General features: G+C 51.4%; 56 protein-coding genes and 2 pseudogenes (1 of these 58 running past the window's edge). 33 read left to right on the top strand and 25 right to left on the bottom strand.

Annotation, left to right across the window (positions count from 1 at the left end):
* Positions 1-1,426, top strand: the 3' portion of a protein-coding gene (gene glmS / locus D6029_RS05940) for a glutamine--fructose-6-phosphate transaminase (isomerizing) (protein WP_120063875.1). 404 nt of this gene lie to the left of the window's left edge; only the last 1,426 of its 1,830 coding nucleotides appear in the window; the start codon falls outside the window, past its left edge; it ends in the stop codon at positions 1,424-1,426.
* Between the two features lie 74 nt (positions 1,427-1,500).
* Here glmS and D6029_RS05935 read toward each other — a convergent pair whose 3' ends face one another.
* Positions 1,501-2,772, bottom strand: a complete 1,272-nt coding sequence (locus tag D6029_RS05935; RefSeq protein WP_120063874.1) for an MFS transporter — start codon at positions 2,770-2,772, stop codon at positions 1,501-1,503.
* A gap of 317 nt (positions 2,773-3,089) precedes the next feature.
* On the opposite strand from D6029_RS05935, the pseudogene rluF reads away from it, so the two are divergent.
* The 6 genes and pseudogenes from rluF to phoU all read left to right on the top strand — a co-directional run.
* Positions 3,090-3,812: pseudogene (gene rluF / locus D6029_RS05930) on the top strand (23S rRNA pseudouridine(2604) synthase RluF); the annotation flags it as partial.
* A 143-nt stretch (positions 3,813-3,955) separates the two neighbouring features.
* Positions 3,956-4,996: a phosphate ABC transporter substrate-binding protein PstS gene (pstS, locus tag D6029_RS05925; RefSeq protein ID WP_120063873.1), complete on the top strand. Its 1,041-nt coding sequence runs from the start codon at positions 3,956-3,958 to the stop codon at positions 4,994-4,996.
* Between the two features lie 65 nt (positions 4,997-5,061).
* Positions 5,062-6,024, top strand: a complete 963-nt coding sequence (pstC, locus tag D6029_RS05920) for a phosphate ABC transporter permease PstC (protein WP_034499846.1) — start codon at positions 5,062-5,064, stop codon at positions 6,022-6,024.
* The gene (pstA, locus tag D6029_RS05915; RefSeq protein ID WP_120063872.1) at positions 6,021-6,911 is read left to right on the top strand and encodes a phosphate ABC transporter permease PstA; all 891 of its coding nucleotides are present in this window, start codon (positions 6,021-6,023) and stop codon (positions 6,909-6,911) included. Before pstC ends, pstA begins: the two co-directional genes overlap by 4 nt.
* A gap of 47 nt (positions 6,912-6,958) precedes the next feature.
* Positions 6,959-7,732 carry a phosphate ABC transporter ATP-binding protein PstB gene (gene pstB / locus D6029_RS05910; RefSeq protein ID WP_034499921.1) on the top strand — a complete coding sequence of 258 codons (774 nt, stop codon included), beginning with the start codon at positions 6,959-6,961 and terminating at the stop codon, positions 7,730-7,732.
* A 42-nt stretch (positions 7,733-7,774) separates the two neighbouring features.
* Positions 7,775-8,500 carry a phosphate signaling complex protein PhoU gene (gene phoU / locus D6029_RS05905; RefSeq protein ID WP_034499841.1) on the top strand — a complete coding sequence of 242 codons (726 nt, stop codon included), beginning with the start codon at positions 7,775-7,777 and terminating at the stop codon, positions 8,498-8,500.
* A gap of 48 nt (positions 8,501-8,548) precedes the next feature.
* Here phoU and D6029_RS05900 read toward each other — a convergent pair whose 3' ends face one another.
* The 5 genes and pseudogenes from D6029_RS05900 to D6029_RS05880 form a co-directional block, all read right to left on the bottom strand.
* On the bottom strand, positions 8,549-8,968 hold the full coding sequence (locus tag D6029_RS05900; protein ID WP_120063871.1) for a hypothetical protein: 420 nt from the start codon (positions 8,966-8,968) through the stop codon (positions 8,549-8,551).
* Positions 8,969-8,970: 2 nt separating this feature from the next.
* Positions 8,971-10,137 (bottom strand): hypothetical protein, encoded by a 1,167-nt coding sequence (locus D6029_RS05895; protein ID WP_120063870.1) that lies wholly within the window; start codon positions 10,135-10,137, stop codon positions 8,971-8,973.
* Between the two features lie 175 nt (positions 10,138-10,312).
* Positions 10,313-11,568: pseudogene (locus D6029_RS05890) on the bottom strand (PTS ascorbate transporter subunit IIC).
* 12 nt (positions 11,569-11,580) lie between these two features.
* Positions 11,581-11,868, bottom strand: coding sequence for a PTS sugar transporter subunit IIB (locus tag D6029_RS05885; RefSeq protein WP_115631722.1), 288 nt, complete (start codon positions 11,866-11,868; stop codon positions 11,581-11,583).
* An 18-nt stretch (positions 11,869-11,886) separates the two neighbouring features.
* Positions 11,887-12,330 carry a PTS sugar transporter subunit IIA gene (locus tag D6029_RS05880; RefSeq protein ID WP_120063869.1) on the bottom strand — a complete coding sequence of 148 codons (444 nt, stop codon included), beginning with the start codon at positions 12,328-12,330 and terminating at the stop codon, positions 11,887-11,889.
* Between the two features lie 271 nt (positions 12,331-12,601).
* Here D6029_RS05880 and D6029_RS05875 point away from each other — a divergent pair, with 271 nt between their 5' ends.
* Positions 12,602-13,636: a LacI family DNA-binding transcriptional regulator gene (locus D6029_RS05875; protein WP_120063868.1), complete on the top strand. Its 1,035-nt coding sequence runs from the start codon at positions 12,602-12,604 to the stop codon at positions 13,634-13,636.
* Positions 13,637-13,665: 29 nt separating this feature from the next.
* Here the strand turns inward: D6029_RS05875 and yieH are convergent, their stop codons facing one another.
* The gene (gene yieH, locus D6029_RS05870; protein WP_120063867.1) at positions 13,666-14,331 is read right to left on the bottom strand and encodes a 6-phosphogluconate phosphatase; all 666 of its coding nucleotides are present in this window, start codon (positions 14,329-14,331) and stop codon (positions 13,666-13,668) included.
* A gap of 305 nt (positions 14,332-14,636) precedes the next feature.
* On the opposite strand from yieH, the gene D6029_RS05865 reads away from it, so the two are divergent.
* On the top strand, positions 14,637-15,974 hold the full coding sequence (locus tag D6029_RS05865) for an NCS2 family permease (RefSeq protein ID WP_120063866.1): 1,338 nt from the start codon (positions 14,637-14,639) through the stop codon (positions 15,972-15,974).
* Positions 15,975-16,032: 58 nt separating this feature from the next.
* On the opposite strand, the gene D6029_RS05860 is transcribed toward D6029_RS05865, so the two are convergent.
* Both D6029_RS05860 and D6029_RS05855 read right to left on the bottom strand, forming a co-directional pair.
* Positions 16,033-16,374 carry a RamA family antibiotic efflux transcriptional regulator gene (locus D6029_RS05860; RefSeq protein WP_120063865.1) on the bottom strand — a complete coding sequence of 114 codons (342 nt, stop codon included), beginning with the start codon at positions 16,372-16,374 and terminating at the stop codon, positions 16,033-16,035.
* 21 nt (positions 16,375-16,395) lie between these two features.
* Positions 16,396-17,511: an MBL fold metallo-hydrolase gene (locus D6029_RS05855; RefSeq protein ID WP_120063864.1), complete on the bottom strand. Its 1,116-nt coding sequence runs from the start codon at positions 17,509-17,511 to the stop codon at positions 16,396-16,398.
* Positions 17,512-17,700: 189 nt separating this feature from the next.
* Between D6029_RS05855 and D6029_RS05850 the strand changes: the two genes are divergently transcribed.
* Positions 17,701-18,273, top strand: a complete 573-nt coding sequence (locus D6029_RS05850; RefSeq protein ID WP_120063863.1) for a TetR/AcrR family transcriptional regulator — start codon at positions 17,701-17,703, stop codon at positions 18,271-18,273.
* Here D6029_RS05850 and D6029_RS05845 read toward each other — a convergent pair.
* The 3 genes from D6029_RS05845 to D6029_RS05835 form a co-directional block, all read right to left on the bottom strand.
* The gene (locus tag D6029_RS05845) at positions 18,270-18,836 is read right to left on the bottom strand and encodes an NADPH-dependent FMN reductase (protein WP_120063862.1); all 567 of its coding nucleotides are present in this window, start codon (positions 18,834-18,836) and stop codon (positions 18,270-18,272) included. The genes D6029_RS05850 and D6029_RS05845 overlap by 4 nt on opposite strands.
* A gap of 36 nt (positions 18,837-18,872) precedes the next feature.
* Entirely contained in the window at positions 18,873-19,589 is a 717-nt protein-coding gene (locus tag D6029_RS05840) for a 4'-phosphopantetheinyl transferase family protein (protein ID WP_120063861.1), read from the bottom strand.
* 133 nt (positions 19,590-19,722) lie between these two features.
* Entirely contained in the window at positions 19,723-20,655 is a 933-nt protein-coding gene (locus D6029_RS05835) for an AraC family transcriptional regulator (RefSeq protein WP_120063899.1), read from the bottom strand.
* 103 nt (positions 20,656-20,758) lie between these two features.
* Here D6029_RS05835 and D6029_RS05830 point away from each other — a divergent pair, with 103 nt between their 5' ends.
* A complete protein-coding gene (locus tag D6029_RS05830; protein WP_120063860.1) occupies positions 20,759-21,805 on the top strand; it encodes an aldo/keto reductase in 1,047 nt (348 codons plus the stop codon).
* A 73-nt stretch (positions 21,806-21,878) separates the two neighbouring features.
* On the opposite strand, the gene mnmE is transcribed toward D6029_RS05830, so the two are convergent.
* The 5 genes from mnmE to rpmH all read right to left on the bottom strand — a co-directional run bounded on the left by mnmE (position 21,879) and on the right by rpmH (position 25,738).
* Positions 21,879-23,243, bottom strand: coding sequence for a tRNA uridine-5-carboxymethylaminomethyl(34) synthesis GTPase MnmE (gene mnmE, locus D6029_RS05825; RefSeq protein WP_120063859.1), 1,365 nt, complete (start codon positions 23,241-23,243; stop codon positions 21,879-21,881).
* A gap of 107 nt (positions 23,244-23,350) precedes the next feature.
* Positions 23,351-24,997, bottom strand: coding sequence for a membrane protein insertase YidC (gene yidC, locus D6029_RS05820; RefSeq protein WP_120063858.1), 1,647 nt, complete (start codon positions 24,995-24,997; stop codon positions 23,351-23,353).
* A 2-nt stretch (positions 24,998-24,999) separates the two neighbouring features.
* A complete protein-coding gene (gene yidD / locus D6029_RS05815) occupies positions 25,000-25,257 on the bottom strand; it encodes a membrane protein insertion efficiency factor YidD (RefSeq protein ID WP_072011227.1) in 258 nt (85 codons plus the stop codon).
* Positions 25,221-25,580: a ribonuclease P protein component gene (gene rnpA / locus D6029_RS05810; protein ID WP_120063857.1), complete on the bottom strand. Its 360-nt coding sequence runs from the start codon at positions 25,578-25,580 to the stop codon at positions 25,221-25,223. Before rnpA ends, yidD begins: the two co-directional genes overlap by 37 nt.
* A 17-nt stretch (positions 25,581-25,597) precedes the next feature.
* On the bottom strand, positions 25,598-25,738 hold the full coding sequence (rpmH, locus tag D6029_RS05805) for a 50S ribosomal protein L34 (protein ID WP_003849659.1): 141 nt from the start codon (positions 25,736-25,738) through the stop codon (positions 25,598-25,600).
* 647 nt (positions 25,739-26,385) lie between these two features.
* Between rpmH and dnaA the strand changes: the two genes are divergently transcribed.
* The 12 genes from dnaA to D6029_RS05745 all read left to right on the top strand — a co-directional run bounded on the left by dnaA (position 26,386) and on the right by D6029_RS05745 (position 40,219).
* Entirely contained in the window at positions 26,386-27,774 is a 1,389-nt protein-coding gene (dnaA, locus tag D6029_RS05800; protein WP_120063856.1) for a chromosomal replication initiator protein DnaA, read from the top strand.
* 4 nt (positions 27,775-27,778) lie between these two features.
* Positions 27,779-28,879 carry a DNA polymerase III subunit beta gene (dnaN, locus tag D6029_RS05795; RefSeq protein ID WP_034499793.1) on the top strand — a complete coding sequence of 367 codons (1,101 nt, stop codon included), beginning with the start codon at positions 27,779-27,781 and terminating at the stop codon, positions 28,877-28,879.
* Positions 28,880-29,953, top strand: a complete 1,074-nt coding sequence (gene recF / locus D6029_RS05790) for a DNA replication/repair protein RecF (RefSeq protein ID WP_120063855.1) — start codon at positions 28,880-28,882, stop codon at positions 29,951-29,953.
* A gap of 28 nt (positions 29,954-29,981) precedes the next feature.
* A complete protein-coding gene (gene gyrB / locus D6029_RS05785) occupies positions 29,982-32,396 on the top strand; it encodes a DNA topoisomerase (ATP-hydrolyzing) subunit B (protein ID WP_120063854.1) in 2,415 nt (804 codons plus the stop codon).
* A 126-nt stretch (positions 32,397-32,522) separates the two neighbouring features.
* Positions 32,523-32,912, top strand: coding sequence for a YidB family protein (locus D6029_RS05780; protein ID WP_120063853.1), 390 nt, complete (start codon positions 32,523-32,525; stop codon positions 32,910-32,912).
* A gap of 130 nt (positions 32,913-33,042) precedes the next feature.
* On the top strand, positions 33,043-33,855 hold the full coding sequence (gene yidA, locus D6029_RS05775; protein WP_120063852.1) for a sugar-phosphatase: 813 nt from the start codon (positions 33,043-33,045) through the stop codon (positions 33,853-33,855).
* 231 nt (positions 33,856-34,086) lie between these two features.
* Complete coding sequence (gene dgoR, locus D6029_RS05770) at positions 34,087-34,770, top strand: D-galactonate utilization transcriptional regulator DgoR (RefSeq protein WP_120063851.1); 684 nt, start codon at positions 34,087-34,089, stop codon at positions 34,768-34,770.
* On the top strand, positions 34,767-35,651 hold the full coding sequence (locus tag D6029_RS05765) for a 2-dehydro-3-deoxygalactonokinase (protein ID WP_120063850.1): 885 nt from the start codon (positions 34,767-34,769) through the stop codon (positions 35,649-35,651). The genes dgoR and D6029_RS05765 overlap by 4 nt, the downstream gene beginning before the upstream one ends.
* Positions 35,635-36,255 carry a 2-dehydro-3-deoxy-6-phosphogalactonate aldolase gene (locus tag D6029_RS05760; protein ID WP_120063849.1) on the top strand — a complete coding sequence of 207 codons (621 nt, stop codon included), beginning with the start codon at positions 35,635-35,637 and terminating at the stop codon, positions 36,253-36,255. The genes D6029_RS05765 and D6029_RS05760 overlap by 17 nt, the downstream gene beginning before the upstream one ends.
* Complete coding sequence (dgoD, locus tag D6029_RS05755) at positions 36,252-37,400, top strand: galactonate dehydratase (protein ID WP_120063848.1); 1,149 nt, start codon at positions 36,252-36,254, stop codon at positions 37,398-37,400. Before D6029_RS05760 ends, dgoD begins: the two co-directional genes overlap by 4 nt.
* A 208-nt stretch (positions 37,401-37,608) precedes the next feature.
* Positions 37,609-38,901 carry an MFS transporter gene (locus D6029_RS05750; RefSeq protein WP_120063847.1) on the top strand — a complete coding sequence of 431 codons (1,293 nt, stop codon included), beginning with the start codon at positions 37,609-37,611 and terminating at the stop codon, positions 38,899-38,901.
* 49 nt (positions 38,902-38,950) lie between these two features.
* A complete protein-coding gene (locus D6029_RS05745) occupies positions 38,951-40,219 on the top strand; it encodes a DUF3748 domain-containing protein (RefSeq protein ID WP_120063846.1) in 1,269 nt (422 codons plus the stop codon).
* Here D6029_RS05745 and D6029_RS05740 read toward each other — a convergent pair whose 3' ends face one another.
* Positions 40,220-40,540, bottom strand: a complete 321-nt coding sequence (locus D6029_RS05740) for a YceK/YidQ family lipoprotein (RefSeq protein WP_120063845.1) — start codon at positions 40,538-40,540, stop codon at positions 40,220-40,222.
* Positions 40,541-40,857: 317 nt separating this feature from the next.
* Here D6029_RS05740 and ibpA point away from each other — a divergent pair, with 317 nt between their 5' ends.
* The 6 genes from ibpA to D6029_RS05710 all read left to right on the top strand — a co-directional run bounded on the left by ibpA (position 40,858) and on the right by D6029_RS05710 (position 46,072).
* Positions 40,858-41,271, top strand: coding sequence for a small heat shock chaperone IbpA (gene ibpA / locus D6029_RS05735; RefSeq protein WP_120063844.1), 414 nt, complete (start codon positions 40,858-40,860; stop codon positions 41,269-41,271).
* Positions 41,272-41,373: 102 nt separating this feature from the next.
* Positions 41,374-41,802, top strand: coding sequence for a small heat shock chaperone IbpB (ibpB, locus tag D6029_RS05730; protein WP_120063843.1), 429 nt, complete (start codon positions 41,374-41,376; stop codon positions 41,800-41,802).
* A 124-nt stretch (positions 41,803-41,926) separates the two neighbouring features.
* The gene (locus D6029_RS05725; RefSeq protein WP_120063842.1) at positions 41,927-43,582 is read left to right on the top strand and encodes a putative transporter; all 1,656 of its coding nucleotides are present in this window, start codon (positions 41,927-41,929) and stop codon (positions 43,580-43,582) included.
* Positions 43,583-43,817: 235 nt separating this feature from the next.
* Positions 43,818-44,555, top strand: a complete 738-nt coding sequence (locus D6029_RS05720) for a basic amino acid ABC transporter substrate-binding protein (RefSeq protein WP_244212376.1) — start codon at positions 43,818-43,820, stop codon at positions 44,553-44,555.
* Positions 44,556-44,598: 43 nt separating this feature from the next.
* A complete protein-coding gene (locus D6029_RS05715; RefSeq protein ID WP_120063841.1) occupies positions 44,599-45,363 on the top strand; it encodes an amino acid ABC transporter permease in 765 nt (254 codons plus the stop codon).
* Entirely contained in the window at positions 45,350-46,072 is a 723-nt protein-coding gene (locus D6029_RS05710; protein ID WP_120063840.1) for an amino acid ABC transporter ATP-binding protein, read from the top strand. Before D6029_RS05715 ends, D6029_RS05710 begins: the two co-directional genes overlap by 14 nt.
* A 95-nt stretch (positions 46,073-46,167) precedes the next feature.
* On the opposite strand, the gene emrD is transcribed toward D6029_RS05710, so the two are convergent.
* The 4 genes from emrD to D6029_RS05690 all read right to left on the bottom strand — a co-directional run bounded on the left by emrD (position 46,168) and on the right by D6029_RS05690 (position 49,251).
* Positions 46,168-47,352, bottom strand: coding sequence for a multidrug efflux MFS transporter EmrD (emrD, locus tag D6029_RS05705; RefSeq protein WP_120063839.1), 1,185 nt, complete (start codon positions 47,350-47,352; stop codon positions 46,168-46,170).
* A gap of 249 nt (positions 47,353-47,601) precedes the next feature.
* Positions 47,602-47,871, bottom strand: a complete 270-nt coding sequence (locus D6029_RS22585) for a hypothetical protein (protein WP_208642665.1) — start codon at positions 47,869-47,871, stop codon at positions 47,602-47,604.
* Between the two features lie 252 nt (positions 47,872-48,123).
* Positions 48,124-48,426 carry a hypothetical protein gene (locus D6029_RS05695; RefSeq protein WP_120063837.1) on the bottom strand — a complete coding sequence of 101 codons (303 nt, stop codon included), beginning with the start codon at positions 48,424-48,426 and terminating at the stop codon, positions 48,124-48,126.
* Positions 48,427-48,588: 162 nt separating this feature from the next.
* Complete coding sequence (locus D6029_RS05690) at positions 48,589-49,251, bottom strand: OmpA family lipoprotein (protein ID WP_120063836.1); 663 nt, start codon at positions 49,249-49,251, stop codon at positions 48,589-48,591.
* Positions 49,252-49,418: 167 nt separating this feature from the next.
* Here D6029_RS05690 and D6029_RS05685 point away from each other — a divergent pair, with 167 nt between their 5' ends.
* The gene (locus D6029_RS05685) at positions 49,419-51,749 is read left to right on the top strand and encodes a molybdopterin guanine dinucleotide-containing S/N-oxide reductase (RefSeq protein ID WP_120063835.1); all 2,331 of its coding nucleotides are present in this window, start codon (positions 49,419-49,421) and stop codon (positions 51,747-51,749) included.
* Here D6029_RS05685 and D6029_RS05680 read toward each other — a convergent pair.
* Together D6029_RS05680 and tag are read right to left on the bottom strand one after the other, a co-directional pair.
* Positions 51,718-52,158 carry an N-acetyltransferase gene (locus D6029_RS05680; RefSeq protein WP_120063834.1) on the bottom strand — a complete coding sequence of 147 codons (441 nt, stop codon included), beginning with the start codon at positions 52,156-52,158 and terminating at the stop codon, positions 51,718-51,720. The genes D6029_RS05685 and D6029_RS05680 overlap by 32 nt on opposite strands.
* Positions 52,155-52,718 (bottom strand): DNA-3-methyladenine glycosylase I, encoded by a 564-nt coding sequence (gene tag / locus D6029_RS05675; protein ID WP_120063833.1) that lies wholly within the window; start codon positions 52,716-52,718, stop codon positions 52,155-52,157. The genes D6029_RS05680 and tag overlap by 4 nt, the downstream gene beginning before the upstream one ends.
* Before the next feature lie 139 nt (positions 52,719-52,857).
* Here tag and D6029_RS05670 point away from each other — a divergent pair, with 139 nt between their 5' ends.
* Both D6029_RS05670 and D6029_RS05665 read left to right on the top strand, forming a co-directional pair.
* A complete protein-coding gene (locus D6029_RS05670; protein ID WP_120063832.1) occupies positions 52,858-53,571 on the top strand; it encodes an autotransporter domain-containing protein in 714 nt (237 codons plus the stop codon).
* 238 nt (positions 53,572-53,809) lie between these two features.
* Positions 53,810-55,018: an L-lactate MFS transporter gene (locus tag D6029_RS05665; protein ID WP_120063831.1), complete on the top strand. Its 1,209-nt coding sequence runs from the start codon at positions 53,810-53,812 to the stop codon at positions 55,016-55,018.
* On the opposite strand, the gene D6029_RS05660 is transcribed toward D6029_RS05665, so the two are convergent.
* On the bottom strand, positions 55,009-55,593 hold the full coding sequence (locus tag D6029_RS05660) for an HD domain-containing protein (protein ID WP_120063830.1): 585 nt from the start codon (positions 55,591-55,593) through the stop codon (positions 55,009-55,011). The genes D6029_RS05665 and D6029_RS05660 overlap by 10 nt on opposite strands.
* Before the next feature lie 276 nt (positions 55,594-55,869).
* Here D6029_RS05660 and eptB point away from each other — a divergent pair, with 276 nt between their 5' ends.
* Positions 55,870-57,552 (top strand): kdo(2)-lipid A phosphoethanolamine 7''-transferase, encoded by a 1,683-nt coding sequence (gene eptB / locus D6029_RS05655; protein WP_120063829.1) that lies wholly within the window; start codon positions 55,870-55,872, stop codon positions 57,550-57,552.
* Positions 57,553-57,671 lie beyond the last annotated feature (119 nt).

The raw sequence follows: 57,671 nt of genomic DNA, 5'->3' as shown, positions 1-57,671 counted from the left end.
ACTGGAGCAAGGCGGCTCGCTGCGTGAAGCAGTGCTGCGCACCATTCCGCAACTGCGCGGCGCCTACGGCACCGTTATCATGGACACCCGCAATCCAGACGTTCTGCTGGCCGCGCGTTCTGGTAGCCCGATGGTTATCGGCTTGGGCATGGGTGAAAACTTTATCGCCTCTGACCAACTGGCGTTGCTGCCTGTCACCCGTCGCTTCATCTTCCTGGAAGAAGGCGATATTGCGGAAGTGACTCGTCGCTCGGTAACCGTATTCGACACCAAAGGTGAGCAGGTTAAACGCCCTGACATCGAATCTAATCTGCAATATGACGCGGGCGACAAAGGTATTTATCGCCACTACATGCAGAAAGAAATCTACGAACAGCCGAACGCGATTAAAAACACCCTGACCGGCCGTATCAGCCACGGTGCGATTGACCTTTCCGAGCTTGGCCCGAAAGCCAACGAAATGCTGTCTCAGGTTGAGCACATTCAGATTGTGGCCTGCGGTACTTCTTATAACTCGGGTATGGTTTCGCGTTACTGGTTTGAATCCCTGGCGGGTGTTCCGTGCGATGTCGAAATCGCATCTGAATTCCGCTACCGCAAATCTGCGGTGCGCCGTAACAGCCTGATGATCACCCTTTCCCAGTCTGGTGAAACGGCGGATACCCTGGCGGCATTGCGTTTGTCTAAAGAGTTAGGGTATTTAGGTTCGCTGGCGATCTGTAACGTTCCTGGTTCTTCCCTGGTGCGTGAGTCTGACCTGGCGCTGATGACCAACGCGGGCACCGAAATCGGCGTGGCGTCGACCAAAGCGTTTACCACTCAGTTGACCGTTCTGCTGATGCTGGTGGCAAAACTGAGCCGCCTAAAAGGCGCGGACGCCGCGATTGAGCAAGACATCGTTCATGGTCTGCAGGCGTTGCCAAGCCGTATCGAGCAGATGCTGTCTCAGGACAAACGCATTGAAGCGCTGGCTGAAGACTTCTCCGACAAGCATCACGCATTGTTCTTAGGCCGTGGCGATCAGTACCCAATCGCAATGGAAGGCGCGCTGAAGCTCAAAGAGATTTCCTACATTCACGCAGAAGCGTATGCGGCTGGCGAGTTGAAACACGGCCCGCTGGCGCTGATTGATGCTGATATGCCGGTGATCGTTGTGGCGCCAAACAACGAACTGCTGGAAAAACTAAAATCGAACATCGAAGAAGTGCGCGCGCGTGGCGGCCATCTGTATGTGTTTGCCGATAAAGACGCTGGGTTTGCCAGCAGCGACAACATGCACATCATCGAAATGCCGCACGTAGAAGAAGTCATTGCGCCAATCTTCTACACCGTGCCGTTGCAGTTGCTGTCTTATCACGTCGCATTGATTAAAGGCACCGACGTCGATCAGCCGCGTAACCTGGCAAAATCGGTCACGGTTGAATAATTGCTCTGATCGGTAATACAAAATAAAAAAGCCCGGTTGTGCTAAACACAACCGGGCTTTTTATTACTGCAAAATCAATTATCTTCCTGCGTCACCAGCTTTGGTTCTTCAGGCGATTTCAACAGCACCCATAATACGATTGCCCCGATGATATCAAATACCGAAAGCACGGCAAACAGCGGGCTGAAACCGACGGTATCGGCCAACGCGCCGACAACCAGTGCGAACATGGTGCTGGCGGTCCAGGCTGCCATGCCGGTAAAACCGTTGGCGGTGGCAACTTCGTTAGAATCGAACATATCGGAAGACAGCGTAATCAGCGCACCGGAAAGTGACTGATGAGCAAAACCGCCAACGCATAACAGCGCAATCGCCACCATCGGGCTACCAAACAGGCCAACCATGCCCGGCAGAATCATCAGCGCTGCACCTAATGTGACGACCAGTTTGCGGGAAACCACAATATTCACGCCGAAGATTTTTTGGAACATGCCCGGCAGATAACCGCCAATGATGCAGCCAAAATCTGCGAACAGCATCGGAATCCAGGCGAACATGGCGATATCTTTCAGGTTGAAACCGTAGGTATGCACCATAAACAGTGGGATCCACGCGTTAAACGTTCCCCATGCGGGTTCAGCCAGGAAGCGCGGCAGAGCAATACCCCAAAACTTGCGTTGTTTCAGCAGGTGGCCAATGCGTACCTTTTCAACCTTCGGTTTTTCGGGCTGGCCGCCGGTGATATACAGATATTCTTCTTTCGACAGTGATTTGGTTTTGGACGGACGGTTATAAGTGAAATACCAGCCAGCGGCCCACAGCACGCTGAAAATACCCACGATAATAAATGCCAGTCTCCAGTCCCTGATGTAAATGGCCCATGCCACCAGCGGAGGGGCGATCACTGCGCCAATAGACGAACCGACGTTGAAATAACCCACGGCGACGGAACGCTCGGTATCCGGGAACCATTCTGTGACTGATTTTAATCCCGCAGGGATCATCGCACTCTCGGCGAAACCCCCGAGGCCACGAAACATCGCCAGGCCTTTCCAGCCGGTGGCAAACGATGCACCGATGCAGAACACGCCCCACATCAGGCCAAAAATGGTATAACCCACTTTCGTGCCCAACGTATCCAGCAGATATCCGGCAATCGGCTGGGCGATGGTGTAGCAGGCTGAGAACGTCGCAATAATGTATGAATATTGCTGGGTCGTGATATGAAGATCACTTTGTAATGTTGGCGCTGCCGCAGAAATGGTATTTCTGGTTAAATAACAAAGAATGGTGCCAAGCGTCACCAGTGAAAGCATAAACCAGCGCTTGTGGCCTGTTTTGCGCATAACGAGTCCCGTTTTCAAAGCAATAAGTGGCCTGACCGCTGCATAGCAGCAGGCAATTAAATATTCAGAGGAGAGAAAAATCAGCGGCGCTTCAGAAGACGTCGTGGATTTGGGTTTGGCCCATCCTGGACTTGTTTATGTTATGTAGATCACTATTTGAGATGATAATGAACTTACGTTTCAATATTATTTGTGACTCAGCGCAATTTTTTATGTGTAATCTACCCCTAATGGATAACGGATGTGATGTGCGTCACATTTATGGGGGTGATGATTGATTGGTAACTATGCAAAACATGAATGAGACATCCCGCAAAATGCTGACCGGTTCCTCCATCCGAATTAATAAATACATCAGCGATAGCGGCCTCTGCTCTCGCCGTGAAGCCGATCGTTACATTGAACGCGGCGATGTTTTTATTAACGATAAACAGGTCGGTTTCGGTGCTCAGGTTTTTGCCGGGGATGTGGTGAAGGTGAACAACCAGCTTATTGAGCCGCGTGATGACAACAATCTGGTGCTGATGGTTTTGAACAAGCCGGTTGGCATTATCACCACGATGCAAAAGAGTGAACCCGATAACATCAGCGTTCTTATTCATAGCGACAAACGTGTCTCGCCAATCGGGCGTCTCGATAAAAATTCCCAGGGATTACTTTTGCTGACCAATCACGGTGATGTCGCGAATAAAATTCTGCGCGCCGGTAACAATCACGAAAAAGAGTATGTGGTTACCGTTGATAAGCCGATGACTGACGAGTTTATTGTTGGGCTGGGCGCGGGTGTTCCGATTCTGGGAACGGTAACTAAACGCTGTAATGTAACGAAAGAATCTGACGTGGTATTTCGTATTATTTTGGTTCAAGGGCTGAACCGACAAATCCGCCGGATGTGTCAATATTTCGGCTATGAAGTGACCCGCCTTGAACGTGTCCGCATCATGAATATCCACCTGGAAGGCCTGCCGTTAGGGGAATCGCGCTATTTAACTGGCGACGAACAAAGCGAGTTATTGAAGCGCATTGAGCGTTCAGAATCCGCAATGTGACAGGCGCAAGTTGGTCGCAAAATCACCTGTCATAAAACTGTCACAATTCGTACATTTTAATGTCACCAAACTGTCCTATTTTCTATCCTGTATCCACTAAACAACGATTTACGTTCACCTCTGCAGGAGACATTATGAAAGTTATGCGTACCACTGTCGCAACTGTTGTCGCCGCGACCTTATCCCTGAGCGCTTTCGGCGTAAACGCTGCTGCAAGCCTGACTGGTGCCGGTGCAACATTCCCTGCGCCGGTGTATGCCAAATGGGCAGATACCTACAATAAATCAACTGGTAACAAAGTGAATTACCAGGGTATCGGCTCCTCCGGTGGCGTTAAACAAATCATTGCTAACACCGTGGATTTCGGCGCATCTGACGCTCCGCTGTCTGATGAAAAACTGCAACAAGAAGGCTTGTTCCAGTTCCCGACCGTGATCGGCGGTGTCGTTCTGGCGGTTAACCTGCCAGGCGTGAAATCCGGTGAGCTGGTGCTCGACGGTAAAACCCTGGGCGACATCTACCTGGGCAAAATCAAAAAATGGGATGACGAAGCTATCGCTAAACTCAACCCAGGCATGAAACTGCCACAGCAAAACATCGCCGTTGTGCGTCGTGCTGATGGTTCCGGTACTTCCTTCGTCTTCACCAGCTACCTGGCGAAAGTGAATGAAGAGTGGAAAACCAAAGTCGGTGCAGGCTCAACGGTAAACTGGCCGACAGGCCTGGGCGGCAAAGGTAACGACGGTATCGCCGCGTTCGTTCAGCGTCTGCCAGGTTCAATCGGTTATGTTGAATACGCTTATGCGAAGCAAAACAGCCTGGCGTATACCAAACTGGTATCAGCCGATGGCAAACCAGTCAGCCCAACGGAAGAGAGTTTCAGCAACGCCGCTAAAGGCGCTGACTGGAGCAAAACTTTCGCTCAGGATCTGACAAACCAGAAAGGTGACGATGTGTGGCCAATTACGTCCACCACTTTCATCCTGGTGCATAAAGAGCAGAAGAAACCAGAGCAGGGCGCTGAAGTGCTGAAGTTCTTCGATTGGGCATACAAAGATGGCGCAAAACAGGCGAACGACCTGGATTACGCTTCTCTGCCAGATGCGGTTGTTGAGCAAGTTCGTGCCGCATGGAAAACCAGCGTGAAAGACAGCTCCGGTAAAGCGATTTACTAAGTGATTCAACCCGGAGTAAATCATGGTTTACTCCGGGAAAACCTCTAAACAACAAAGAGTAAGTTATGGCAGTGAGTAAGCCGGTGTTCAAAGCCCCTGGCAAACAAGGTGATGTCATTTTCAGCGCGCTGGTAAAACTGGCAGCGTTGATTGTGCTATTTCTGCTGGGTGGGATCATTATCTCCCTGGTCATCTCCTCCTGGCCAAGTATCGAGAAATTTGGATTCTCGTTCCTGTGGAATAAAGAGTGGGATGCTCCTAACGATATTTATGGTGCGCTGGTGCCGATTTACGGCACGCTGGTCACCTCGTTCATTGCGCTGCTTATCGCTGTACCGGTGAGTTTCGGTATCGCGCTGTTCCTGACGGAGCTGGCACCAGGTTGGTTGCGCCGCCCGCTGGGTATCGCCATCGAACTGTTAGCGGCTATTCCAAGTATCGTATACGGCATGTGGGGCCTGTTTATCTTTGCTCCGCTGTTTGCGAAATACTTCCAGGAACCGGTCGGCAACGTGCTCTCTTCTGTGCCGATTGTCGGTGAACTGTTCTCCGGCCCGGCGTTCGGTATCGGGATTCTCGCCGCAGGCGTCATCCTCGCCATTATGATCATTCCGTACATCGCTTCCGTTATGCGCGATGTCTTCGAACAAACCCCTGTGATGATGAAAGAGTCGGCCTACGGTATCGGCTGCACCACATGGGAAGTTATCTGGCGCATCGTTTTACCGTTTACAAAAAACGGTGTGATTGGTGGCGTAATGTTAGGTTTAGGCCGCGCGCTGGGCGAAACCATGGCGGTCACGTTCATCATCGGCAACACCTATCAGCTCGACAGCGCCTCGCTGTATATGCCGGGCAACAGCATTACTTCTGCCCTGGCGAACGAATTTGCTGAAGCGGAATCTGGCCTGCACACCGCAGCATTGATGGAACTGGGCCTGATCCTGTTTGTTATCACCTTTATCGTACTGGCTATCTCTAAGTTTATGGTTATGCGTCTGGCTAAGAACGAAGGAGCGCGCTCATGACGACTATGGAAATGGAAAGTCGCGCAGCGCTGGCAGAATCACGCCGTAAAATGCAGGCTCGTCGTCGGTTTAAAAATCGCGTTGCGCTGACACTTTCAATGGGAACCATGGCGTTCGGCCTGTTCTGGTTGGTGTGGATTTTGTTCTCAACGGTCACTCGCGGTATCGACGGCATGTCGATTGCGCTGTTCACCGAAATGACTCCGCCGCCAAACACTGAAGGCGGTGGCCTGGCAAACGCCCTCGCGGGTAGCGGCTTGTTAATCCTGTGGGCGACCGTATTCGGTACGCCGCTGGGCATCATGGCGGGGATTTACCTCGCAGAGTATGGCCGCAAATCCGCACTGGCTGAGGTGATTCGTTTTATCAACGACATCCTGCTTTCTGCGCCATCGATTGTGGTCGGCCTGTTCGTCTACACCATCGTAGTGGCGAAGATGCAGCACTTCTCCGGCTGGGCTGGGGTGATTGCGCTGGCGTTATTGCAGGTGCCAATTGTTATTCGTACCACCGAAAACATGCTGAAACTGGTGCCAGACAGCCTGCGCGAAGCGGCTTACGCACTGGGCACGCCAAAGTGGAAAATGATTTCTGCGATTACGTTAAAAGCGTCTGTTTCCGGGATTATTACCGGGGTCTTGCTGGCGATTGCACGTATCGCGGGCGAAACGGCTCCACTGCTGTTCACGTCGCTCTCCAACCAATTCTGGAGCACCGACATGATGCAGCCGCTGGCAAACTTGCCGGTCACGATTTTCAAATTTGCCATGAGCCCGTTTGCCGAATGGCAACAATTAGCCTGGGCTGGCGTTCTGATTATTACGCTTTGCGTGCTGCTGCTGAACATTCTGGCGCGTGTGATTTTCGCAAAGAGTAAACACGGTTAAATTTTACGGCGCGGCAGAAGCGGCGTCGGACGGAGATTAAGAAACAGATGAGTATGGTTGATACTACCCCAGACAAAATTCAGGTTCGTGATTTGAACTTCTATTACGGTAAGTTCCATGCCCTGAAAAACATCAATCTGGATATCGCTAAGAACCAGGTTACCGCGTTCATCGGCCCATCAGGCTGTGGTAAATCCACCCTGCTGCGTACATTCAACAAAATGTACTCGCTCTACCCGGAGCAGCGGGCCGAAGGTGAAATCTTGCTGGATGGGGAAAACATCCTCACTCAGAACCAGGATATCGCCCTGCTGCGTGCCAAAGTCGGCATGGTGTTCCAGAAGCCGACGCCATTCCCGATGTCGATTTATGACAACATCGCGTTCGGTGTGCGCCTGTTTGAAAAGCTGTCACGCAGCGACATGGACGAGCGTGTGCAGTGGGCGTTGACCAAAGCCGCATTGTGGAATGAAACCAAAGATAAATTGCACCAGAGCGGATACAGTCTCTCCGGTGGCCAGCAGCAGCGTCTGTGTATCGCGCGTGGTATCGCGATTCGCCCGGAAGTGTTGCTGCTTGATGAGCCATGTTCAGCGCTCGACCCGATTTCTACCGGTCGTATCGAAGAGCTGATCACCGAGCTTAAACAGGATTACACCGTGGTTATCGTGACGCACAACATGCAGCAAGCTGCGCGTTGTTCCGACCACACAGCGTTTATGTACCTGGGCGAGCTGATTGAATTTAGCGAAACCGACACGCTGTTTACCACGCCTGCCAAGAAGCAGACTGAAGATTACATTACTGGCCGCTACGGTTGATTTGCCCCTTATCTTCCAAGTTATTGGGCACCAGGAGAAAAAATGGATAGCCTCAACCTGAACAAACACATTTCCGGCCAGTTTAATGCCGAGCTGGAATACATCCGCACCCAGGTAATGACCATGGGTGGGCTGGTGGAGCAACAGCTTTCTGATGCGATCACCGCCATGCACAATCAAGATGGCGAGCTGGCGAAGCGCGTCATCGAAGGCGACCAGAAAGTTAACATGATGGAAGTGGCGATCGATGAAGCCTGCGTGCGCATCATCGCGAAACGCCAGCCAACCGCCAGCGACTTACGCCTGGTGATGGCCATCATCAAAACGATTTCTGAGCTGGAACGCATCGGCGATGTGGCTGACAAAATCTGCCGCACGGCGCTGGAGAAATTCTCCCACCAGCACCAACCGCTGTTGGTTAGCCTCGAGTCATTAGGCCGCCACACCGTGCAAATGCTGCATGACGTGCTGGATGCGTTTGCGCGTATGGATCTCGACGAAGCGGTGCGTATTTATCGCGAAGATAAGAAAGTTGACCAGGAATATGAAGGCATCGTGCGCCAACTGATGACTTATATGATGGAAGACTCGCGCACCATTCCAAGCGTGCTGACGGCGCTGTTCTGCGCACGTTCCATCGAACGTATCGGCGACCGCTGCCAGAACATCTGCGAGTTTATTTTCTACTTCGTTAAAGGGCAGGACTTCCGTCATGTCGGCGGCGACGAACTGGATAAACTGCTTGCGGGTAAAGATCCGAAAGAGTGACGAACTGCCCTCTCTCACTTCGGGAGAGGGCATGTATTATCGTTCTGTTTAGGGACTCACCACGGTCAGCGTATAGTCTTTACTGAAATAACTGCCAGGGACGAACATATTTCCATACATGCCGCTGCTGAGATTTATTTTTATAAGACCTGATTTTGTGGGGGTGCCATAAACTTCTACACAGTTATGATCTTTGATATCTCTTGTACCCTCTGTAATTACCGAGTCTGGCAATTTACAGTTACGAACAAAAATACCTGTATCATCAGGCTCCACAATCCCTGCCTTTCTTTCTGCTCCACCAAAGACTCTACCGCCTAAGATACTAATTTTAAAAAGGTAAGGCTTTCCTAAAGTTGCAGCAGGTAATACTTCATTGTCTGGTATATATTCAGCCTCAGGGCTTAGGAAAGTACAGGCTGTCAAAGGGAACAGGCAAAGAACAAATAATATTCGTATAAAAACCATTGTTATTTTAGTGGTTTAAAAACCACGCCTCCAAAAAATCGGCTAATGAAGAAAGAAGTATCTCTTCCCGGTTTTATTTGATCTGATAAATCCCCCCATGAAAATAAATTCAAATGCATAGTTCCATCAGAGGCCTGTGTTACTGGCCCATTCCATACGATCCAATGCGTAGGGTATGTTGTTCGTTCAGATAAACTACCTTGTAGTAAACTGTCATTAATAAGTGAAACCACTTTATAACCTTTCTGTATATACTCATTTAATTCATTAATCCCCTGAATTCCAGCCTGCGTTATACCGACATTAATGAATACCTTTTCGTAGCCTGCTTTCTCAAACCATTCTGTCAACGTGCCCCATAATGTTATACCGGCCAGTGGAGAATCGAGGCTGTCAAAACTCAGCACTTTATTTTCCGAGTCTCTCAGCCCGGCAAGTGTCATCCAGTCGAGGCCAGAGATATCGCCATATAAATGACCCATCGGATGACGGCAACCACCACTCGGCGTTATCTCAAGCTGACCAATTTTAGTTTTCCCACTTCTCCACAACTCCTGTGCAGCTTGTGCATACACATCAGGCCGATCTTTCTGCAGGCAGTAAAAAAATGCCGCAGGGCCACATAAACTGGCATTGAACTGGTTTGGATAATCGACCTGATTAAATCGTCTGGTTATTTGCTGCGCGATAAGTGTTTTTTCAAAAGGATCCTGCGAACTACCAATCGGATAATCCTTCGCAATAAAAGGCCGTTCCGGTCTGGAGATGTTTATAACGGCAATATTATCCCCTTTACTTTGAAGCTTCGTCGTTCCCGTTGATTGAAAATAACAGGGGTTTTCACGCTTAACCGGTGACCAGGCTTTACCAGATGCGAACTCTTCTAACGTATACATTTTTGTGAATGGTGTAGAAGAAATACATAAAGTTTTAAGCATGGTTTGCCGGTAAAGTATTACCTCCATAATATAAATGGTTGAAATGGGTTCGCTGATGTTTTCTGTTGCATGAGGTTGTGTTTCATAATTAGCGAGAAGCGCTTGTTGCTTTACATCCACAATGGAATGTTTTCTTCTTTCCGAATCGATCCGATAAATACACAAATCATAAAGAATTTCACTCGCTGGTACATTCGAATTTATTCTGGTGCTGACATGATAAACAGACATCATCCAAATCCTTATGAACACAAAGGATAAAGGTTACAACTATTGCGCGAGCAAAAAATGCATGTATGTCTGAAAAGAGTAAGAGGAGTTTATATTTCTTGGTTGATCGATATAAAAAAAGGTTCATCGCCGATAAGCGAGAACCTTTTTTACCATTGCTTTGTTAATTCAACTATCAGCGAACAATAATCCCTAACAGAATACCCAATGCGCCAAAGTCAGAATCACTGAAAGTGGTATTGGCAAAGCCGATATCGCCCAACACTGGCAGCAGGAATACTGGCAGGAAGGTTATCAGCAAACCTTGTGCAAAGGCACCCAGAATTGCCCCACGACGCCCGCCAGTTGCGTTGCCGAATACGCCCGCCGCTGCACCCACGAAGAAGTGTGGCACTACGCCTGGGATAATCACCGTCATATTCAGCAGATACAGCGCGAACATGCCGATTAAACCGGCGGCAAAGCTGCTCAGGAAGCCAACCAATACGGCATTCGGCGCGTAAGGGAAGACCACCGGGCAATCGAGCGCTGGTTTCGCGTTCGGCACCAGCTTGTCGGAAATCCCTTTAAACGCCGGAACGATTTCCGCGATAACCATGCGCACACCTTGCAGGATGAGTACACGCCCGCCGCGAAGGTAATGGACTGCATGATGGAGAACATGAACCAGTTTTTGCCACCGCTCAGCTCTTTCACCACGTCAGCGCCTGCAAACAGGCAGGTCACCAGGAAGATAATGCTCATGGTGAAGGAAATGGCTACCGGCGTGTCGCGCAAGAACAGCAGACTTTTCGGCACATTCATGTCTTCAGTCGAGTGTTCTTTATTACCAAATTTACTGCCGATGAAACCGGCCAGCACGTAAGATAACGTCGAGAAGTGGCCGATTGCCACGTCGTCAGAACCGGTAACTTGCTTCATGTACGGGTGTGCAATGGCCGGGAAGAATACCATCGCCACACCGACCACCAGCGAACCTACAGCAATCAGCGTTACGCCGGTCATGCCTGCGGTTGCCAGAATTACTGCCACCATCATCGACATAAATAACGTGTGATGACCGGTCAGGAAGATAAATTTCCACGGCGTAAAACGGGCAATCAGAATGTTGATAACCATCGCGAAGAACATGATCATCGCCATTTCTTTACCGAAGCTCTTCTGCGCCACGGAAACAATCGCTTCGTTGTTCGGCACCACGCCCTGAATACCAAAGGCGTGCTGGAAGATGTTCGCAAAGTCACCCAACGATGAAACTACCAGACCTGCACCCGCACCTAAAATCACAAAACCCATAATGGTTTTGACGGTGCCTTTAATACATTCGGTGACCGGTTTTTTCTGTGCAATCAAGCCAATCAAAGCGATTAAACCGACCAGCACCGCCGGTTCGGAAAGTACATCGCTCATCAAAAAACGAAAGAAATCCATATCGACCCCTGCTTACAGTGCGCCTAACTCGGTTAATGCCACGGACAAACGTTCTTTCATGGCTTTCTTATCGATCATGTTGTCCAGTGCGACGATTTTGCCGCCGACGGACTGTGCGACTAATTGCTCAGCAATGTCTTTGGTGCCGACAAAAATATCGCTCGGCGTACCTTTGGCGGAGCCGAGGTCAACATGATCGACTTCAGCGCTCACGCCGAGATCTTTAACGATGGTTTTGATGCTCATTTCCATCATCAGACTGGTGCCTAAACCGTTACCGCATACCACTGTGATTTTCATCATTGTTCTCCTGGATAATTAATAGCGCGCAATGACGGACAAAATGTCTTGCGATGTTTTGGCCGACAAAATGGCCTGAATGTCTGGTTCGTTATCGAATAATTGGGCGAGTTGCGAAATGGCTTCGATGTGGCTGGTGCTATCGGTGGCGGCCAGCACAATCAGCAATTTCACCGGATCGTTTTCATCGGCATCGAAATTCACACCGGAAGTGATCAGTGTCAGCGCCAGCGCGAGTTTGTTTGCCCCTTCTTCTGGCCGTGCGTGTGGCATTGCAATGCCGGGCCCGACCACGTAATACGGGCCGATGGCTTCGTGCGAGCGATAAATGGCATCAATGTATCGCGGTTCTATCGAGCCATTTTCGATCAGCGGCTGGCATGAAATCGCTACGGCGTCGCGCCAGTCTTTAGCCTGCTCAACGACCTGAATGACCTCTGCGGTTAATAGTGTTTTTAACATGCGACTGATAACTCCCGATGATAATTAACAGGGAGAGTAGATTTTTCACACGCTAATTAATGTGATGGATATCTCGTTTGGTAGCGCTACCTGATAGCGCTATCAGAGTTTGTGATAGCGCTATCATTTTTCCCGAGTCCGACTTTGGCTATATCCCGGTTCGGCATATACAATGCGTTAGGGTTTTTGCTAACGTGTTCAATTGTTTGACGGATAGTCGGTGAAATAAAAATAATGAAAACAGTGAGTTGTCGTTGTCCGGAGAGGCCAGATGGAAAAGCCGCGTAAGCGCCGTAGTACCGGGCGAGTCACACTACAAGAAGTCGCCAATTTTGCGGGTGTAGGAACCATGACCGTTTCCCGCGCGTTAAGAACACCCGATCAGGTTTCTGACAAGCTGCGCGAGAAGATAGAACAAGCGGTTGCGGAATTGGGCTATATCCCTAATCGCGCTGCGGGTGCGCTGGCATCCGGCCATAGCGACACCGTCGCGGTACTCATTCCTTCGCTGACCGACAAAGCCAGTTCGCGCTTTATGCAGTCGTTACAGCAAGTTCTCAATAAAAACGAATTCCAGCTACTTCTCGGCTGCCACGAGCACAATCAACATAAAGAAGCTGAAATCTTAATGACGCTGCTGCAAAGCAACCCGGCTGCGATGGTGATTTTTGGCTCGCAACTGGCTGAGAAAACCTGGCAAATTCTTGAAAAAGCCAATGTTCCGACCATCAACGTGGTGGGTTCCCCGTTCAGCCAGGCGGCAATTTCCCTCGAGGCATCATTTTTTGAAGCGGCACATAAACTGACGGAACACCTGTTAGATCAGGGCTATAAGAATATTGGTTTTATTGGCTCGCATATGGATAACCGCCTGCAACGCCAGCAGCTTAACGGCTGGCATAAAGCCATGCTGAGCCGCTACCAGAATTCCGACCAGGTGATCACTACGCCGGAAGCCGCCAGCCTGCAGTTTGGCCGCTATGCGTTAACGGAAATATTGCAGCGCCAGCCGGAGTTGGATGCGGTGATTTGCAGCCACGAAGACATTGCATTGGGCGTGATGTTTGAATGCCAGCGCCGTTTGCTGAAAATCCCCGGTAATATTGCTGTGGCCTGTCTTGATGGTTCCGACAGTTGCGACCAGACGCATCCCACGCTGACTTCTATTCGTATTGATTATAAAAAGATGGGCAAAGAGGCGGGCAAACTGCTGATTGAGTTGCTCAATGATGATCGGGATGATGAATTAGACGAAACGCGAGTCGAGCTATTTAACTACCAGATTGAGCTGCGCCAGAGCACGTAAACAAAAGGCGGGTTCCCCCGCCTGGCAATTTAACCGGTAATATTCCAACCCCGCGCACGCCATAACTCCGGCAACTGCGCTAAATCGGTAAAGGTCGTTACTTTAGGGTGATCAATCGGCTTGTTGTGTGGGTCGGCGCAAAAATAGAAAACTTCCATTCCCGCGGCAATACCCGATTGCGCGCCTGCCATTGAATCATCCACCAGCACACAGTTTTTTGCCTCGACACGCATCGCGTCGGCGGCGTGGTACATCAGCGCCGGATCGGGTTTCCAAAGCTGAATATCGTAGCCGCTGAACAGTTTGTCCTCGAAATGGTGGAGCATGCCGGTTTTGCCCAGCGAGTGCTGCATTTTGCTGACCGGGCCGTTGGAAACGATACACATCGGCACGTTAACTTGCGCAACCAGCTCGGTTGCTCCTTCAATCTCCACCAGCTCGCTGTCAAACAAGCGTGAAACTTCGGCGCGATAAATTGGCTCCAGCACTTCTTTTGACAGATTCACGCCATGTTGGGCATTGATGGTGTCGATGATCTCGTAAAGCTTGATCCCTTTGAAGGTCTTGTGAACCTCCTCAAGCGCAAGTTCGATGCCGTATTGCGCAAACATATGCACGTAGGCTTTGGAGCAAATCACTTCACTATCAACTAGCGTGCCATCGCAGTCGAAGAACACCGCATCTATCCGGGACATACCGCTTCCTTATTTCTACCCATCGCCCTTCAAACTGCAGGGGTGTTGGCCGCTCTCATTCACCCGAATCACTTACTTGAGTAAGCTCATCAGGACTCATTCGATTGCCGCCTACCTGCATCTTGAAGTCGCTCGGGTATAAGAGTAAATATCTACTTTACCCAATTTGCGCAATTTTTGCGGCACGCAATCGTTGCCGTATAAGAAAATTCAATGAAAAAAAATCTGCGTTCGACATCATGTTTTGTAATTTTTGGTATAGGATAGCGACGGATTTTCCCTCTCAATGTTCGGAATTAAGACTAATGAGCCAACCACAATCTACTCCGGCCGCAAATCCGGGGCTGCTCGAGCGCGTGTTTAAACTGCGCGAACACGGCACCACGGCACGCACTGAAGTGATCGCCGGTCTTACGACCTTCCTGACGATGGTGTATATCGTTTTCGTCAACCCGCAGATCCTTGGCGCCGCTGGTATGGATACCCAGGCCGTTTTTGTCACCACCTGTTTAATTGCCGCATTAGGTAGCATCCTGATGGGTATTTTCGCCAACTTGCCAGTGGCACTGGCTCCGGCAATGGGCCTGAACGCGTTCTTCGCCTTTGTGGTGGTTGGCGCGATGGGGATTTCCTGGCAAGTCGGCATGGGCGCGATTTTCTGGGGCGCGACGGGCCTGTTGTTGCTGACCATTTTCCGCGTGCGTTACTGGATGATTGCCAATATCCCGATGAGCCTGCGCGTGGGTATCACCAGCGGTATTGGTCTGTTCATCGGCATGATGGGGCTGAAAAACGCCGGGATTATCGTTGCGAACAAAGACACGCTGGTCACCATCGGTAACCTGACTTCGCACAGCGTTTTGCTGGGCGCGCTGGGCTTCTTTATCATCGCTATTCTGGCTTCGCGTAACATTCACGCGGCGGTACTGGTTTCCATCGTGGTGACTACGCTGCTGGGCTGGATGATGGGCGACGTGCAGTATCACGGCATTGTTTCTGCTCCGCCGAGCGTGCTTTCCGTGGTCGGTCAGGTTGATTTAGCCGGTTCGCTGAACATCGGTTTGGCAGGCGTCATCTTCTCCTTTATGCTGGTAAACCTGTTTGACTCATCCGGTACGTTGATTGGCGTAACGGATAAAGCTGGTCTTGCCGACGAAAAAGGGAAATTCCCACGCATGAAGCAGGCGCTGTACGTTGATAGCGTTTCTTCTGTTGCGGGTGCGTTTATCGGCACTTCATCGGTGACTGCGTATATCGAAAGCTCTTCTGGCGTGTCGGTTGGCGGGCGTACTGGCCTGACGGCGGTAATCGTCGGCTTGCTGTTCCTGCTGGTTATCTTCCTGTCACCACTGGCGGGTATGGTTCCGGCTTATGCTGCTGCGGGCGCATTGATTTACGTTGGCGTGCTGATGACTTCCAGCTTGTCTCGCGTGAAGTGGGACGACCTGACCGAAGCGGTGCCAGCGTTTATCACCGCTGTGATGATGCCGTTCAGCTTCTCCATCACCGAAGGCATCGCGCTGGGCTTTATCTCTTACTGTGTAATGAAACTCGGCACCGGTCGCTGGCGTGAAATCAGCCCATGCGTGATTGTTGTGGCGCTGTTGTTCATTCTGAAAATCGTCTTTATCGACGCGCATTAATTGATTGTGCCGGATGACGCTTTGCTTATCCGGCCTGCGTGACCGTAAAAATAGCCAGTCATTGCGACTGGCTATGATTTTCCCTTCGATACCGCCCCGGCGGCTGGTGGAACGTACGTGTAAATATCCGCGTAAACGTCTGCTGCGAATCAAAACCATACTTCAAACTAATATCGTAGACCTTGTTATCGGTATCGCGTAAATCCCGCGCGGCCAGCAACAATTTGCGGTCACGGATGTATTTCCCCAGACTCTCGCCTTTGTACTGCATAAACAAACGCTGCAAGTGCCACTTCGAATAACCCGCATGATCGGCAATATCATCAATCCGTAATGGCTGGTGCAAATTGTCGTCAATCCACTCAACAATTGTGTCGATAACCTGAGCTGAAATAGTCATTCGTCCCCCCGCGCGATTCGCTTACATGGCACTGGCTGATTCCCACCAGGCGCTAAATTGTTGAGTGTTGTCGTTCACCAAAACGGGCTCACCCTGCTTCGGTGTTAACAGGCGGAATGGTTCGCCGGAACTGGCTTCGCTCAGGCTTTTATACGGTGCATCCCAGGTATGTTTTGCCAGCACAAAGCGGCCCGCATGCCCCGGTAGAATGGCGCGTGCATTCAAATCCACGGCGGCCTGCGCGGTTTCTTTTGGCATCATATGAATGTTGTTCCAGTCCTCGTCGTACTGGCCGTTTTCCATAATTGCGATATCCACGAAACCAAACTGTTCACCGATGGCTTTGAAATGCGGCCCGTAGCCGGTGTCACCGCTGTAATAAACCTTCTGCTTGTCGGTCACGAACATGAAACTCGCCCAAAGCGTCTGGTTTCTTTTCAGGCCACGGCCTGAAAAATGACGTGCAGGCAAAACGTGAACCGTTAGCGCATTCGAGATTTTTACCGCCTGGTTCCAGTCTTTTTCATGAATGATGTCGCTATTTACGCCCCAATAACGCAGATGCGAACCGACACCGAGCGGAGTGATTATCTGGCGGATTTTAGGTTTCAGCGCTTTGATAGTGGCGTAATCCAGATGATCGTAATGGTCGTGGGAAATAATCAGCAGATCGATTTCCGGCATCGACTCTGCCGTCCAAGGGTAATCCCCTGGAAAAGCTTTATTCAGAAATGAAAATGGCGCGGCGTAACGACTAAAAACCGGATCGATAAGAATGCGTTTTCCCGCCAGCTGCAAATACCACGAGGAGTGGCCGAGCCAAACCATGGTGTCTTGTTCCAGCGGCAGGCTGGCCAGATCGGTTTTAACCAGCGGCAGCGGCTGTTGCGGGCGCGCGTTTTCAGTGCGAGAGGTTAAAAATTCCCACGATGCCGCGAGGATACTTTTCTTCCCGGTATAACTTTGGGTTGGCACCTGGTTGCGGAATTGCCCATCCACGTAATTGGCAGAACGTTCGACTAAACTTAAACCTTCTCCCTGCGGAGCCTGACCAAACCCGGCATTCAGGACAAAAGGCAAACTGGCTGCTGTAGCAATCAACATAATAATAACCGCGCATAAGGAGAGACGTTTCATATCCTGGCCCGCATGTACGCCCCTTCCACTTGAACGTTGCTAACAAAACTTGATAATGAGTGAGTAAGCACTCATTATAGATACAGAGTGACCTGCGTCAAGATGCTTTTCAATCGCTGACATTCAGCGTTGCAGTGGCGTAGCTCGCGTGATTCAATTCGCTTTCGTTAATTTTGAGGGTTAATCGTTGTGGCTCGTCCGAAGAGTGAAGATAAAAAACTAGCGTTACTGGAAGCGGCGACTATTGCCATTGGCCAGTCGGGTATTGTGGCGTCTACCGCGCAGATTGCCCGTGCCGCAAAGGTTGCAGAAGGCACGCTGTTTCGCTATTTCGCCACGAAGGATGATTTGCTCAACGAGCTTTATCTACATTTGAAGCAAGGTTTACTGTTGGCGATGCAGGCGAATCTCGACCGCACGTTGAAGGAACCGAAGGAATACACCCGCTATATCTGGAACAGTTACATCGACTGGGCGATTGCCAATCCGCAAGCGCATCGCGCGATTCGCCAGCTCGCAGTGAGCGATAAAATTGACGAAGAAACCAAGCAGAAAGTGGCGGAGTTGTTCCCGGAATTACACGAAATTTGCTCGCAATCGATCTTAAAAGCCTTCAGCAGCGGGCCGTATCGCGCATTTAGCGATGCTATTTTTTCGTCCCTGGCAGAAACGACGATGGAGTTCGCCAGCCGCGAACCGGAACGAGCTGGCGATTTTAAAGCGTTAGGTTTTGAGACGATGTGGCGTGCTTTGGCTAACTAGCGTTTAACTCGCTGAATATAATCGCCAAACGCCGTGAGCTGCCCGGACAGATGATCGAGCGTGCTTTGATCAACCACTTCGCCCGTTTGCGCATCCACTTTATTCTGAATCACGCCGCCCATAAATTCGGGCTTGTTCATCACCATCGCGTCTAAGAACACCAGAATCTGGCGCAGATGATACTGGCAGCGCGCGCCGCCAATCGCGCCCATTGAACTGGTTTGGATCAGCACCGGTTTTCCTGCCAGCGGCTGTTCCGGCAAGCGTGACAGCCAGTCGATAGCGTTCTTCAAGCCGCCCGGCACCGAATAGTTATATTCCGGCGTCACGATCACCACGCCATCTGCGGCGCGAATTTGCTCGGCAATCGCTTCCACGGTCGCCGGGAAACCCTCTTCTTGCTGCATATCGGCGTCATACAACGGAATGTCTTTAATCGACGGTAATGCGTCAATACTCATTCCAGCCGGTGCGATTCGTGGCAACGTGCGCGCCACCATGGCGTTGAATGAACCCTGTCGAAGGCTACCTAATAACGTGACAATCTTTAACGTGTCGGACATGAATACTCCTTGGTGTCAGGACGCTGAATTTTGATATTACGCTTTTTCGGACGACATACTGGTTAAGCGAATGATGCTGCCGTCGGGATCCCGGTAGCGAGATTGAACATCCCACAGACTATGCCAGTTTTGCGGGCTTTCAAACTCCCACAAACTCAGTTTTTCGATTGCGGGAGAAACCACACAACCCCAAATCAGTAACCCTTCTACGTCGCTGATCGCTTCTATTTCAGTCTGGTCACTCACGCGTGTGCGCCCGGCACCCGGCAGAAGCTGCAAACTTTCTTCGCGCCCCGTCAACTTAAATGCGCTTTGATGCAAGGTGCGCAGCTGCGCTTTGGCCTCACCCGGATTTTTTTGGTTGTTTATCCAGATGGACTCATTACTGCGAAAGCTTGAAGAAGCGGCAACAGAAGGAAGATTGCCGAACGACTGATTTATCTCGATATCCAACCCACAACGGCCTTCGGTCGTGATCAATACGCCGACTTTGTTTCCGGCGTAGGCAATGCTGAAATCGGTCAGTGAAGGGTCGGCAAAATGTGGGCGTCCGGCGGCGTCGGTGATGATTTTCGGCAATTGTTGAATGCCATACAGCATATGAAGCAATTCAGCCAACAGACTGCGGGAGGCTAAAAATCGTGAGCGGCGGTGTTCTGGCATCTGGCGGGCGTGGGCATGACATTCGTCATTCAGCCGGCTTGAAAAGGGGTACTTTGGGTTGATCGTCCATCTTGCGAAATGCGTTGCCATTTGTCTCTCCTTGATACCAGGCAATGTACTCTGTTCTCGATTGTAGGTTTTTTAGCGGGGAAACGCACGGCCCGCCATGGATAAAAAACGATCAAAACCTCAACAAATGATCAAGCCCATGAATATTTTGATTTTAATTGTCTGCCAGCTCCGCCATTTTTAAATTTCGATAATTGCGTGGAGAAACGCCATTGATGCGCTTGAAGGCGGTACTAAATGCGCTTTCGGAGGCGTAACCGTATTGAAGCGCCAGCGTGGAGACCGACAGCTCACTTTTACGAAGTGATTGCCCGGCTAAATACATGCGCCATTGCGTCAGGTAGGTCAATGGCGCGACACCAGCGATCGACTTGAAATACACCGCAAAACTGGTGCGCGACATCGCTGCGGCCTTTGCCAGTTCACTTAACTGCCAGTTTTGCGCCGGATCGTTGTGCATTAATGCTAGCGCAGGCTGGAGACGTTTATCGCTGACGGCTTTGAGCCAGTTGCACGGCAGATCCGTGGCGGTTTGCAGATATTCACGCAAGATCTGCACAAACATCAATTGAGTGAGCTGCATCGAAACGACACTAAAACCGGGAAGGGGTTGAGAAACTTCTCGCACCAGTTGTTCAAGCAGCCACGATAAAACACCTGCTTGTTGCGAGGATGCTCGCACGTGGATTAACGGCGGCAACACTTGTGCCAACAGCTTTCCGCTATCTGGATCAAGCTTAACGTGGCCGCCAAGCTGAATGCAGTCTTTGCAGTCGCCAATGACTGCGGTTTTGTTGTGACTGCCGCTAAACAAGGCTTTGGCGTCTACCGGCTCGGTGATGCAATCACTTGCCAGCACAAACGATGGCGTGGAAGAAAGCAAAAATACGTCGCCTTCTTCGACGTAAACCGGCGTTCTTTCACCTTCAAACATCAGAACGCAGCGCCCTTTCACCAGTGCAAAAAATTTAAGGTATTCAGGCTTTGGGAAGCGTATCGCCCAGTCGCCGCCTGCGCTAAAACCTCCGGCAACGACTGGTTTTGCATCGGCCAGACGAAGAAAATCTGAAAACGGATCGCTGTGCATTTTGAACTCCTGAGCATGTTTCGTGAATTTTAGCGCATTCATCGTTCTATTTCCTGCGCGTAAACTACAGCCTGATTTGTTTACTTCTCCCGAGGAATCACCGATGCGTTATATCAAACTAGGCAATACCGGATTAGATGTTTCACCTGTGGCCATTGGAGCAATGACTTACGGTGAACCTGGCCGTGGCCATCCTGTATGGTCGCTGGATGAGGCGCAGAGTCGCCCGCTGATCAAACACGCGCTGGAAAGCGGAATTAACTTTTTTGATACCGCAAATCTGTATTCCCAGGGAAGCAGTGAAGAAATTCTTGGACGGGCATTAAAAGATTATGCCAACCGTGATGATGTGGTGATTGCGACCAAAATTCGCCACCCAATGCGCTCTGGGCCAAATGGCAAAGGGTTATCTCGTAAAGCGATCATGGCGGAAATCGACCATAGTTTGCGTCGATTAGGCACTGATTATGTCGATCTGTATTTAATCCACCGTATGGATAACTCCACGCCGCTCGAAGAAACCCTCGAAGCGTTGCACGACGTGGTGAAAGCCGGGAAAGTGCGTTATCTCGGGGCCTCCTCGATGCATGCCTGGGAATTTAGCAAAGCGCTGCATATGCAAAAAGCCAACGGCTGGGCGCGCTTCGTTACGATGCAAAACCACTACAACTTGCTGGCGCGGGAAGAAGAACGCGAAATGCTGCCGCTGTGCGCCGACGAAGGCGTGGGAACCATGGTCTGGAGTCCGCTGGCACGAGGTCGTCTGGCGCGTGGCTGGGATGATGCGAAAACGACTGAACGCTCAGGCAAAGATGGTTTTGCCGATATGCTCTATACCCAATTCACGAAGGAAAGCGATCGCCAAATCATTGATGCCGTTGGCGATATTGCCGCCGCCCGTGGCGTTTCTCGTGCGCAAATCGCCCTGGCGTGGTTGCGTAAAAACCCGGTGGTGACGGCTCCGCTGGTGGGCGCAAGCAGCATTCAGCAAATCGACGATGCGGTGGCATCACTGGATATCACGCTGACTGAAGATGAGCTTATGGCGCTCGAATCGCCATACACACCGCGTTATGACTTCCAGGGGATTTCTGACGAAGCGCTACTGAACAGCATTATGGCGAGAATCCCGGGCTTTAAATTGCCGTAACGACCAAAAAAATCCCGCAAAGCCATGAGCTTTGCGGGATGAGTGAAAAGTGAGCGCCTGCTTACTTTTTCGCTTACTTACCGATACAGAAGCTCGAGAAGATGCGTCCGAGCAAATCATCTGAAGTAAATTCACCGGTGATTTCGCTCAGGCTCTGCTGGGAAAGACGTAATTCTTCAGCCAGCAATTCCCCAGCCCATGCGCCCAGAAGCTGCGCTTTGCCTTGTTGCAGGTGCGTTGCCGCTTGTTCCAGCGCCTGCAAATGGCGACGGCGTGCGAGGAATCCGCCTTCCATATTGGTTTCAAAGCCCATGCTCTGTTTAAGATGATCGCGCAGCACATCTACGCCTTCACCGGTACGCGCAGATAAGCGCACAAGTGAGTGACCATTCACATCGCTCAGACCCAGCGTTTCGCCTGTGACATCCGCTTTGTTTCGCACCACGGTAATCGGCAAACGCGCCGGTAAGCGTGCAATAAAGTCAGGCCAAATATCAGCCGGATCGGTCGCGTCGGTTGTCGTGCCGTCAACCATAAACAGCACGCGGTCAGCTTGTTCGATCTCGTTCCAGGCACGTTCGATACCGATGCGCTCAACTTCATCGCTGGCTTCGCGTAAACCGGCGGTATCAATGATATGCAGCGGCATGCCGTCGATGTGGATATGTTCGCGTAGAACGTCGCGTGTGGTGCCAGCAATATCCGTCACGATCGCGGCTTCTCGCCCGGCGAGAGCGTTCAGCAGACTCGATTTCCCGGCGTTTGGACGCCCGGCAATCACCACTTTCATGCCTTCACGCAGCAAACTTCCCTGGCGCGCTTCGGCGCGAACCGCGTCCAAATCGCCAATCACCTGGTTTAGCTGCGCTTCAATTTTGCCGTCGGAGAGAAAATCAATTTCTTCATCCGGAAAATCAATCGCCGCTTCGACGTAAATTCGCAGATGCGTCAGCGCTTCAACCAGATGGTTTACGCGTGCTGAGAAAGCGCCCTGCAAAGAATTTAGCGCGGAACGAGCGGCCTGTTCTGAGCTGGCGTCAATCAGGTCGGCAATTGCCTCGGCCTGAGCCAAATCCAGCTTATCGTTAAGGAATGCACGTTCAGAGAACTCGCCAGGCCTTGCGATGCGCAGACCTGGAAGCGCCACAATGCGTTTTAACAGCAAATCGAGGATAACCGGGCCGCCGTGACCCTGAAGTTCCAGCACGTCTTCTCCGGTGAAGGAGTTGGGGCCGGGAAACCACAGCGCGATGCCTTGATCCAGAACGCTGCCGTCTGCATCACGGAATGGCAGGTAATCGGCGTAGCGTGGCTTAGGGAGTTTGCCCAGAATCGCTTGCGCGACTTCACGCGCCTGAAGGCCTGAGACGCGCAGGATACCGACTCCACCACGTCCCGGCGGTGTCGCCTGGGCAACGATTGTCTCGTTATGGCTCATTACTGCCCCTTCGTTATTAAGTGGTGGATGACGCTTCGCTTATCCACCCTACGAAATAAAAAAGGCGGTCAATTGACCGCCTTTCGTAAGCTTTTCGCTAATTTTTATCAGGTCTTTTTCTTATCGCGGCTGTGTAAGCCACGTTTCTCAAGACCGCGATAAATCAGCTGCTGCTGGATGATGGTCACGGTGTTACTGACGATATAGTACAGTACCAGGCCTGACGGGAACCACAGGAAGAACACCGTGAAGATGACCGGCATAAAGGTCATGATCTTCTGCTGCATCGGGTCGGTCACTGTCGTTGGCGACATCTTCTGAATGAAGAACATCGTCAAGCCCATCAGGATCGGCAGGATGTAGTACGGGTCTTGTGCAGACAAGTCATGAATCCACAGTGCGAACGGCGCATGGCGCAGCTCTACGGAACCCATCAGCATATAGTACAACGCCAGGAAGATTGGCATCTGGATAACCAGAGGCAGACAGCCACCCAACGGGTTAACCTTCTCAGCTTTGTACAGGGCCATCATTTCCTGGCTCTGACGCTGCTTATCGTCACCAATACGTTCACGCATGGCCGCCAGTTTTGGCTGCAACATACGCATTTTCGCCATGGAGGTGTACTGCGCTTTAGTCAGCGGGTACATGATGCCACGAACGATAAAGGTGATAACGATAATGGAGAAGCCCCAGTTACCGATGAAGCTGTGCAGGAATTTCAACAGCTTGAACAGCGGCTGAGAAATAAACCACAACCAACCATAATCCACAGTCAGGTCAAGGTGCGGCGCAACGGCTGCCATTTTGTCCTGAATTTCCGGGCCAACCCACAGGGTGCTACCCAGTTGAGCTGTCTGGCCTGGCTGAACCAGTTGTGGTGCGGATTTATAACCAATCGCCGCCACATCATTGCTCAGTTTGGTGGTATAGAAGTTGTTAGTGCCCTGATTACGTGGAACCCACGCCGTTGCAAAGTACTGCTGCAACATCGCTACCCAACCATTGCTGGCGTTAACGTTCAGGTTTTCACCGTCAGCGATTTTATCGAATTTATATTTTTCGTATTTCGCGTCTGGCGTTGAGTACGCTGCACCACGGAAAGTATGCAACGCAAAGTTGCTGCTTCCGGTATCGCGGTGAGTCGGCAAATTGATGGACTGCTTCAACTGACCAAAAGTAGCCAGTTCCAGCGGTTTCTCACCGGTGTTCTTCACGTTGTAATCCACGCTCACCGCGAACTCGCCGCGTTTCAGAGTGAATGACTTAGTAAAGGTGTTGCCAGCCGCATCGGTATAAGTCATTGGAATCACCAACTCGTTCTGGCCTTCCGGCAAGACGAAGCTGTCGCTTTCAACGTTATACAGAGGACGGTCGCCATTAGCCGGGTTATCCGGGCCATCACGGCCAGTCAGGCCACTTTGTGCCTGGTAGATAAACTCTGGCGTGGTTTCCAGTAACTGGAACGGCTCATTGGATTTGAGCTCTTTCGGGTAGGTCAGCAACTGTGCCTGCTCAACATCACCACCACGGGTGTTGATGGAAAGCTCAAGGACGTCAGTTTTAACCGTGATGATTTTCCCCTGGCCACTGGTCGGCACACCCTGGCTTGCGGCGTTACCTGCTGCGGTGGTCGTAGTCTGCGTGGTCTGCTGCACCTGAGGTTTTGGAGCGTGGTCCTGCTCCCAGGCTTGCCAGATCATGAAAGACACGAACAACAAAGCGATGAGAAAAAGATTGCGTTGCGAATCCATCGTTAGTGTTCTCTGGTATCAAAAGGTCCAGGTGGGACGGGATCGTCTCCACCGGGGTTCAAAGGGTGGCATTTTAATACGCGTTTCACTGTCAACCAACTGCCTTTTAGCACCCCAAACCTGCGCAATGCCTCAATTCCGTAGTGAGAACAGGTTGGAGTAAAACGGCAATGCGGCCCGAGAAGCGGACTTATCAGGCGCTGATAGACCCTAATCAGGCCTATCAGGAGCCGGGAGACAGGCGACAGTGACGGCGCCATAACTTTTCCAATGCTTCCGATAAAGCCCGGTTATCCAGGTCTGCAACCCCTTTCTTAGCCACTACCACGAAATCCATCGAAGGAAGTTCATGCTGACGCAAACGGAAACTCTCACGCGTCAGACGTTTAATCCGATTGCGTTCGTGTGCACGTTTAACGTTTTTCTTAGCGACTGTAAGACCGATGCGGGGATGCCCCAGCGAATTTAGGCGGCCGAGGATGGTGATTTGCGGCGTGCCAGCCCGTTGAGGCTGCTGGAAGACGAAAGTGAAATGAGTGGGAGTTAACAAGCGTAACTCCCTGGGAAATGCGAGCTTAACCACTCAGGGGTTAGCTTTTATTACTTAGAAACGGTCAGACGGGAACGGCCTTTAGCACGACGACGTGCCAAAACCTGACGACCATTTTTAGTTGCCATACGAGCACGGAAACCGTGTGAACGGTTACGCTTCAGTACGGACGGTTGAAAAGTGCGTTTCATGGCGATTTCTACCTAAACTTGGATAAATTTCACTGGGTTAGCGAAGAGCCCTGCAGAAACTGCAAACGACTAACGCCTCAGTGTGGCTGATTAAAGAGGCCGGATTGTAATAATTGTACACTCCGGAGTCAATTCTCTTTCCTTATTTCCCGTGCCTTAATTCGCTTTTTGACCCTTAAAACGACCAGGATCTGACCAAAGTAAAGCCGTGGTGACACGCGACGGGTGGGGAATTATACGGCGTCCCCATTAAAGCGCAAGGATCGACTGGGATCTTCCTTAGATCAGATAAGCTGATTTTGTGCGCTAGTCATTAAATTTTCCAATATAGGAATCTATAGCGCTGCACGTCTGACAGGATCGTTTACACTTAGACTCCACAAAACAGCCCTGGACGCCACAAAACAAGCCTGTGGATAAATCGGGAAGAAACTGTGAGAAACAGAAGATCTCTGGCGCACTTTAGGCTATGATCCGCGGTCCCGATCGTGATCCTTTAGCGTTCACCCTGGGGTAAACCGCAGATAGCGGTTCGCACGCTTCCCGAATCGGGGTTCCGTTGTGGAAGAGTCGGCGTGTGTCAACAATCATGAATATAAACTTTCAGTCTTCGTCATTTTATCGACTTTGTTCGAGTGGAGTCCGCCGTGTCACTTTCGCTTTGGCAGCAGTGTCTTGCCCGATTGCAGGATGAGTTACCAGCCACAGAATTTAGTATGTGGATACGCCCCCTACAGGCGGAACTAAGCGATAACACGCTGGCCCTGTATGCGCCAAACCGTTTTGTACTCGATTGGGTCAGAGACAAGTACCTCAATAACATCAATGGCTTGCTCAATGATTTTTGTGGTGCAGATGCCCCGGTCCTGCGTTTTGAAGTGGGCAGCAAACCGGTCAGCCAAACGCTGAATCAGCAGACTGTTACTACTGCTCCGGCTCATGTGCATATCGCACGCCCTACGACTCATCTTCGCCCAAGCTGGGATAACTCTCCGGCTCCGGCTGAACACTCTTATCGCTCTAACGTTAACGTGAAACATACCTTTGATAACTTCGTTGAAGGTAAGTCGAACCAACTGGCTCGCGCAGCGGCACGTCAGGTAGCAGATAACCCTGGTGGTGCTTATAACCCGCTGTTCCTTTATGGCGGCACGGGTTTGGGTAAAACGCACCTTTTGCATGCTGTTGGCAACGGTATTATTGCTCGCAAACCGAATGCAAAAGTGGTGTACATGCACTCTGAACGCTTCGTTCAGGACATGGTAAAAGCGCTGCAAAACAACGCCATTGAAGAGTTCAAACGTTACTATCGTTCCGTTGATGCGCTGCTGATTGATGACATTCAATTCTTTGCGAATAAAGAGCGCTCACAGGAAGAATTCTTCCATACCTTCAACGCCCTGCTCGAAGGTAATCAACAGATCATTCTGACTTCGGATCGTTATCCAAAAGAGATCAACGGTGTTGAAGATCGTCTGAAATCTCGTTTCGGTTGGGGACTGACGGTAGCGATCGAACCGCCGGAACTGGAAACTCGCGTTGCGATCCTGATGAAAAAAGCCGACGAGAACGACATTCGTCTGCCGGGTGAAGTGGCCTTCTTTATTGCTAAGCGTTTACGTTCCAACGTGCGTGAGCTGGAAGGGGCACTGAACCGTGTTATCGCCAATGCCAATTTTACTGGCCGGGCGATTACCATCGACTTCGTGCGTGAAGCGCTGCGTGACTTGCTGGCGCTGCAAGAAAAACTCGTCACCATCGACAATATTCAAAAGACGGTGGCCGAGTACTATAAAATCAAGATTGCTGACCTGTTGTCCAAGCGTCGTTCTCGCTCGGTTGCCCGTCCACGTCAAATGGCGATGGCACTGGCGAAGGAACTGACAAACCATAGCTTGCCAGAAATCGGCGATGCCTTTGGTGGCCGCGACCATACTACGGTTCTGCACGCCTGCCGTAAGATTGAGCAGTTGCGTGAAGAAAGCCACGACATCAAAGAAGATTTCTCCAACTTAATCAGAACATTATCTTCGTGACGCTATGAAATTTACCGTTGAACGTGAAACTTTATTAAAACCGCTGCAACAGGTGAGTGGCCCACTTGGTGGCCGTCCGACGTTACCGATTCTCGGCAACCTGCTGTTGCAAGTCGCGGAAGGAACGCTCTCATTAACAGGCACTGACCTGGAAATGGAGATGGTGGCGCGTGTCGCGTTGGTGCAACCGCATGAGCCGGGTGCGACCACCGTTCCTGCGCGTAAATTTTTCGATATCTGCCGTGGTTTGCCAGAAGGCGCGGAAATCGCTGTTCAGCTTGAGGGCGACCGCATGTTGGTGCGCTCCGGGCGTAGCCGTTTCTCGCTTTCAACGCTCCCTGCGGCTGATTTCCCGAACCTGGACGACTGGCAGAGCGAAGTCGAATTCACTCTCCCGCAAGCGACCATGAAACGCCTTATTGAAGCCACACAGTTTTCTATGGCGCATCAGGACGTTCGTTACTATTTGAACGGCATGTTGTTTGAAACCGAAGGCGAAGAACTGCGCACCGTGGCGACCGATGGTCACCGCCTGGCCGTGTGTTCTATGCCGGTCGGTCAATCGTTGCCAAACCATTCTGTGATCGTGCCGCGTAAAGGCGTGATTGAGCTGATGCGTATGCTCGACGGCGGTGATTCACCGCTGCGCATTCAAATTGGCAGCAACAACATTCGTGCTCACGTTGGTGATTTTATCTTTACGTCCAAGCTGGTTGATGGCCGTTTCCCTGATTATCGCCGCGTATTGCCGAAGAACCCGGATAAACATCTCGATGCCAGCTGTGATTTGCTGAAACAAGCATTTTCACGTGCGGCGATTCTCTCCAACGAGAAATTCCGTGGCGTTCGTCTGCAAGTGATTGCCAATCAGTTGAAAATCACCGCTAACAACCCGGAACAGGAAGAAGCTGAAGAAATTCTCGACGTCACTTATGACGGCACAGATATGGAAATCGGCTTTAACGTCAGTTACGTGCTCGATGTGTTGAACGCACTGAAGTGCGAGAACGTGCGCATTTTGCTGACTGACTCTGTTTCCAGCGTGCAGATTGAAGATGCTGCCTCTCAAGCGGCGGCTTACGTTGTCATGCCAATGAGACTGTAGATGTCGCTGTCGCGTTTACTGATTAAAGACTTTCGTAATATCGAAAATGCGGACCTGGCTCTATCTCCTGGATTTAATTTCCTGGTGGGAGCCAATGGCAGCGGCAAAACTAGCGTGCTGGAGGCGATTTATACCCTCGGGCACGGGCGCGCTTTCCGCAGTCTGAAAATAGAACGCGTTGTTCGTCACGAGCAAGAATCCTTTGTCCTGCATGGCCGCATTCAGAATGGCGAACGGGAAACCTCCGTTGGCCTGACGAAAGACCGTGCGGGCGACAGCAAAGTGCGTATCGACGGCAGCGATGGTCACAAAGTGGCTGAACTCGCGCTGTTAATGCCCATGCAACTCATCACCCCTGAAGGGTTTACATTGCTCAACGGCGGCCCTAAATACCGTAGAGCTTTCCTCGATTGGGGATGTTTCCACAACGAACCAGGTTTTTTCGTCGCCTGGAGCAATCTCAAGCGCCTGCTTAAGCAACGTAACGCTGCGTTGCGCCAGGTAACGCGCTATGCGCAATTGCGGCCATGGGATCAAGAGCTTATCCCACTCGCGGAGCAAATCAGCCGCTGGCGTGCCGAATACAGTGCGGCCATTGCCGATGACATGGCTGATACCTGCGCGCAATTTCTACCGGAATTCTCGCTTAACTTTTCTTTCCAACGCGGTTGGGAAAAAGAGAGTGACTATGGCGAGCTGCTGGAACGCAACTTCGAGCGTGACAGAATGCTGACCTACACCGCCCACGGCCCTCACAAAGCTGATTTCAGAATTCGTGCAGACGGTGCGCCGGTAGAAGATACGTTGTCGCGCGGGCAACTTAAATTACTGATGTGCGCCTTACGACTGGCGCAGGGTGAGTTTCTCACCCGACAGAACGGGCAGCGTTGCCTGTATCTGATAGATGATTTTGCCTCTGAACTAGATGATGCACGTCGTGGTCTATTAGCCAGCAGGTTAAAGGCGACGGAATCACAAGTTTTTGTTAGCGCGATTAGTGCAGAACATGTGATGGATATGGCGGACAAAAATTCGAAGATGTTCGCCGTGGATCAGGGTAAAATAACGGATTAACCCAAGAATAAATGAGCGAGAAACGTTGATGTCGAATTCTTATGACTCCTCCAGTATCAAAGTCCTTAAAGGGCTGGATGCGGTACGTAAGCGCCCAGGCATGTATATCGGCGATACGGACGACGGCACCGGTCTGCACCACATGGTATTTGAGGTCGTAGATAACGCTATCGACGAAGCACTTGCCGGTCACTGTAAAGACATCGTTGTCACCATTCATGCTGATAACTCTGTTTCCGTGACCGATGATGGCCGTGGTATTCCTACCGGCATTCACCCTGAAGAAGGTGTTTCTGCTGCCGAAGTTATCATGACCGTGCTTCACGCCGGCGGTAAGTTCGATGACAACTCCTATAAAGTTTCTGGCGGCCTGCACGGCGTAGGTGTTTCGGTTGTTAACGCCCTGTCTCAGAAACTGGAACTGCTGATTCGCCGCGAAGGCAAAGTTCACCAGCAAACTTACATCCACGGCGTGCCACAAGCACCGCTGGCGGCGACTGGCGATACTGATGCGACCGGTACTCAGGTTCGTTTCTGGCCAAGCCACGAAACCTTCACCAACGTGATTGAGTTCGAATATGACATCCTGGCAAAACGCCTGCGTGAACTGTCATTCCTGAACTCTGGTGTGTCTATCCGCCTGATTGATAAGCGTGATGGCCGTGCTGACCACTTCCACTACGAAGGCGGTATCCGCGCGTTTGTTGAATACCTCAACAAAAACAAAACTCCTATTCACCCAACCGTGTTCTATTTCAGCACTGAAAAAGACGGCATTGGCGTGGAAGTGGCGTTGCAGTGGAACGATGGTTTCCAGGAAAACATCTACTGCTTCACCAACAACATCCCGCAGCGCGATGGTGGTACTCACCTGGCCGGTTTCCGCTCGGCGATGACGCGTACTCTGAACGCGTATATGGAAAAAGAAGGCTACAGCAAAAAAGCGAAAGTCAGCGCTACCGGTGACGATGCCCGTGAAGGCCTGATTGCTGTTGTCTCAGTAAAAGTACCAGACCCTAAATTCTCTTCTCAGACCAAAGACAAACTGGTTTCTTCAGAAGTGAAAACGGCGGTTGAACAGCAGATGAACGAACTGTTGTCTGAATACCTGCTGGAAAACCCGTCTGACGCGAAAATTGTCGTCGGCAAAATCATTGATGCCGCTCGTGCCCGTGAAGCAGCACGTCGTGCGCGTGAAATGACCCGTCGTAAAGGCGCGCTGGATTTGGCTGGTCTGCCAGGCAAACTGGCGGATTGCCAGGAACGCGACCCGGCTCACTCCGAATTGTACCTTGTGGAAGGGGACTCTGCGGGCGGCTCTGCAAAACAGGGGCGTAACCGTAAGAACCAGGCGATCCTGCCGCTGAAAGGTAAAATTCTGAACGTTGAGAAAGCGCGCTTTGACAAAATGCTCGCTTCTCAAGAAGTTGCCACGCTGATTACGGCGTTGGGCTGCGGCATTGGCCGTGACGAATACAACCCGGACAAACTGCGTTACCACAGCATCATCATCATGACGGATGCGGACGTCGATGGTTCGCACATCCGTACCCTGCTGCTGACCTTCTTCTACCGTCAGATGCCTGAAATCGTTGAACGCGGCCATGTGTATATCGCACAGCCACCGCTGTACAAAGTGAAGAAAGGCAAGCAAGAGCAGTACATCAAAGATGATGAAGCGATGGACCAATACCAGATCGCAATCGCACTGGATGGCGCTACGCTGCACACCAATGCCGATGCACCTGCCCTGGCTGGCGAAGCGCTGGAAAAACTGGTTTCAGAGTTTAAAGCTTGCCAGAAAATGATTGGCCGCATGGAGCGCCGTTATCCGCGCAACTTGCTGAACAACCTGGTTTATCACCCAACGCTTGAAGATGCCGATCTGACTGACGAAAGCAAAGTGACTGCCTGGGTTTCTGCTCTGGTCACTCAGCTTAACGAAAAAGAACAGCACGGTAGCACCTGGAATTCCCTGGTTCGTCATAACCGTGAACTGAATCTTTTCGAGCCGGTGATTCGTGTGCGTACCCACGGCGTGGATACCGACTATCCGCTGGAGCAAGAGTTTATCGTTGGTGGCGAATACCGTCGTATTTGCACGCTGGGCGAGAAATTGCGTGGCCTTATCGAAGAAGACGCGTTTATCGAACGTGGCGAACGCCGTCAGCCGATTGACAGCTTCGAGCAGGCGCTGGATTGGCTGGGCAAAGAATCCCGTCGTGGCCTGTCTATTCAGCGTTACAAAGGTTTGGGCGAAATGAACCCGGATCAGTTGTGGGAAACCACAATGGATCCGCAAAGCCGCCGCATGCTGCGCGTGACGGTAAAAGACGCGATTGCAGCGGATCAGCTGTTCACCACCCTGATGGGCGATGCGGTTGAACCACGTCGTGCATTTATCGAAGAAAACGCCCTGAAAGCGGCGAATATCGATATCTAATCTGTACCCGTTGGTGGGCGTCTGCCCACCAACCATTTCCCTCGTTTTGCCTCCATTTTCCCGCGTTAATCCCCCTGAGTGACTACACTTCTATTGCACACTTCGTGATTGCAAGAGGACACGGTCATGGGTTTATTCGATCAAGTTACTGGCATGATGGGGGGTGGCGATGCAGGTAAATTCAAAGTCATCCTTACGTGGATTAATGAACAAGGCGGCATTCAGGCAATTCTTGAACGGTTTCGGGAAAAGGGGTTCTCAGATGTTGTCACCTCCTGGCTGAGCGGCGCGCATAACCAAAGCGTTAGCCCTGAGCGGATACAGGATGTATTAGGAACGCCCGCCATCAGCGGCCTGGCTGAGAAGCTCGGGATTGATGTGGGAAGCGCATCTCAACTGCTGGCAGAGCAGTTCCCGAAAATTGTCGATACTTTATCGCCAGCAGGTGAAGTCACTCACGATGAAGATTTGCTGACTAAAGGCTTCCATATGCTGAAGGATAAATTCTTCAGCTAACAGATATACGCCACTCTCTACGGGTGGCGTTTTTTTGTTAATAACGGACGTATTTCACCCTCAACGTAGCGCTATTTTTGCGAGCTTAATCGCGTTAGCATGAGATAAACTCATTACCTCAGAAAATCCTATGACTATAAAACTCATTGCTATTGATATGGACGGCACCCTGTTGCTGCCAGACCACACCATTTCTCCAGCCGTTAAAGCCGCCATCGCCAGCGCGCGCGAACGTGGCGTCAACGTTGTTTTGTGTACCGGACGCCCTTTTGCAGGTGTTGAGAACTATCTCAAAGAGCTGCACATGGATAAGCCGAATGACTACTGCATCACCTATAACGGTGCGTTAGTGCAGAAGGCTAACGACGGCAGCACCGTGGCGCAAACCGCGCTGAGTTACGACGACTACCGCTATCTGGAACTGCTTTCTCGTGAAGTGGGTTCCCACTTCCACGCGCTGGATCGCCACACGCTGTACACCGCGAACCGTGATATCAGCTACTACACCGTTCATGAATCCTTTATCGCCAATATCCCACTGGTGTTTAGCGAGCCAGAAAACATGGATAAAAACGGCGCGTATCTGAAAGTGATGATGATCGACGAACCTGCGATTCTGGACAAAGCCATCGCGAAAATTCCCGACGAGGTGTACGAGCGCTATACGCTGCTCAAAAGCTCCCCTTACTTCCTGGAAATCCTCGATAAGCGCGTCAACAAAGGCACGGGCGTAAAAGCACTGGCTGAATCGCTGGGTATCAAGCAAGAAGAAGTGATGACGCTGGGCGACCAGGAAAACGACATCGCGATGCTGGAATATGCCGGTATCGGTGTGGCGATGGAAAATGCCATCGACAAAGTCAAAGAAGTCAGCAACTTCGTGACGAAATCAAACCTTGAAGATGGCGTTGCTTACGCGATTGAGAAGTTTGTATTGAACTGATCCCATGCTGAAATTGAAACAGAAACCCTGGCTTTTGCGCCGGGGTTTTTTTTGATCTTATTTTTATCAATTGTCTGTTTTGTGATCCAAATTGTAGTACAACCTATATTGGTTGTACTACATTACGCACATCGGAACAGTTTTGAGACTCAAATTTGTACTTCAAAATAGCGGTGTTTTTCAGCGCTCACGGTAAAGTGTGGTTAATACCTAAATCGAACAGGGCAAACCATGACTAAGACCGATCGCATCATCGTGACGCTGGGCAAACAGATTGTCGGCGGGAAGTACACTCCGGGCGCAGCATTGCCGTCAGAAGCCGACTTATGTGAGGAGTTCGAAACCTCACGCAACATTATCCGCGAAGTTTTTCGTTCGCTGATGGCGAAGCGGCTGGTTGAAATGAAGCGTTATCGCGGAGCGTTTGTGCAACCGCGTAACCAATGGAATTACCTCGATACCGAGGTGTTGCAGTGGGTTCTGGAGAACGACTACGACCCGCGCCTGATTAGCGCCATGAGTGAAGTGCGAAACCTGATTGAACCAGCCATTGCGCGTTGGGCTGCGGAACGCGCGACATCAAGTGACCTGGCGGGAATCGAAGCCGCGCTTAACGATATGGTCGCCAACAACCAGGACAGAGACGCGTTTAACGAAGCGGATATTCGTTACCACGAAGCGGTGCTGGAATCGGTACATAACCCGGTGCTTCAGCAGTTAAGCGTGGCGGTCAGTTCTCTCCAGCGAGCGGTTTTTGAGCGCACCTGGATGGGCGACGAAGCCAACATGCCGCAAACGCTCCAGGAACATAAAGCGTTGTTCGATGCGATTCGCCATCAGGACAGCCAGGCTGCAGAAAAAGCGGCGCTGACAATGATTGCCAGCTCCACCAGACGACTAAAGGAAATCACATGACATCACGCTACATCGCTATTGACTGGGGTTCGACTAACCTGCGCGCCTGGCTTTTTCAGGATGGAATTTGCATTGATAGTCGCCAGACCACCGCAGGCGTTACGCGTCTGAACGGTAAAACCCCAGAAGCGGTGTTTGATGAAGTCACCCACAACTGGCGTGAAGAAAATACGCCTGTTTTGATGGCCGGAATGGTAGGCAGCAATGCCGGGTGGAAAATTGCCCCTTATTTACCGTGCCCGGCTCGTTTTTCTGATTTAAGCCAGCAACTGACGCCAGTGCTGGATAACGTCTGGATAATCCCCGGCCTTAGTGTACAAAGCGACGATAACTGCAACGTGATGCGTGGTGAAGAAACCCAGCTTCTCGGCGCACGAACCCTTGGCCCGTCGTCGCTCTACATCATGCCGGGAACGCACTGCAAATGGGTGCATGCGGATAAAGACACGGTGCAGGATTTCCGCACCGTGATGACCGGTGAACTGCATCATATTCTGCTTAACCACTCCTTAATCGGCACGGGCCTGCCTGAGCAACAAACCAGCCACGAAGCCTTCCTGGCCGGGCTGCATCGCGGTATTAACGACCCCGATTTGTTGCCACGACTTTTTGAAATACGTGCCGCCCACGTTTTGGGTGAACTGCCGCGTAGCGAAGTCAGCGAATTTCTTTCCGGGCTGTTGATTGGTAACGAAGTGGCGGCAATGACTCGCCAGTACGCTCCCGATAATCAACAGCCTGTCACCATTGTTGCTAATCCGTCCTTGAGCCAGCGCTATGTCAACGCGCTCGGGTTGCTGGGCTACCAGGCGAAAGTGCTGGATGGCGACAATGCATTCCAGGCAGGAATAAGGAGTATTGCAAATGCAGCGGCAAACTAATCTTCCGCTCATCGCTATTTTGCGCGGCATCACCCCTGACGAAGCGCACGCGCACGTTGCGGCGTTGCTGGATGCGGGATTCGACGCGATTGAAATTCCGATGAACTCACCAAACTGGCAGCAAAGCATTTCGGCGATGGTGACAGAATTTGGCCACCTGGCGCTGATTGGTGCGGGCACCGTTTTGAAACCCGATCAGGTCAATGAACTGGCCGAGATGGGCGGCAAACTGGTGGTGACGCCAAATACACAACCGGACGTTATTCGCCGCGCGGTGAGCTACGGAATGACGGTCTGCGCCGGTTGCGCCACAGCCTCTGAAGCTTTTACCGCGCTGGATGCGGGCGCTCAAGCCTTGAAAATCTTCCCGTCTTCTTCGTTCGGGCCGGATTACATCAAAGCGCTAAAAGCGGTATTGCCTGCGGACGTGCCCGTTTTCGCGGTCGGTGGTGTAACGCCCGAGAATTTAGCGCAATGGCTAAAAGCAGGTTGTGCAGGTGCAGGGCTTGGCAGCGATTTGTATCGTGCGGGTCAGCCTGTTGAGCAAACCGCTGCGAAAGCAAAAGCATTTGTTAAAGCTTACAAGGAGGCTGTGCAGTCATGAAAATTACCAAATTAACCACTTACCGTTTACCCCCGCGTTGGATGTTCCTGAAAATTGAAACCGACGAAGGCGTTGTGGGTTGGGGCGAGCCGGTCATTGAAGGTCGCGCCAAAAGTGTTGAAGCGGCGGTTCATGAATTAAGTGAAATGCTGATAGGCCAGGATCCGGCGCGGATTAACGATTTATGGCAGGTGATGTATCGCGGTGGTTTTTATCGCGGCGGCCCAATTTTAATGAGTGCAATAGCAGGTATCGACCAGGCATTGTGGGACATTAAAGGCAAAGTATTAAACGCCCCGGTCTGGCAATTAATGGGCGGCCTGGTGCGCGATAAAATTAAAGCATACAGCTGGGTGGGAGGTGATCGCCCATCCGAAGTGATTGAAGGTATTTCCGCGCTACGTAAAATTGGCTTTGATACTTTTAAATTAAACGGCTGCGAAGAAATGGGGATTATTGATAATTCTCGTAAAATAGATGCGGCGGTGAATACAGTTGCACAAATTCGTGAAGCCTTTGGCAATGAAATTGAATTTGGCCTCGATTTCCACGGTCGCGTTAGCGCACCAATGGCGAAAGTATTAATTAAAGAGCTTGAGCAATATCGACCGTTATTTATTGAAGAACCGGTGCTTGCCGAACAAGCTGAATATTATCCGCGCCTGGCCGCTCAAACTCATATTCCAATTGCCGCAGGCGAGCGCATGTTCTCGCGCTTTGAGTTCAAGCGTGTTCTTGAAGCTGGTGGGATTGCGATACTCCAGCCTGATTTGTCACACGCGGGCGGTATTACCGAGTGCTATAAAATCGCCGGCATGGCGGAAGCATACGACGTTTCGTTGGCACCGCATTGCCCACTTGGCCCCATCGCGCTGGCTGCGTGTCTGCACATTGACTTTGTTTCCCGCAACGCGGTATTCCAGGAACAAAGCATGGGCATTCACTACAACAAAGGCGCTGAGTTGCTCGATTTCGTTAAAAACAAAGAAGACTTCAAAATGGATGGTGGCCACTTTATGCCATTAATGAAGCCTGGCCTCGGCGTTGAAATTGACGAAGAAAAAGTGATTGAGCGCAGTAAAAATGTCACCGATTGGCGCAACCCTTTGTGGCGTTACGCAGATGGTTCCGTCGCCGAATGGTAAATGCCCGTCATCATTCAAGCCGCAGCGGCGTTGGCTGCATTCACTTACCCGAATCACTGACTTTAGTCAGCTCATCAGGATAAGTTCTCTTGCCGCCTTGCTGCAACATGAATGATTTAGGGCATTAATAGAATCATATTAAATATAAAACACCCTCTGTATAAATAGGGTATGGCGTGCCATACCCAAATTCTGGAGACAGAACGCAATGGATATTTCTGTAACCGCTACAAAACCTACGCGTCGACGTTATGTGACGTTAATTATGATCTTCATTACGGTCGTTATTTGTTATGTCGACCGTGCGAATTTAGCTGTGGCATCGGCACATATTCAGGAAGAATTTGGCATCAGCAAAACTGAAATGGGTTATATATTCTCGGCTTTCGCCTGGTTATATACATTATGCCAAATTCCTGGCGGTTGGTTCCTTGACCGCATGGGCTCACGCATGACCTATTTTATTGCAATTTTCGGCTGGTCAGTCGCGACTCTGTTCCAGGGATTTGCTACCGGATTAATGTCGTTAATTGGCCTGCGCGCGATCACCGGTATTTTTGAAGCGCCTGCATTCCCGACCAACAACCGCATGGTGACCAGTTGGTTCCCGGAACAAGAACGCGCATCAGCAGTCGGTTTCTACACTTCCGGCCAGTTTGTTGGCCTGGCCTTCCTGACGCCGCTACTCATCTGGATTCAGGAGATGTTGAGCTGGCACTGGGTGTTCATCATCACCGGCGGCATCGGCATTATCTGGTCATTTATTTGGTTCAAAGTTTACCAACCGCCACGCACCAGCAAAGGGATTAACCAGGCTGAGCTTGAGCATATCCGTGACGGCGGCGGCCTGATTGATGGCGACGCGCCCGTGGCGAAAAAAGCCCGCACTCCGCTGACGGCGGCTGACTGGAAACTGGTGTTCAACCGTAAATTGGTTGGCGTTTATCTGGGGCAGTTTGCCGTGGCATCCACGCTTTGGTTCTTCCTGACCTGGTTCCCGAACTACCTCACCCAGGAAAAAGGCATCACGGCGCTGAAAGCCGGATTTATGACCACGGTTCCGTTCCTGGCCGCGTTTGTGGGCGTGCTGCTTTCAGGTTGGGTGGCAGACCGCCTGGTGCGCAAAGGCTACTCGTTGGGCGTGGCGCGTAAAACGCCAATCATCTGCGGCTTGTTGCTTTCCACCTGCATTATGGGCGCGAACTACACCGACGATCCGGTCTGGATTATGACGTTAATGGCGGTCGCATTCTTCGGTAACGGATTCGCATCGATTACCTGGTCGTTGGTTTCATCGCTGGCACCAATGCGTTTAATTGGCCTGACGGGCGGCGTGTTTAACTTCGCGGGTGGCTTAGGCGGCATCACGGTTCCACTGGTGATTGGCTACCTGGCACAGAGTTATGGCTTCGCTCCGGCGCTGGTATACATCGCCGTCATCGCCTTGCTGGGCGCACTTTCCTACATTCTGCTGGTGGGTAAAGTAGAAAGGGTGGGATAAAAATCTGCAATGATTTACCCTGAGGCGTCCATCGTCTCAGGGTAAAACCATGACCAAACAACTCACTTTTGCACCTCGTCACCACCAACTCACCAACACCAACACCTGGACTCCAGACAGCCAATGGCTGGCATTTGATGTGCGCCCCTCTGGCGCGTCGTTTACCAGCGAAACCATTGAGCGCGTCAATATCCATTCCGGCGAAGTACAGGTTGTGTATCAGGCGTCACAAGGTGCGCATGTCGGCGTGGTGACGGTGAATCCGCAGCAACCCGAGCGTTATGTCTTTATTCACAGCCCTGAAAACCCTGACGAAACATGGCAATACGATTTCCATCACCGCCGTGGCGTGGTGGTCGAAAACGGCACCGCCACAAATCTCGATGCGATGGACATTACGCCGCCGTTTACTCAAGGCGCGTTGCGTGGCGGCAGCCATGTTCACGTCTGGAGCCATGACGGTTCGCGTCTGAGTTTTACTTATAACGATCATGTAATGCATGAATACGACGTGGCGAAAGATTTGCGTAACGTTGGCGTTGCGTTACCTTTCGGCCCGGTCACGCCACCAAAACAACATCCACGTGAATATGACGGCAGCCATTATTGCGTGCTGGTTAGCTGCACAACGCCATCGCCAACACCCGGAAGTGACGACATCAACCGCGCTTATGAAGAAGGTTGGGTAGGCGACAACGGTTATCGCAAAACGGATGGTAGCCAGCAGCGCTGGGCGCTGGCGTTTATTGGCGACACGCTTTCAGAAAGCGGCGATAAAGTGCCTGAGCTGTATATCGTCGATTTGCCAGAGAACAAAGAGGCCTATTTCGTGGCGGGTGAAGAGCCGATTGAAGGCACGCAAACCTCGTTACCTGCGCCACCAGCGGGCGTGCAGCAACGTCGTATCACGTTTTCTCACCAGCGCCGTTACCCAGGTTTAACCACGCAACCACGGCATTGGGTACGAAGCAACCCTGATGGCAGTTTACTGGCGTTCCTGATGCGTGACGATTCCGGTGTGGTGCAAATGTATCTGCTGTCGCCCAACGGTGGCGAGCCACGTCAGCTTACGCACGGGCAAGATGATATTCAGTCGGCGTTTAACTGGCACCCGTCAGGGCAAGCGCTGGGCTTTGTGCAGAACAATCAGATTGTATTGTGCGATACGAAGAATGGCGCGATCACGCCCATTACGCAGCCGAATGGCGATGTGCCATCAGCGGATGCGGTGGTGTTTTCACCGGATGGAAAAAGCCTTGCGTGGATGCAGGATGTCGAGGGCTTCCGCCAGCTATTTATGGCCCCAACAGGGCTTTAATTACTGAACTGGCGGGATTACAGAATTGGTGGCCAGATTCTTGCTCTCGCTAGCTTCAACTCTGGATTTAAGAGATTTATCGGTACGGAACAGATCCCACGGCAACAGCACGGTATCCGCCACGGCGGTAAACGGCATATCAAGCGCGACAAATGGCTTGTAGCCCCAGCTCGTTTCGCTGTCGGTGAGCATTTCGTAGCTTGCCCGAGTGCCGGGATAGGTTCCCTCTTGCCCACCCGTGTGAGTCATAACACTTGAACATCCGCTGACTGTCAGAAGACCGCTGCCCAGAATGATTGTTGGAAGATAGCTTTTCATCATTACTATTAATTTTCGTTGATAAGGGCCATTTCCGGCCTGGCTGCACCGGGTTATATCACCCGTGCAGAGAATAAAAACTGTGCGTTTGCCACTCTGTGGCGGCTATCGCAGATTAATCTGGTTTACACCCCATTCAGTCTATGTACAGACACCCAATGCTGCAAAAAATTTCCTCATCGCCCCTTGAAAAGCGTTATTCAGCACCGATTTTAGGAATGTAGCCAATGAAAGTACGCCGTAAGGGTACTTGGTTCCTGAAGCCTGTCCATGATGGAAGGCAATGTTTGATTCTCGCTGATTATCAGGAGTTTTAATTTATGCGTAATTTCGACTTATCCCCGCTTTACCGTTCGGCCATTGGGTTTGATCGTCTGTTCAATTCGCTGGAAAACAGCCAGAACCAGAGCAACGGCGGTTATCCTCCATACAATGTTGAATTGGTTGATGAAAACCACTACCGCATTGCCATTGCAGTGGCCGGTTTCGCTGAAAGCGAACTGGAAATCACAGCCCAGGATAACTTGCTGGTGGTGAAAGGTGCGCATGCAAACGCACAAACCGATCGCACGTATCTTTATCAGGGGATTGCTGAACGCAACTTCGAACGCAAATTCCAGTTAGCGGAAAATATCCACATCCGTGGCGCTAACCTGGTTAACGGCCTGCTGTACATCGATCTGGAACGCGTGATTCCAGAAGCGATGAAACCACGCCGTATCGAAATTAACTAATTCTGCGGGTCGCCGCGCGCGGCCCACACCAAAATTTACTCAGACCCCGGCTTGCCGACAGGGAGCCGAAGGCTTAACTCGCTTCAAAGAAGGAGAATTAACATGCGTAACTACGATTTATCACCTCTGCTGCGTCAATGGATCGGTTTTGACAAACTGGCAAATGCCTTACAAACCAGCAGCGAAGGCCAGACATTCCCGCCTTACAACATTGAAAAAGGCGATGACAACCATTACCGCATTACCCTTGCGCTGGCAGGGTTCCGCCAGGAAGATCTTGAAATCGAGCTTGAGGGCACGCGTCTTAACGTGAAAGGGACGCCGGTAAAATCTGAAAAAGAGACCACCTGGCTGCATCAAGGGTTAGTGACTCAGCCATTTAGCCTGAGCTTCACCCTTGCGGAATACATGAAAGTCTCCGGCGCGACCTTTACTAACGGTCTGCTGCACATCGACCTGGTACGCGAAATCCCGGAAGAAGTTGCTCCGAAACGCATCGCTATCAGCGAACGCCCGGCGCTCAATAGCTAATAATTGAAGTCCCCTTTAGGCCCCATTTCATGGGGCCTTTTTTTGTGCTCTGCGCCCCATTAACTCCGTCAGCTCTCTGCCAGAATCCTTGTTAACAATAATGTTATTCACAGGGAATTCTTCAATGAGTGGAATAGCGTTAACCGTCAGTATGTTGGCATTGGTCGCGGTTGTTGGACTGTGGATTGGTAACATCAAAATTCGCGGCGTTGGGTTTGGCATCGGAGGCGTGCTGTTCGGCGGGATTATCGTCGGCCACTTCGTCAATCAGGCGGGCATAAACCTGAATGGCGATATGCTTCATTTCATTCAAGAATTCGGCCTGATCCTCTTCGTTTACACTATCGGCATTCAAGTTGGGCCGGGTTTTTTCTCTTCTTTGCGTGTTTCCGGCCTGCGCCTCAATCTTTTTGCGTTACTGATTGTGGTGATTGGCGCGCTGGTCACGGCACTCATCTATAAAATTTTCGACGTTCCACTGCCGGTGGTGCTGGGGATTTTCTCGGGTGCGGTGACGAACACGCCTGCGCTGGGCGCGGGTCAGCAAATACTGACCGATCTCGGCACGCCTGCGCAGCTGGTGGATAAAATGGGGATGAGCTATGCGATGGCTTATCCGTTTGGCATTTGCGGAATTTTGCTCACCATGTGGCTCATTCGCATGGCTTTTCGCATTAACGTCGATCAAGAAGCGCAGAGTTTTGATTGCAGCACCGGGCAAAGTCACGCACAACTTCAAACCATGAACATCTGCGTCTCCAACCCAAACCTCCACGGGTTGCCCATTCAGGAAGTGCCCGTTCTTAACAGCGATACCATTATTTGCTCGCGTCTCAAACGCGGTGAATTGCTGATGGTTCCGGCTCCCGGCACCGTGATTCAAACCGGGGATTTACTGCACCTCGTCGGCCAGGAAAAAGATCTGCACTCTGCTTTGTTGGTGATCGGTCAGCAAGTGGATACCTCGCTTTCCACGCGCGGCACCGATCTGCGGGTTGAACGCGTGGTGGTGACCAATGAAAAAGTGCTCGGCAAGAAAATCCGCGACCTGCATTTTAAGCAAAAGTACGACGTGGTTATCTCACGTCTGAATCGTGCGGGCATCGAACTGGTGGCAAGCCACAATGCCAGCCTGCAATTTGGCGATATCCTCAATCTGGTGGGCCGCCCGGAATCTATCGAGGCGGTAGCCGCAGAAGTGGGCAACGCGCAGCAAAAACTCCAGCAGGTGCAAATGCTGCCGGTCTTTATTGGCATCGGGCTGGGCGTTTTGCTGGGTTCTATCCCACTGTTTATTCCGGGGTTCCCGGTTGCGTTGCGCCTCGGGTTGGCAGGCGGGCCGCTGATTATGGCGATCATTCTTGGGCGAATCGGCAGCATCGGCACGCTGTATTGGTTTATGCCACCGAGCGCCAACCTTGCATTGCGTGAGCTGGGGATTGTGCTGTTTTTGGCGGTCGTTGGCCTGAAATCGGGCGGGGATTTTATCGGTACTTTGCTGCATGGCGACGGTGTCAGCTGGATTGGTTACGGCATTCTGATTACCGGAATCCCGCTGCTGGTCACGGCGCTGGTCGCCAGATTGCTCGCCAAAATGAATTACCTGACGCTGTGCGGCATGTTGGCAGGTTCGATGACTGACCCGCCAGCGCTGGCTTTCGCCAACGGCTTACATGCGACCAGCGGCGCGGCGGCACTCTCTTACGCCACGGTTTACCCGCTGGTGATGTTCCTGCGCATCATCACACCGCAACTTTTGGCGGTTATTTTCTGGGTTTGAGGCGAAAAAGATGCCTGCGAAAGCGGGCATCTCTGCTTCTTCCAACTGCCGCGGTTCCCCGGCGGCAATCGCCTCAAATTGAGGTGTTAAATCAAAAGATAGATTCTCAGCCAAGATTTCTAGTTGCCGCGCTCCGTTAAATTCTGTATTTTTATGCAAATTAAATGCATAAATAATTCATCAGGAGCGTCACATGTTAAGGATGTTAGCCAGGACAGTTCTTTTAGCCGGATGCATGGTTTCCACCGTTCTCACTTCCGCTTATGCCGCGCAGCAGACTTATGTCGTTGGCTCTGGTGGCACTTATCGCCCATTTGAGTTTGAAAACAGCCAGAAACAACTGGAAGGTTTTGATATCGACATCATCAAAGCCATCGCCAAAGCCGAAGGTTTTGATATCAAACTGGTTAATACGCCGTGGGAAGGCATTTTCGCCACCCTGAATTCTGGCGATCGCGACATCATTATTTCCGGTATTACCATCACCGATAAGCGTAAAGCGATGGTTGATTTTTCTGCGCCTTACTTCCCGGCTGAACAATCCATTGTGGTTCCAAATGATTCCAAAGTGGATTCTGTTAACGCGCTGAAAGGTAAGAAAGTCGGCGTGGTGAATTCCAGCGCGGGCGATACAGTGGTTTCCGAAACGCTGGGTAAAAACAGCACCGACATCAAACGTTTTGATAACACGCCGTTGATGCTGCAAGAACTGGCTGAAGACGGTATCGACGCCGCTGTTGGCGACGTTGGCGTGGTGAAGTACTACATCAAATCCCATCCTGAAAAAGCACTGAAAGCGGTCAAAGACGATAAATTTGAACGCCAGTATTTCGGCATCGCCGTGGCGAAAGACAACCAGGAACTACTGGGTAAAATTAACGCCGGCCTAAAGAAAATCGTTGCCGACGGGACTTACGCAAAAATCTATTCCACGTGGTTTGATAGCAACGTTCCAACCCTCCCCGCTGAATAATTTCGCATGACTCGGGGCCGTTTCGGCCCCAACAAGGACAGGTATGACCGGATTTCGCTGGGAGATAATCTCAGAATACGCGCCGTTATTTATGCAGGGCGCGATCATGACCATCAAGTGCACCATCATCTGCGTAATTTTAGGCACCACCTGGGGCTTGCTGCTCGGGCTGGGTCGTATGGCGCATGCTGAAGATGGCCCGTGGAAACATGTGCTGCGTTATGCGGTGCAATGGCCGGTGCGTGTTTACGTGAGTGCATTTCGTGGCACGCCGCTGTTTGTGCAAATCATGGTGGTTCACTTCGCGCTGGTGCCGCTGTTTATTAACCCGCGCGACGGTATGTTAGTCACCAGCGGGCTGATGTCGGTGGATTTTGCCCGCATGTTGCGCTCGGAATACGGCGCGTTTCTCTCGTGCGTAGTGGCGATTACGCTGAACGCCGGGGCATACGTTTCGGAAATTTTCCGCGCGGGGATTCAGTCCATCGACAAAGGCCAAATGGAAGCTTCGCGAGCGCTGGGAATGGGCTGGGGCAAAACGATGCGCAAAGTGATTTTGCCGCAGGCTTTCCGCCGCATCCTGCCGCCGCTGGGCAATAACGCTATCGCCATTGTGAAGGATTCTTCACTGGCTTCGGCGATTGGCCTGGCTGATTTGGCCTATGCAGCAAGAACGGTTTCTGGCGCGTATGCGACTTATTGGGAACCGTACCTGACGATCTCTCTGGTTTATTGGGTGCTGACGTTCCTGCTTTCGCTAATGGTGCAACACATGGAAAAGAGGTTGGGCAAAAGTGATTCACGTTAACGATTTACAGAAACAGTTTGGCAAAACCCATGTGCTGCGCGGCATTTCGTGTGATATCGCGCCGCAAGAAGTGGTGTGTGTGATTGGTCCATCCGGTTCCGGGAAAAGTACCTTTTTGCGTTGCCTGAACGCGCTGGAAAAACCCGACGGTGGTGAAGTGGTGGTGAACGGTTATGCGGTTCACGACCCGAAAACCAACCTCAATACGCTGCGTTCTGGCGTCGGCATGGTGTTCCAGCGTTTTAACTTGTTCCCGCATATGACGGTTTTAGAAAACCTGACCATGGCACCGATGACGCTCAAAGGTTTGTCGAAGGCCGAAGCGGTTTCGCGGGCCGAAAAGCTGCTGCAAAAAGTGGGGCTGATCGACAAAATCGACGCCTGGCCTTCAAGCCTTTCCGGCGGGCAACAGCAGCGTGTAGCGATTGCCCGCGCACTGGCCATGGAGCCGTCGATTATTCTGTTTGATGAACCGACTTCTGCCCTCGACCCTGAACTGGTCGGCGAAGTGCTGGCGGTGATGAAGCAGCTCGCTCTGGAAGGGATGACGATGGTTATCGTGACGCACGAAATGGGCTTTGCCCGTGAAGTGGCCGACCGTGTGGTGTTTATCGACCAGGGCGTGATTCAGGAGCAAGGGCCGCCGTCGCAATTGTTCAGCAACCCGACAAACCCGCGTACTAAAGAGTTTTTGAGTAAGGTGCTTTAAGTTTCGCCCTCACCCTAACCCTCTCCCCCTGGAGGGGGAATTGATCGGTATTCTCCCTCTCCCCACGGGAGAGGGCCGGGGCGAGGGTAAAAAACCTACACCGCTTCCCCATGCTGCTGGAAACGATGCGCCAGCGGCAGCCAGCAGAACAAAATCAGCACTCCCATTGCGGTCATTAACATGCCGAGGCTGAACTGCCCGGTTTGTGGCAGCAACGCAGAAAACCACGCCATCGCCCCGGAACCGATATTCTGCAACCCACCCACTAACGCTCCGGCGGTGCCTGCCAGGAATGGAAACGGCTCCATTGCGCCGCTGGTCGCCAGCGGGAACAACATGCCCGCGCCGAAGAAGAACAGCGCGGCAGGCACTAATAGCGTCCAGATATTCATCACGCCGAACCAGCCTGGAATCCACATTAAAATGCCCGCAAACAGGCAGCTCAAAACCGCTTGCCACATCAGCGACGAGAAACGCGCGTTTTGCCGCCCCGCGTACCAGGAACCGAAAAACGCCGCCGGAATAGGCAGAATAAACAGAATACTTACCACCACACCATTCAGCCCCAGCACGCCGCCCATCAATACGCCGGAACAGGCTTCAAACACCGCCACGCCCGCCAGACCGCCAACCAGCATCAGCAAATAGCAATTAAACGAACCGCTGCCGAGCAGCGCTTTATAGCTCGCAAGCAGCCGTTGCGGTTTTTCCTGCACCGGGCGCGTTTCCGGCAGCCAGCGCAACATGCAAAATGCAACAATCGCACACAGCACCAGCAGGAACCCGTAACAGGCCCGCCAGCCCCATACCGAATCGAGCATTCCGCCAATCACCGGAGCCAATAGCGGGCTGACCAGAATCCCCATGTTTAACAAGCTATTGGCGGAGCGAAGCGATGCGCCTTCGTAGAGGTCGCGCGGCATGGTTCGCGCCATCACGCCTGCCACGCCCGTCCCCATTCCTTGCAATGCACTGGCAATGACCAGCGCGGTTAAGTTAGTGGTAAACAGCGCCCAAAGTGTGGCGAGGATAAAAATGCTCATGCCCACCAAAATCACCGGACGGCGACCAATACGGTCGGAAATCGGCCCGTAGATAAGTTGTGATATGCCATAAGTCAGCAAATACGCGGCCATCACTTGCTGAATTGCACCGCTGCGCACGCCAAAGTCGTGGGCCATATCGGGAATCGACGGAATATAAATGGTTTGCGTCATTTGCCCGACGGCAACCAGCAGAATCAACATCATCAGCAGGTGGATATTGGCGAGTTTTTTCATTTTCTTAGGTTTGTTATGTGGCGAATGGTGCCTGTTGTCAGTTTATAAAACTGACAGCCTCTAAAAATCGAGAGGAATCTACCACATAACGAAAGGGAAGCCATTGGGTGACATGCATTTTAAACACCGCGAAAATGGCAGCCTGTAAAGCCTGAACGGCAATTTATGTTGCCAGCCGAAACGGCAGCAGAGATTTATAAAAGGGAGGCGGTTTCCCGCCTCCCTTTGGTGCGACTTAAAGGCCGTGAATTACTTAAAGTATTTCATGGCGACTTCAAGCAGTTGCAGCAGCGCAACCATGAGTTTCAGAAACAAAATTGCCAGTTCCATCAAGCCCATACGCTTTTCTCCTGTGGCCAGGAGCACTGCCAGCCGACGAGCCTTTCCGCTGCCTGTAGCCAGCTGAATTTGTTGATATTTCCAGACGTGCCCCTCCGAGGTTAAGGCACTGACGGCACCACCCGTTTCAGCCAGGACTTGAATTGCGCGGCGGTTTGCGGCCTCAGAGCAGATCCTCATCAACACATCGAGTATATCTATTATACTGTATAAATAAACAGTAAAATGATAAAAATGCGAGCAGCTTCCCAGGATAAAGAGTTAAATGACGCTCAAATTATCAGCAAGTATTTGCGCGAACATGTGTTTCGTCGTATATTTTGTGGGTTGATATTGCCAGGCGTGCTACGTAAAAACAGGCACTATGCAGTAAAAACAAAAGACCTCGCCTCACCAGCGGGGTTTTTTGTTTTTGTAGGTTTTGAAACTGGCTTAGTTGTAAAAACCCTGGGGAACGGATTGCCCGAACCCATCGCCGCTGTCGGTGCTGTTATCCTGCCGTCCACGTGCTTCCAGCCTGTCCGCACGCATTTTCTCGCTTAATTCTCTGCGCTGGTCGGTGGTCAAATTTTCACGGCCATAATACTGATCCGGATATTGAGATCGCATGATTAATGCTTCGTTAGTCTCGTCCGGGCTAATATTTTTATGCCCGTCATAGCCTGAGGTATCAGTCGATGAGCAGCCCATCATGCCAAGCGGGATAAGCACTATCAGAGCAAATTTGTAAGCCATATTTCTTCCTGAACCTGCATAAAACAACGCGGTGGATTCATCATTATTACTCACCCGAGTAGGGATGCGTAATCTGGATAAGAGATATTGCGTAGCGTATCACGGAGAGTTGAGCGAGGTTCACCCCGGCAAGCGCCGGAGTGAAGTAAGGCGGGTTTTCGATTAAGACAGCGGGCTGAGCGTAATTTCTACGCGGCGGTTCTGTGCTTTGCCTTCAGCCGTGCTGTTGCTGGCGATTGGATTTGCCGGGCCTGCACCTGTCGTGCGCACACGGTTTGCCGCCACGCCTTGTGTGATCAGCGCGCTACCCACGCCGTCTGCACGTTGCTGGGAGAGCTTCATGTTCAGCTCCTGGCTGCCGGTGCTGTCGGTGTAACCTACGACGTTAACCGCAGTTTTTGGATACTCTTTCAGTACCATCGCCACGCCGGTCAGGGTGTTTGCACCCGCCGGTTTCAGCGTTGCGCTGCTGCTGTCGAAGGTGACGTTATTTGGCATGTTCAGCACGATGTTGTCGCCATTACGCGTCACACTCACGCCTGTTCCCTGCATTTTGTCGCGCAGTTTCGCTTCCTGCACATCCATGTAGTAACCGACGCCACCCCCTAATGCGGCACCTGCTGCGGCACCAATCAGAGCGCCTTTGCCGCGATCTTTTTTGGATGAGGAAAGTGCGCCAACGCCAGCCCCTACCAGTGAGCCAATACCTGCTCCAATTCCTGATTTCCCTGCTTCACGTTCGCCAGTGTATGGGTTGGTCGTGCAACCAGAAACTGCTAGCGTGCCGCAAACAATAGCGGCAATCATCAAGACGCGTTTTTTCATCTCATTTCCTTTGTGAATTTAATAACTCAACCGCATGATCGGCGGCGGTTGATTATGCCGTGTGAATGTGTAGAAATTTCTATAGAGTCGTCTGAATTTGTAAAACTAAATATCGAGTGGCCATCAGGCCGCCACCTGCTTACTACCTGCCACCAGGGGAGCCCGAATTGGCTAATGCATCTTCATCAAATAAAAAAATCCTGACCGCCGCCCACTGGGGGCCGATGCTCGTTGAAACCGACGGCGAGCGCGTGCTTGCATCAACCGGCGCGCTGGAAACCGGGCATGAAAACTCATTGCAAAGCGCTGTTCCCGATCAGGTTCACAGCAAAGCCCGAGTGCAGTTTCCTATGGTGCGTAAAGGTTTTCTCGCCTCTCCAGATGCGCCACAAGGCGTGCGTGGCGACGATGAATATGTGCGAGTTAGCTGGGATCTGGCGTTACAACTTATTCACCAGCAGCATCAACGTATTCGCGCCGCTTATGGTGCGGACGCCATTTTTGCTGGTTCTTACGGTTGGCGTTCCAATGGCGTGTTGCATAAAGCGGCGACTTTATTGCAGCGCTATATGAGCCTGGCGGGCGGTTATACCGGGCATCTCGGCGATTACTCTACTGGTGCGGCGCAGGTGATCATGCCGTATGTCGTCGGCTCTAATGAGGTTTACCAGCAGCAAACGAGCTGGCCGTTGGTGCTTGAGCACAGCGAAGTGGTGGTGCTGTGGAGCGCTAATCCACTGAACACCTTGAAGATTGCCTGGAACGCCAGCGACGAACAAGGCGTGAAGTATTTCGAGCAGCTTAAAAACAGCGGCAAAACGGTGATCGCTATCGATCCGATGCGATCGGAAACGGTGGATTTCCTGGGGGAAAACGCCCAGTGGATTGCCCCGAATATGGGCACCGATGTGGCGTTAATGCTGGGCATCGCCCACATGTTGGTGAAAAACGGCTGGCACGATGCCACATTCCTCGCACGTTGCACACACGGCTACGACAAATTCGCCGCTTACCTGACGGGTGAATCAGACGGCGAGCCGAAAACGGCAGTCTGGGCGGCAGAAATTTGCGGCGTACCTGCGGAAACTATCGAATATCTGGCGCGTTTATTTAGCGAAAAACGCACCATGCTGATGTCCGGCTGGGGCATGCAGCGCCAGCAATACGGTGAGCAAAAACACTGGATGCTGGTGACGCTCGCGGCGATGCTTGGGCAGATTGGCACACCAGGCGGCGGCTTTGGCCTCTCTTATCACTTTGCCAACGGCGGCAACCCAACGCGCCGCGCGGCGGTATTAGGCTCGTTGCAAGGAACCGTGGCAAACGGAACAGACGCCGTGGAAAAAATCCCGGTGGCGCGAATTGTGGAAGCGCTGGAAAACCCTGGCGGCGAGTATCAGCATAACGGCCTGGAAAAAACCTTCCCCGATATCCGCATGTTGTGGTGGGCGGGCGGCGGTAATTTCACTCATCACCAGGACACCAACCGCTTGATTAAAGCCTGGCAGAAACCGGAGCTGGTGGTGATTTCCGAATGCTTCTGGACAGCGGCGGCAAAACACGCCGATATCGTGCTACCGATCACCACATCGTTTGAGCGCAATGACCTGACGATGACCGGCGACTACAGCAATCAGCATCTGGTGCCGATGAAGCAGGTGGTTTCGCCGCAGGGTGAAGCGCGTAACGATTTCGATGTTTTTGCGGCCCTTAGCGAATTGTGGGAAGAGGGCGGCGAAGCGCGATTTACCGAAGGCAGAACCGAGCTGCAATGGCTGGAAGAATGCTATGAAATCGCGCGCAAGCGCGGCGTAGCGCAGCAAGTGGAATTACCAGATTTTAAAACCTTCTGGGAAAGTAACCAGTTGATTGAAATGCCGGAAAGCGAGAAGAATGCCGGTTTTATTCGTTTCGCTGATTTCACGCGCGATTCGCAAGCGAATCCACTCAAAACCCCAAGCGGTAAAATCGAAATTTATTCTGAGCGCATCGCCAGTTTTGGTTACGCCGATTGCCCGCCGCATCCGACCTGGCTTGCGCCTGATGAATGGCAAGGTAATGCCGAACCGGGCCAGCTTCAGTTACTTTCATCGCACCCCGCGCATCGTTTGCACAGCCAGCTTAATTACGCAGCTTTGCGGGATAAATACGCCATCGCCGGGCGTGAGCCGTTAACGCTGCATCCGCAAGATGCCGCCGCTCGCGGTATTGCCGATGGTGATTTGGTGCGTGTCTGGAATGCTCGCGGGCAAGTGCTGGTGGGCGCGCTGGTGACGGACGGAATCAAGCCGGGCGTGGTCTGTATTCATGAAGGCGCATGGCCGGATTTAGATGACCGGAAGCTGTGTAAAAACGGCGCGGTCAATGTGCTGACGCTGGATATTCCAACCTCGCGCCTGGCGAACGGCTGCGCGGCGAACTCATCGCTGGTCTGGGCCGAAAAATATCTCGGCCCGGTGCCGGACGTTACAGCGTTTTCTCCGCCTGCCAACTCATAATCCAGGTCGGGTGGCGCGTTTCGTTTTGCCAGGCGCTTTCTTCAATGCGAAAGCCCTGATGATGATAGAAATGCACCGCCCGCTGGTTCTTCTGGTAAACCTCAAGGCTTAAAGAGGGATAAATCTCTTTGACGTGTTTCATTAGCGCCTGGCCGATCCCCTTGCCAATAAAGGGTTCGCAGACAAACAGTGCGCCAATAAACAGCGAATTCAGCACGCTAATAAACCCCACCATTTTGCCTTGATTCAGATAAACCCAGGTTTCAGATTGCGGAATATAAACATTGCGCACGATGGACTCACTTTCGTGCCAGTAAGTTTCGCTGATAAAGGGATGCGCCTGAATGGTGCTGGCAAGCCAGATTTCAATCAGTTCATCCATTTCATCTGGCTGCAAACGGCGAATCATTTGAGATTATCAGGATGGCAGAAGCAGGGGGTGACATGGTCGTTAACCAATCCGCAAGCCTGCATAAACGAGTAGCAAATTGTCGAGCCGACAAATTTAAAGCCGCGTTTTTTCAGCGCTTTTGAGAGCGCGTCGGAAGCGGGTGTGGTGGTCGGGATTTCGCCCAGCGTTGCGGCTTGTGTGATTTGCGTTTTGTTATCGACAAACGACCAGACAAATTCGGGGAATTTCTCGCCGTTGGCTTCCATCGCCAGATACGCTTTAGCGTTATTGATAATGGCTTCAATTTTGCCACGATGGCGGATGATTCCGGCATCTAACACCAGTTCATCGACATCTTCCGGTTGCATGAGCGCCACGGCCTGCGGGTCGAAATTTTTAAAGCAGCGACGATAATTCTCGCGCTTTTTCAATACGGTTATCCATGATAAACCGGCCTGTTGCCCTTCAAGGCAAATCATCTCGAAAAGATGTTGCCCGTCAGTCACCGGCACGCCCCATTCCTTATCGTGATACTCAATATAGAGCGGGTCATTAGATACCCATCCACAACGCAGCATACGTTTCTCCTTTGATGAAATTTCTCGTGCCAACTTGACGCGCCACAGAAAGAGACAATAGTTAATTCAGGGATATCCGCAAGCCCGATAAAAACACTAATAATACCGCCGGATTTGGCTCTTTTCTGGAGTCGCTTTGATGATCAAAATTATACGCAGTGGTCGCCGTGTCACTTTCACCACGGTGCTGGCTTTGTGTTGCCTGCCCTATGCTACGAATGTATTTGCCTGGCAACAAGAATATGTCGCCGAAGAAGCTTCGGGCGAAGCGCAGGATCGTTATACCTGGGACAGTAATCACCAACCAAGTTATAACGATATTCTCGCAGAAAGGATAAATTCTTCGTTTACCTCCCAGAACCAGGAGGGGCTGATGCTCGTTTCTGGTAACGATAATGTTAGCGCTGATAGCTCACATTTGGGTATCGGCTGGAATATCACTTTGCCCGGAAAAATAACCACCGGGCCGACGGCGAAATACAGTTGGGATGGCTCATCCACGAGTATTTACAACGAATATGGCGACTCTGCGGTTGCCGCGCAATTTACCGATCAACTCTGGCATGCCAGCGTGTCTACCGTCGGCTGGCGAGTTGATTCGTCCGTGGGTTATCTACGCCCGTGGGCCCAGGTCAGTTACAACCATCAATACGGTGAAAACCAGTGGAAAGCGCAGTCTGGCATGCGATCTAACACCGCGAACGGGCAGGATGCGAGCTGGATGGATGTGACGGTCGGTGCGGATATGCCGATTGGCAGGAATATGGCGGCGTTTGCTTCTATGTCGCAGGCCGAAGGTTTAACCACCGGCGAGGCCTATATTTATAATGTTGGCGTAAGTGCGCGTTTCTGATCATTAATTTAACCTTGTATCTGTATATTTAACATTTAATAACTAGTATTTACGCGCCTTGCGTTGATAGTAATCACTAACGGAAATGAAATTTTAAATCTCGTCCAGGTCATTCATACCTTCTCAGAGGCATTTCATTCCGGCCTGGGTGCAACTCATGCCGTTTTCTCCTGGAATAAAATGCACTTCGTTACTCTTGGCAGCAGAAGATTTCTCTTAAATTTTGCGGACATCTGCCATGAATAATGCATCCTACAACCGTACTCGCTGGTTAACTCTGATCGGCACCATTATTACTCAGTTCGCTCTGGGTTCCGTTTATACCTGGAGCCTGTTCAACAGTGCGCTTTCCCAGAAACTGGATGAGCCTATCAGCCAGGTCGCTTTCTCCTTCGGTTTATTAAGCCTCGGTCTGGCGATTTCGTCTTCTGTTGCGGGCAAATTGCAGGAACGTTTTGGTGTTCGCAAAGTGACAATGGCGGCGGGCGTGCTGCTGGGTGTCGGCTTCTTCCTGACCGCGCACTCTGACAACTTGATGATGTTATGGCTGAGTGCTGGTGTGCTGGTGGGTCTGGCAGATGGTGCCGGTTATTTGTTAACCCTCTCCAACTGCGTGAAATGGTTCCCGGAACGTAAAGGCCTGATCTCTGCCTTCGCCATTGGTTCATACGGCCTCGGCAGCCTGGGCTTCAAATATATCGATAGCCATTTACTGGCAACCGTCGGCCTGGAAAGCACCTTCATGATTTGGGGTGGTCTGGCGATGGTGATGATTCTGTTCGGTTCCATGCTGATGAAAGATGCGCCATTGCAGGAAGTGAAAACCGCAAACGGCGTGGCTGAAAAAGATTACACCCTGGCAGAATCCATGCGGAAACCGCAGTACTGGATGCTGGCTGTGATGTTCCTGACCGCCTGCATGAGTGGCCTGTACGTGATTGGCGTGGCGAAAGATATCGCACAAGGCATGGTGCATTTGACTGCTGAATCTGCGGCAAATGCGGTCACCGTTATCGCCATTGCTAACCTGAGCGGCCGTCTGGTGCTGGGTATCCTGTCCGATAAAATCGCCCGTATCCGTGTTATTACCATCGGCCAGGTTATCTCTTTAGTCGGCATGGCAGCGCTGTTGTTCGCCCCACTTAACGAAGCGACTTTCTTTGCCGCGATTGCTTGTGTGGCCTTTAACTTCGGCGGCACCATCACCGTTTATCCTTCATTGGTGAGCGAGTTCTTCGGCCTGAATAACCTGACTAAAAACTACGGTGTGATTTACTTAGGCTTCGGTATCGGCAGCATCTGTGGTTCGATTATCGCCTCTATCTTCGGCGGTTTTTATGTCACCTTCTGTGTCATCTTCGCACTGCTGATTTTGTCCCTGGCGATTTCCACCACCATTCGCCAGCCAGCACGAGAAGTTTTGCAGGAGCGTCACGCTCACGCTTGATAGCGAGCTGTTAATGCCGCAAACCATGCCGCCGGGACGTTATACGGCGGCATCATTAATTGTGAAATACCCTGCTCGATAATGCCCTCAGCCTGACCTCTTAGAATTTCATTTCCTCGTTGTAAACCCGCCAACTGAATCCGTTTTTCGATTAAATACACGCGCGCAAAATGCGGGTCGTAGCGCAAAATCTCACGGGTATTATCGATGATGTCAGCAAGCTTGATGGTTTGTGCCTCGCAACTGGCATTCGCGGTATGCAGGAAATGGGCGCGTTTGCGATGCATGCGGTTGGTGCCGGGGAGTTGCTCGGGGTTAGTGACCATTGCGACCAGCGCGGCCACATCTGGCCCAAAACGTTCTTCAATATCAATAATCGTGGTGCCGGTGTCTTCCACGGTATCGTGTAACCAGGCGGCGGCGAGAACTTCTTCAATGGGGCAAACGCCCCTGACTAATTCCACCACGGCGGCAGGATGGACGATGTAAGGCTCAAGGGTATATTTGCGGCGCTGATCGCAAGCTGCATGAGCTTTTGTGGCATACCGACGGGCGCGTTCTTCCAACGATTGCATGTTTTTCCCTCAGCATTAACAACATTAATAGTATGTCCATAACATCGTGGTGGCGTAATTAAGCTAATCGAGCTGGAGTTGTGTAAACAAAGGCACGGATCACGCTTTTTGTCGATACTTTTGACCTTCCCTATGCTCTACTAATCCGCGCCAAATCGGCTAAGAATCGTCCTGATTCAAACTCTATTTTTCCTTGCTCAGAATTTTCCAAGATAACGGGGGTCTGAGTGATGCTTATAACTTTTTCTTTTTTTGCTATTTTTTCGGACAACCTGCATGAATTACGTTAAATCGATGTCGCAGCAAAAGCTTTGTCTTTTGTTAGCGGTATACATCGGCCTGTTTTTGAACCTTTCAGTTTTTTATCACCGTTTTGAAGGGTTTATCCAGAATTTCAGTGGAATGAAAGGTCTTTATATGGTTGCTGAAGTGGTAGCCTGCGTCCTGGTTACTTTCTTTTTATTCCGCGTATTGTCTCTGTTAGGGCGAACGGCCTGGCGGATATTGTCCTCGCTCGTTGTGCTGTTTTCTGTCGCCGCTAGTTACTACATGACATTGCTCAATGTGGTGATTGGTTACGGGATTATTGCCTCGGTGATGACCACCGATATCGACCTCTCTAAAGAAATAGTCGGTTACCAGTTTATATTATGGCTGATTCTTATTAGCGCTATTCCGCTGATACTTATCTGGACTAACTCGTCGCGCGATACGTTGATTCACCAGCTAAAAACGCCTGGCCAACGTTTTAGAAATGTCGCCATCGTGCTGTTAGCTGGGGTTATGGTTTGGGCACCGCTGAAGTTATTGGGTAAACAACAAAAAAGCTCAGAAAAACATACCACTGTTGATATGCCTAGTTATGGTGGTGTGGTGGCGAATTCTTATCTGCCTTCTAATTGGGTTTCAGCGCTGGGGTTATATGCCTGGGCGCAGGCCGATGAGTCCACGGATAACCGCTCTTTGATGAACCCGGTAAAACAGTTCACTTATGTTGCGCCAAAAGAGTTGGATGATACCTACGTGGTGTTTGTGATTGGAGAAACCACGCGCTGGGATCACATGGGTATTTTGGGTTACGACCGTGATACCACGCCAAAACTCGCCAAAGAGAAAAACCTGGTGGCATTCCGTGGTGAGTCTTGCGATACCGCGACGAAGCTCTCTTTGCGTTGCATGTTTGTGCGCGAAGGCGGTGCGGAAGAGAATCCGCAGCGTACGTTGAAAGAACAAAACGTCTTTGCGGTGCTGAAACAGCTTGGTTTTACCTCTAATCTTTTTGCGATGCAAAGTGAAGTCTGGTTCTACGGCAACACCATGGCAGACAATTTCTCCTACCGTGAGCAAATCGCCGCTGAGCCGCGTAACAACGGCAAACAGGTCGACGATATGTTGCTGATGGAAGAGATGAAGCGTTCTGTTGATGAGCATCCGAAGGGCAAGCATTTGATTATCTTGCACACTAAAGGCTCGCACTTCTCATACGTGCAGCGTTATCCTCGCAGCTTTGCGAAATGGACTCCAGAGTGCGTCAGCATTGCTAATGAGTGCAGCAAACAACAGTTGATTAACGCTTTCGATAACTCCGTGTTGTACGTTGATACCGTGCTTGACAAGGTCATTGACCAGCTTCGTGATAAGCGGGCGATTATCTTCTATGCCTCTGATCACGGCGAGTCGATTGACGAACGTAAACACCTGCACGGTACGCCGCGTAAAATGGCTCCGCCAGAGCAGTTCCGTGTGCCGTTGTTAGTTTGGGCGTCTGATAAATACCTCGAAAATCCAGACCGTGCGCGCGAGTTTGCCCACATGCAAGAACAGGCAAAAATGAAGGTGCCACATCGCCATGTGGAACTGTATGACACCATTATGGGTTGCCTGGGCTATACCTCGCCAGACGGCGGTATTAACCAGAATAACAACTGGTGTCATGTGCCGCAGACGGCTGCAAAGTAACGATTCCGCTACAAATGCTGGATTTTAAAACAAACGAACGGGATTTTTGCTAACAGGGATTGACGGTTAAAACGGTGCGCAGTACTATGCGCTCCGCATTCGGCGAGTAGCGCAGCTTG

The organism is Buttiauxella izardii (assembly GCF_003601925.1).
GTDB classification, from domain to species: domain Bacteria; phylum Pseudomonadota; class Gammaproteobacteria; order Enterobacterales; family Enterobacteriaceae; genus Buttiauxella; species Buttiauxella izardii.
This window is presented reverse-complemented; position numbering and strand designations above follow the sequence as displayed.

Coding starts and splice junctions, on each gene's coding strand:
- D6029_RS05935 (WP_120063874.1), bottom strand. CDS start 2,772: ATGCGCAAAACAGGCCACAAGCGCTGGTTTATGCTTTCACTGGTGACG.
- pstS (WP_120063873.1), top strand. CDS start 3,956: ATGAAAGTTATGCGTACCACTGTCGCAACTGTTGTCGCCGCGACCTTA.
- pstC (WP_034499846.1), top strand. CDS start 5,062: ATGGCAGTGAGTAAGCCGGTGTTCAAAGCCCCTGGCAAACAAGGTGAT.
- pstA (WP_120063872.1), top strand. CDS start 6,021: ATGACGACTATGGAAATGGAAAGTCGCGCAGCGCTGGCAGAATCACGC.
- pstB (WP_034499921.1), top strand. CDS start 6,959: ATGAGTATGGTTGATACTACCCCAGACAAAATTCAGGTTCGTGATTTG.
- phoU (WP_034499841.1), top strand. CDS start 7,775: ATGGATAGCCTCAACCTGAACAAACACATTTCCGGCCAGTTTAATGCC.
- D6029_RS05900 (WP_120063871.1), bottom strand. CDS start 8,968: ATGGTTTTTATACGAATATTATTTGTTCTTTGCCTGTTCCCTTTGACA.
- D6029_RS05895 (WP_120063870.1), bottom strand. CDS start 10,137: ATGTCTGTTTATCATGTCAGCACCAGAATAAATTCGAATGTACCAGCG.
- D6029_RS05885 (WP_115631722.1), bottom strand. CDS start 11,868: ATGAAAATCACAGTGGTATGCGGTAACGGTTTAGGCACCAGTCTGATG.
- D6029_RS05880 (WP_120063869.1), bottom strand. CDS start 12,330: ATGTTAAAAACACTATTAACCGCAGAGGTCATTCAGGTCGTTGAGCAG.
- D6029_RS05875 (WP_120063868.1), top strand. CDS start 12,602: ATGGAAAAGCCGCGTAAGCGCCGTAGTACCGGGCGAGTCACACTACAA.
- yieH (WP_120063867.1), bottom strand. CDS start 14,331: ATGTCCCGGATAGATGCGGTGTTCTTCGACTGCGATGGCACGCTAGTT.
- D6029_RS05865 (WP_120063866.1), top strand. CDS start 14,637: ATGAGCCAACCACAATCTACTCCGGCCGCAAATCCGGGGCTGCTCGAG.
- D6029_RS05860 (WP_120063865.1), bottom strand. CDS start 16,374: ATGACTATTTCAGCTCAGGTTATCGACACAATTGTTGAGTGGATTGAC.
- D6029_RS05855 (WP_120063864.1), bottom strand. CDS start 17,511: ATGAAACGTCTCTCCTTATGCGCGGTTATTATTATGTTGATTGCTACA.
- D6029_RS05845 (WP_120063862.1), bottom strand. CDS start 18,836: ATGTCCGACACGTTAAAGATTGTCACGTTATTAGGTAGCCTTCGACAG.
- D6029_RS05840 (WP_120063861.1), bottom strand. CDS start 19,589: ATGGCAACGCATTTCGCAAGATGGACGATCAACCCAAAGTACCCCTTT.
- D6029_RS05835 (WP_120063899.1), bottom strand. CDS start 20,655: ATGCACAGCGATCCGTTTTCAGATTTTCTTCGTCTGGCCGATGCAAAA.
- D6029_RS05830 (WP_120063860.1), top strand. CDS start 20,759: ATGCGTTATATCAAACTAGGCAATACCGGATTAGATGTTTCACCTGTG.
- mnmE (WP_120063859.1), bottom strand. CDS start 23,243: ATGAGCCATAACGAGACAATCGTTGCCCAGGCGACACCGCCGGGACGT.
- yidC (WP_120063858.1), bottom strand. CDS start 24,997: ATGGATTCGCAACGCAATCTTTTTCTCATCGCTTTGTTGTTCGTGTCT.
- yidD (WP_072011227.1), bottom strand. CDS start 25,257: ATGGCGCCGTCACTGTCGCCTGTCTCCCGGCTCCTGATAGGCCTGATT.
- rpmH (WP_003849659.1), bottom strand. CDS start 25,738: ATGAAACGCACTTTTCAACCGTCCGTACTGAAGCGTAACCGTTCACAC.
- dnaN (WP_034499793.1), top strand. CDS start 27,779: ATGAAATTTACCGTTGAACGTGAAACTTTATTAAAACCGCTGCAACAG.
- recF (WP_120063855.1), top strand. CDS start 28,880: ATGTCGCTGTCGCGTTTACTGATTAAAGACTTTCGTAATATCGAAAAT.
- gyrB (WP_120063854.1), top strand. CDS start 29,982: ATGTCGAATTCTTATGACTCCTCCAGTATCAAAGTCCTTAAAGGGCTG.
- D6029_RS05780 (WP_120063853.1), top strand. CDS start 32,523: ATGGGTTTATTCGATCAAGTTACTGGCATGATGGGGGGTGGCGATGCA.
- yidA (WP_120063852.1), top strand. CDS start 33,043: ATGACTATAAAACTCATTGCTATTGATATGGACGGCACCCTGTTGCTG.
- dgoR (WP_120063851.1), top strand. CDS start 34,087: ATGACTAAGACCGATCGCATCATCGTGACGCTGGGCAAACAGATTGTC.
- D6029_RS05765 (WP_120063850.1), top strand. CDS start 34,767: ATGACATCACGCTACATCGCTATTGACTGGGGTTCGACTAACCTGCGC.
- D6029_RS05760 (WP_120063849.1), top strand. CDS start 35,635: ATGCAGCGGCAAACTAATCTTCCGCTCATCGCTATTTTGCGCGGCATC.
- dgoD (WP_120063848.1), top strand. CDS start 36,252: ATGAAAATTACCAAATTAACCACTTACCGTTTACCCCCGCGTTGGATG.
- D6029_RS05750 (WP_120063847.1), top strand. CDS start 37,609: ATGGATATTTCTGTAACCGCTACAAAACCTACGCGTCGACGTTATGTG.
- D6029_RS05745 (WP_120063846.1), top strand. CDS start 38,951: ATGACCAAACAACTCACTTTTGCACCTCGTCACCACCAACTCACCAAC.
- D6029_RS05740 (WP_120063845.1), bottom strand. CDS start 40,540: ATGATGAAAAGCTATCTTCCAACAATCATTCTGGGCAGCGGTCTTCTG.
- ibpA (WP_120063844.1), top strand. CDS start 40,858: ATGCGTAATTTCGACTTATCCCCGCTTTACCGTTCGGCCATTGGGTTT.
- ibpB (WP_120063843.1), top strand. CDS start 41,374: ATGCGTAACTACGATTTATCACCTCTGCTGCGTCAATGGATCGGTTTT.
- D6029_RS05725 (WP_120063842.1), top strand. CDS start 41,927: ATGAGTGGAATAGCGTTAACCGTCAGTATGTTGGCATTGGTCGCGGTT.
- D6029_RS05720 (WP_244212376.1), top strand. CDS start 43,818: ATGGTTTCCACCGTTCTCACTTCCGCTTATGCCGCGCAGCAGACTTAT.
- D6029_RS05715 (WP_120063841.1), top strand. CDS start 44,599: ATGACCGGATTTCGCTGGGAGATAATCTCAGAATACGCGCCGTTATTT.
- emrD (WP_120063839.1), bottom strand. CDS start 47,352: ATGAAAAAACTCGCCAATATCCACCTGCTGATGATGTTGATTCTGCTG.
- D6029_RS22585 (WP_208642665.1), bottom strand. CDS start 47,871: ATGAGGATCTGCTCTGAGGCCGCAAACCGCCGCGCAATTCAAGTCCTG.
- D6029_RS05695 (WP_120063837.1), bottom strand. CDS start 48,426: ATGGCTTACAAATTTGCTCTGATAGTGCTTATCCCGCTTGGCATGATG.
- D6029_RS05690 (WP_120063836.1), bottom strand. CDS start 49,251: ATGAAAAAACGCGTCTTGATGATTGCCGCTATTGTTTGCGGCACGCTA.
- D6029_RS05680 (WP_120063834.1), bottom strand. CDS start 52,158: ATGATTCGCCGTTTGCAGCCAGATGAAATGGATGAACTGATTGAAATC.
- tag (WP_120063833.1), bottom strand. CDS start 52,718: ATGCTGCGTTGTGGATGGGTATCTAATGACCCGCTCTATATTGAGTAT.
- D6029_RS05670 (WP_120063832.1), top strand. CDS start 52,858: ATGATCAAAATTATACGCAGTGGTCGCCGTGTCACTTTCACCACGGTG.
- D6029_RS05665 (WP_120063831.1), top strand. CDS start 53,810: ATGAATAATGCATCCTACAACCGTACTCGCTGGTTAACTCTGATCGGC.
- D6029_RS05660 (WP_120063830.1), bottom strand. CDS start 55,593: ATGCAATCGTTGGAAGAACGCGCCCGTCGGTATGCCACAAAAGCTCAT.
- eptB (WP_120063829.1), top strand. CDS start 55,870: ATGAATTACGTTAAATCGATGTCGCAGCAAAAGCTTTGTCTTTTGTTA.